This window comes from Mangrovimonas xylaniphaga (assembly GCF_001280435.1).
In the GTDB taxonomy this organism is placed as follows: Bacteria; Bacteroidota; Bacteroidia; order Flavobacteriales; family Flavobacteriaceae; genus Mangrovimonas_A; species Mangrovimonas_A xylaniphaga.
Window position 1 is genome coordinate 519043 of sequence record NZ_LBIP01000013.1, and the last position, 57671, is coordinate 576713.

Below are 57671 nucleotides of genomic sequence, written 5' to 3' on the forward strand. Positions count from 1 at the left end.
TTTCTTACTCCATTGGTATTTGGAATGGGACTATCTTCTCCCACATAAAAACCATCATAGATGCAGCGCCCTAAATGCTCTGCAAAATGACCATAAATATGTTTACTGATTTGAGGTGCGTCCTCTTTTTTTGTAAGGGTTACTTCTACTGTATTCTGTGCGCTTAGGGATAGGCCTAAACACAAAAATACAGCGATTAACAAAGTTGTAATGCTGTTCTTTTTCATATCATTTTTTTATTTTAAAGAAAGACCGCGCGACCGGCGCGGTCTTTCGTAACTGAAGACTAATTCAAAATTAACAAATATTAATATCCTGTATTTTGTCCGATAGACATTAACGGGTTATTATCCATTTCAGATTGTGGAATTGGGAAATACTCTCTTCCTGGCACATAACTGTTGTACTCTGAGTCTCTAGATTTCAACCATTCCAATTTAGCAGAATCTTCAAGCCATCCCCAACGACGGATATCGTCAAAACGGTGCCCTTCCAAAGGGAACTCCAAGAAACGTTCGTGAGCAATTTGGTCACGCATTTGCGCTTGGCTCATCCCTGGATTTACAGTAGCCAAGTCTGGCAAATTCACACGGTCTCTTACTTGTTGGATATAAGGGTATGCCGCATCTGTTTGCCCCAATTCGTTCAAACACTCCGCATACATCAACAACACATCAGCATAACGCATGATACGCTCATTGATCCCTGATCTCCAATCGTATTCATCTGGTCTACTTCCATCTGAATTTTGGTACTTGGCACAGTAAATTTCATTTAAGAAAGATTCATTTCCAGCATAGTGCACAGCAAACTCCACACCATACAACATCATTCCTGGTTTGTTGTAAAACATAGTGGCATCCAATCTTGGATCAACCTCTCCATCTACTGTCAATTCCTCGTGATATTCATTAAATAAAGTCCAGGTTGGTTGTGCATCTGTAAATCCAAAGGTAGGTGGTCCATAAGTAATCGCTCTTGCTGAAGTTTTTCCCCAACCAGATGCTGGTGCACCTCCCCACGAAAGGTCTACACCTGCAACATCTCTGTTGAATTGCACTTCGAAAATGGATTCCACATTGTTTTCGTTTACCTCGGTGAAGTTATCACTATAATCTGGCACTAAATCATAAACACCAAATCCAATCACTTGTTCAAATGCTGTTTTTGCTTCCGCAAACTCATGGTTAAACAAATGTGCTTTTCCTAAGTAAGCCAAAGCTGCTCCTTTAGTAGCACGTCCTTTTTGACCTTGATCCGGCCCAGATACGTCATTATAGGACACTGGTAACAAACTGGCAGCCATTTCCAAATCAGATTTCACCTGAGCCCAACCTTCTTCTTGCGATTTTTGCTCATGGTAAACTTGAGTACTTGTTAAAGGTAGTGGTACATTTTTAAACATGTTCACGGCATGGAAAAAATATAGACCTCTCATAAAATAAGCTTGCCCTAAAATTCTGTCTTTTAAAGCTGTATCTTCCATTTCTATATTTGGTACATTTTCCAATACCTGATTCGCTCTATAGATTCCCTGGTAATACATTTCAAAGGCCCATCCATAAATAGCTGGATCCGCAACACTACTGTTAAATTTCCCAACATTGGCCATAGCCGCCCATGGTGAGTTACTTCTTGTTCCGTCACCCTTCAAATCTAACAATAAAGGGGTACTTCTCATATAGGTTCCATCGTTCAACAAGGCACCGTAAACAGCATTTACCCCTTTGAGGGCATCATCGCCATTTTCCCAAAAAGAATCTGCTGTTTCGAAATTTGGATCTACTTGATTAAGATCATCTTCGCTTACACAACTGGTAGCCAACACAGAGGTTGCTACTGCTATTGAATATAATATATGTCTAGTTTTCATAATTTTCAATTGTTTCTAATTAAAAGTCTACCTGCACTCCTAAAGCCAAAGTTCTTGGGTTAGGGAAAGATCCAAATTCTGTTCCTCTGTTAAATAAACCATCACTAATGAAATCAGGGTCATAGCCATTGTACTTAGTTATTACAAATAGGTTTTGTCCTGAAGCAAATACTCTAGCTTTAGTAAACACTTTAGTTTCTAAAGGAATATTAAACCCTAACTCCAAACTTTGCAATCTTACAAAGTCTCCATCTTCGATAAATCTATCAGAAGCTCTGTTGTTGGCATTAGGGTCTCCAATTACCGGTCTAGGCACATTAGTATTGGTATTATCTGGCGACCAGTAATTCAACATATCTGTATGGCTATTTCCTAAATCTCCAGCCATTAATGTTTGGTAAGTCGCGTTGTAGATTTTATGTCCAGCTGCTCCAGTGAAGAAACAAGAAAGGTCAATGTTTTTATAACGAGCACTCATATTCAAACCAAAGTTAACTTTTGGAATTACAGTTCCTTTGAAAGTTCTGTCGTCATCTGTAATAAACCCATCTCCATTAATATCCTTAAACTTCACATCTCCAGGTGCTGTATTTCCTGTTTGGTAAGCATGGTTATCGATTTCCTCTTGAGATTGAAAAATTCCTTCCGCCTCATACACGTAGATTTCACCAGCAGAACGTCCTACTTCAGTTCTTCCTACACCAACGGTAATAGGAGTATCATCCGTTCCAATTTTCTTAACCTCATTTTTCAAAGTACCAAGGTTAGCAGAAATGTTATAGCTAAAATCATCTTTACTATCAGACCAACTCAAGGTAAATTCCATACCAGTATTTTGTACTGTACCCGCATTGGTTGTCAATACAATTGGGAACGACCCTGAAGAGTAAGGAATTGGCACATCAGCCAATAAGTCCGTAGATTGCTTTTTAAAGTACTCTGCAGTAAACTGCAATCTGTTGTTAAACATTCCAAATTCTGCCGCTACGTTTGTAGACTCGGTATCCTCCCACTTAATGTCTGGATCTACGATATCTATTACTATTGACCCAGGAGCTAATTCACTACCGAATAAATAGCTAGCAAATGGGTTGATGTTTAGTGCAAATTCATACAAACCTATAGTGTTGTTACCTAACTGCCCGTAACCTCCACGGATTTTAAAGGTGTTCCACCATTCTGGTAAGTTGAAGTCATTATGCACTTTCCAAGCTCCGGATACAGAGAAATAGTTTCCTGTATTGTTTTGAGGTGCAAACTTTGAAGATTTATCCTGACGGAAGTTTGCTTCAAATAAATATCTATCATCAAAATCATAATTGAAACGTCCAATGTAAGACTTGTAAGTTTCAGCAGACTCATATTCAGAGGCATTTCTGTTATCAGCATACTCTAAATGAGAAATTTCACCTGGTTCAAAACCAACACCTCTTGCTATTAAATTGTAAAAATCGTTACGCTCTTGAATCATACCTCCCAACACATTAAAATTGTGCTTCTCTCCTAAAGTAAAATCATAAGTTAACAAATTATTGATAATTGTCCTAGTAGTATTCCCACTAGTTACATCTAATGCTGACTCGTCATTTGTAGTTACATAATACCATCCTAAATCACTTGGCGGATTAAAATATCTAGTATCCCAATTTGTACGGTCTCCACTTACATTCAATCTGTATTTAAGACCTTTTAAGATTTCATATTCTCCCCAAATATTTCCCACAAAACGATTACGTTTGTTTTCATTGGTAATTAAATTGTTATACCCAATTACGTTAAGAGAGATTGCACGTTGCGCGATACCATCTGTACCACCGTAACCTCCAAGTCTGTTTTCATCATATACAGGCATAGTTGGAACAGCAGTCAACAAATTAATAATAGAACTTGTTCCCGCTAAGTACTCATTAAAGTTTTCTTTATCAGATAAAGAGTAAGCCACTTTCGCTCCATATTTGAAACGTCCTTTTTCACCATTTAAGTTGATATTGGTCGAATATCTTTCGTAGGCCTGAGGTGTTTCAAAATAACTGGTATTTTTAAAGTAGTCTAAGTTTACATTGTAACTCAAAGCTTCTGCTCCTCCATTAAAGGTCAAGGTATGATTTTCTAAAACACCAGTTCTAAAGGCCTCATCTTGCCAATCAGTATCCACATCGTCAATAAACAAATCGTTATCTGGATACACACCTGGTGATGTAGGCACACCAAGACCTTGCGCATTGGCATTAGTTTCGGCCACTCTTACCAACTCTTGGTATTGCTCTCTGTTTGCTAAATCATACCATCTGTTCTTAGCAACATTCTGAAAACCAAGTGTTGTTTTGTAACTGATATCCAATCTTCCTTCCTTACCCTTTTTAGTGGTAATAATTACTACCCCGTTAGCTCCACGAGCACCGTAGATTGCCGCAGAAGACGCATCTTTTAAAATTTGGATGGACTCGATGTCTCCTGTAGCAAAATCATAAGGATTATCAACAATTACTCCATCGATAACGAATAATGGGTTATTGTTTCTAAAAGAAGTAATCCCTCTAATTTTAATGTTTACAAATCCACCAGGCTCACCAGATGACTGTACAGTCACCCCCGGCGCTTGTCCTTGGATCATTTTAGCAACATCATAAGTAATGGTCTTTTTAGCATCCTCTACGTCAACCACACTTACCGATCCTGTTAAGTTTTCTTTCTTCTTTGCACCATACCCCACTACAACGATTTCGTCAAGGGCTGCAACATCTTCCTCCATAGCCACATTAATAACAGTTTGACCTCCCACGGTTACCTCCTTTTGCTTGTACCCAACAAAAGAAAACACCAAAACGTCACCCGAAGATGCCGTAATAGAATAGTTTCCGTCAAAATCTGCAGCTGTACCGTTGGAAGTTCCCTTCACAACAATATTAACTCCTGGCAGTGTCATGCCATCTCTGGCTGATGTCACTGTTCCAGTAATGGTTTTCTGTTGGGCAAAACCAGTTGCCGACAACAGCACCATAATCATCACAAAAAGACACTTTGGAACCCTTAGCGTCAAATGATTACCAATCAAAAATTTGGTTGTTATCATACTAGAATAATTTAGAATTAGTTTTAAAATTTAGCTATAAGTGTTAATTATACACTTCCAAAGGAATTAAAGTTTTTTCAAATAAGCAAGTTTTTTTATGATTTTTTTAAGAATTACATATTTAAGCACTATATTTATTACCGAATTAATAATTGTGTTTTTTACATTTATTAAATTTTAATTGATTAATTGTAATATTTTTCATAAAGTTGCCTAGCAATGCTCAAATAAATTTAGATGCTAAATAACTACAGTAAAGAAGACAAGGTTTTATTGGCCGTGGACTGTATCATTTTTGGCTTTGACAAAGACAAGCTGAAAATTTTGCTCATTAAAAGGGATTTTGAACCCGAAAAAGGAAAATGGTCCCTAATTGGAGGATTCTTGAAAAAAGAAGAAAACCTAGACGATGCAGCCAATAGGGTTTTGAATCACCTTACAGGTCTTGACGAAGTATATCTGGAACAGTTTTTCACCTATAGTGAAGTAGACCGTGATCCTGAAGAGCGTACCATTTCGGTGGCTTACTATGCACTTATCAATATTGAAGACCACGACCAAGAACTCATAGAGCACTATTCGGCCAAATGGTTTACCATTGATAAAATCCCAAACCTGATTTTTGACCACAACGAAATGGTAGACCAAGCAATTAAACGCCTACAATACAGAGCCTCTACCAAACCTATTGGGTTTGAACTCTTACCTGAAAAGTTTACCATGAGGCAATTGCAAAAACTCTATGAATCTATTTTGGACACAGACTTGGACAAACGGAATTTCATCAGTAAAATCAATGCCTTGGATATTTTAATCAAGCTAGATGAAAAGGACATGGAATCTTCAAGAAAAGGTTCTTATCTTCATATGTTTGACAAAGAAAAATATGATAAAAAAACCCACGAAGGCTTTATTTTTAAAATCTAACACACAAAAAGAGAACGTAAACGTTCTCTTTTTTTTATTCCACAGTTCATCGCAAACAGTAAAGCAAAAAAATTTACTACACACACCTACCCCACACACACAACACAATATATTTCAATATATTACGTTAAAAAATTAACTAAACTTTTTACCTGCATCACCTTCCGCTAATGACTTCCAAAAAGCTAAAATTGGAAGACGAAACACAAAGCTTGGGTAAAATATTGATGCTTATTACGTGAAATAAGCGTCATTGAATAGTTTTCAACAAAATAATCCATCCCTCGGTTATTGCCTTCCAACCATGTTCACTGCTATCCTGTCCATATTTTCTACTTAGGCTGCTATTAAAAACAAATATAAAATCTAAGGCTATGAAAAAAGTACTGCTATTATTCACAATCTTTGCAAGCCTATTGGCTTGTAGCAACGACGACGATTCTTCCACTCCCTCCAACAACATCCCAGACGACCTTCCGGATGTTTCGCAAGTAACGTTCACATCCCCAACCACAATCACCAACAATTATTTTGGCCCGCAAACCACAGGAACCATCTATGTGTATGAAGCTGGTGATATTGGAGAAGAACCCGAAGAGGAAATTAGAATAGAAATAAGGACCAACACCAAAACGGTCATGGGAGTGACCTGTTTTATCCAACATGATGTGGTTTATAAAGACGGTATTCTTATTGAAGATACCGATGATTGGATTGCCGAAGATGACAATGGCAACCTTTGGTATTTTGGAGAATCCGTTAAAAATTACGACGATGATGGAGATTTTGAAGACAATGACGGCTCTTGGGAAGCAGGAATAGATGATGCCCTACCCGGTTATTGGCTTCCAATTGCACCATATGTAGGGCTGACGTACCACCAAGAATATTGGGAAGACGAAGCTGAAGATTATGCCGAAGTTTTAAGTACCAACGAAACGGTCACCATCGATTTAGGAACCTATCAAAACTGTTTGATGACCAAAGACGAAAATCCCTTTGAAACAGGTGAATACGAAATAAAATATTACGCCCCAGACATTGGCTTTATCAAGGAAGAAAAATATGTAAATGGTGCATTAGTTGAAATGGAACAATTGGTGGAAATTATAGAATAAAACAAAATTTATAACCGAATATAATTTGATGTAAATCTTTCCCAATAACACCTTGGCACCCACGTAGCAGCAACCATAGTGATACGTGGGTGCCTTTTTACAAATAACAAGTTCCCCAATACCATAAAAAACACGTAGTTTTGTAGGACAGCAGTGCCTTACAAGTGACAAAACTAAGTTGTAAAATTAACCTCTCACCTGAAAATTAAATGAAATTCAAAAATCGATTAGCCCCATACCACCTGATAAGTTTCAGCTTAATAGTTAGCCTTATCTCCTGCAAAACGGAAAACAAAAAACCTCAGCAATCAGAAACTAACTGGGCTGAGCAGCATTTGGAAATGGCAGCCAACAATTACAAAACCCTTTCCAAAAACGTTCCTGTCAACCAATTTCCCACTACTTATACCAACGATACTCTTAGATTTAGTGACTCCGGTTGGTGGTGCAGTGGTTTTTACCCAGGTACTTTGGTGTATTTATTTGAAGGTACTCAAGATTCCATGTTTCTTAAAACAGCCGAAACAAAATTGACAGAACTTGAAAAAGAACAATACAATACCACCACCCACGATTTAGGATTTATGATGTTCTGCAGTTTTGGCAATGCTTATCAAGTAACGCACAATCCCGAATATGCCGAAATCATCAAAAATGCATCGCAATCCATAAGCTCTCGTTTCAATCCAAAAACGGGAACTATACGCTCTTGGGATCCTGCACCGTGGAATGACAAATGGGAATACCCTGTAATCATTGACAATATGATGAACCTGGAAATGCTGCTTTGGGCAGGGAAACATTTCACCAACGATCAATTTACCGAAGTAGCCTTAACACATGCCGATACTACCCTAAAAAACCATTTCCGTAAAGATTTTAGCAGTTACCATGTTGTCTCCTACGATACCATTTCAGGAAATGTTGAAATGAAAAATACCGATCAAGGCTATGCCGATGAATCTTCTTGGGCACGCGGGCAAGCCTGGGGATTGTACGGCTACACTACCATGTACCGATATACCAAAAACCAAAAATATTTAGAACATGCCATGGGTATTGCAGACTTTATTATTAACCATCCCAACCTTCCTGAAGATAAAATTCCGTATTGGGATTTTGACGCACCCAATATTCCAAATGCCAAAAGAGACGCCTCGGCTGCGGCTATTATGGCTTCTGCCTTTTTGGAACTCAAAAACTACGCTTCGCAAGACAAAGCCAAAATCTACTTCAATACTACCGAACAAATGCTCAAAAGTCTCTCTTCTCCTGAATATTTTGCATCGCAAGGTGAACAAGGCGGTTTTATCATCAAACATTGTGTTGGGAATATGCCTGATAATACCGAAGTTGACGTTCCCCTATCCTATGCCGACTATTATTACGTGGAAGCTCTTTTAAGATATTTAAACAAAATAGACCCCATCAATTAGACATTAGGCAATCATGTTAAAACATACGTTTTCCTATCTTTTACTTTTTCTTTTAGCGGCTTCTTGCCACAAAACTTCGTTCCAAAAACCTTTAGAAACCAGCATCTCGAAGGTGGGTGAAGGATGGGCCAAGAACTCTATCAATACTGTTATTTTTAGAAAAAATTCTTTAGTAACGCACAACAAACACCAGTACATTGCTTACTATAATCCAGAAGGTCATGTGGTATTGGGAAAAAGACTCCTAAAATCCAGTCAATGGGAAACCTTAGTCACTCCTTACACTGCCCATGTAGAAGATGCCCATAACTCTATCAGCATTATGGTGGATGGCGAGGGGTTTTTACATGTGGCTTGGGGCAACCACAATAATCAGCTTAACTATGCCAAAAGTGTCCGTCCCAATTCTTTGGAACTAGGCAAAAAAACACCAATGTTGAGCGACAAAGAGCAACAGGTAAGTTACCCTGAATTCTACGCCTTACAGGATGGCAACCTCCTTTTTTTCTATAGAGATGGAGGTTCAGGGAACGGCAATCTTGTCATCAACTATTACAACACCCAAACTCAAACTTGGCACAGGGTACAGGATAATCTTATAGATGGAGAAGGTTTAAGAAATGCCTATTGGCAGGCCTATATAGACAAAAATGACCAAATTCATATTTCCTGGGTTTGGAGGGAAAGCCCCGACGTGGCAAGCAATCATGATTTGGCTTACGCCACTTCTAAAGACGGTGGCAAAACCTGGCAAAAATCGACAGGAGAAATTTACCAACTTCCTATTACAGAAAGTTCTGCTGAAGTGATTGAAAACATCCCTCAAAACAGCGAGCTTATCAACCAAACTTCCATGACCTCAGACAAGCATGGCAATCCGTTTATTGTTAGTTATTGGCGTGAAGCAGATAGTGAGATTCCGCAATTCCATCTTACCTACAAAACAGACCAATGGCAAACTATCAACTTAGGTTTCAGAAAAACACCTTTTAGCCTAAGCGGACTAGGCACGAAATCAATCCCTATTTCCAGGCCTCAAATAGTAGCAACGGACTCTAAAGACATCATTGTAATTTTCAGGGATGAAGAACGCGGTAGCAAAGTATCAATTGCCTATAACACATTTCCATTTGATAGTAACTGGCAAATTTTAGATGTAACCGAGGACTCTTACGAAGCGTGGGAACCGACTTTGGATACGGAACTTTGGAAAAGCTCAAAAATACTGAGTCTATTTTTACAAAAAACCTATCAAGTAGACGGTGAAGGCTTATCCAACATTCAGAAAAGTGATGTTGAAGTTTTAGACTGGCAACCTTAAAAAATAAAACAGTGAGAATCATATTCACATTAATAGCCCTCTTTTTAACAGCAAATTTCACAAGGCTAAATGCCCAAAGCAACCAAAAGACAGCGGCTGTTTTTCAAATTGACCAACCAGATTACGAACAGAGTCCTTATACTGGAATGACCAAACAACATTGGAGAGATGCCGCATTATACATTTTGGAAGGCGCCTTTTCATACATCAATTCCTATGAAGACCCGATGAAGTTCCCGAAGTTGCCTGGAAAAAGCTACCCGCATAACGAAGATCAGGTACCAACGGAAAAGCTTGAAGGCTTGTGCCGTACGTTGTTTGTGGCAGCGCCACTTTTAAAGGAAAATCCCTCCTTACAGGTTAACGGCATTGATGTGGCAAAATATTATCGCCTTCAAATTTTAAATTTACTGAATCCTTCTAAAGCCTCCTATATTCCACCTAGAACTCAAGATCAGGGACCTACTCAAATTCTCGTTGAATTTGGAGCACTGGCCATTTCACTTTTTGTAGCACCGGAGGCCATTTGGGAACCACTATCCCAAGAGCAAAAGGACGCCTTAGCCCATACCATGCTGAGCTACGGCAATGGACCAACTGTACCTTCCAATTGGAGGTTTTTCAACATTTTTGTGATGAGTTTTTTCAAAGATCAAGGATACCCCATAAACGAGGAATTATTAACCGAATATTTAAATCTATCCCTAGATCAATACCGTGCAGATGGCTGGTATAATGACGCTCCTGCCTATGATTATTACAGCATGTGGGCATTTCAGCTTTACGGTATTTTATGGTCTGAATTTTACGGACAGAAGTACCTTCCAGAGATTGCTGCAAAGTTCACCAGCAATTTCACAGACATGGTCGACAACTACCCTTATCTGTTTTCAGAAAATGGAGAAATGATCATGTATGGCAGAAGCATCAGCTACCGGTTTGCGTCTATTAGCCCGCTACCCTTTTTCGGAACCTTGGAAAATGAAGACATTAATTATGGTTGGATGCGCAGAATCTCCTCAGGCGTGCTAATGCAGTTTTTGTCCAACCCAGAATTTCTGGAAGACGAAGTTCCTACTCTCGGCTTTTACGGACATTTTGAACCCGCTGTTCAAAATTACAGCTGTCGCGGCAGCGTGTATTGGATGGGCAAAGCCTTTCTTGGGTTGCTCATTCCTGACAACAATCCATTTTGGACTGCCATAGAAAACAACGACCCTTGGAAAACGGATTTCAAAAAAGATACGGTTTACAATAAATTTCAAGAAAAGTCAAACCTCTTAATTACAGATTACCCCAATATTGGCGCTTCGGAAATACGTGCTTGGTGCCACGAAAAAGTAGCGGATGATTGGCAAAAGTTCCGCTCTTCGGAAAATTACAATAAACTGTCCTACAACAGTGCCTTTCCTTGGCAAGCGGATGGACAGAACGGAGAAGTCTCCATGAATTATGCCATCAAAAACAAAAAAAATGAATGGGAGGTATTTAGACTTTACGATTTCAAAAAATTTGAGGACGGTATTTACTATCGAGATGCAGTTTTGGAAACCGATGAAACCGTTACCATGCAATTGGCCGACATTCCTTTACCAAATGGCATACTACGTATAGACCTTAACACAACCAATAAACCATTGGAAATGCGTTTGGGACATTACGCCCTTCCTAAATCGGAACAGGAAATCAAATACTCAAGGAAACGCATTGATAGCCACGACATTTTGATTATGGATAATGGCACCTACCAACTTGCCATGGTCATACTGAGTAGTTGGGACAACTTAGAATTTATTGAAACCACAGGATTGCATCCTGTTTCCAAAGAAAGTAGTGTTTTAAATGCCGTTGCCCAGTACGCTCCAAAAGCAGACAGCATTTTTGCTACTTTGATGTTATGGAAAGCATCGGGAGACTCTTGGAGCAAAGAGGATTTAGTCCCTGTTAAAAATCTAAAACTGAAAAACGGCAATGTCATTGTGAAAATGAAAAATGGCAATACCAAAACCTGTAAATTTTCAGTTTCCCCTAACAGGTCATTTTAAATTTCAAACCAATCATTAACAATCATTGCCTCTCCATTATCTTCACTAAGATGTTTGAATTCATTTTTAGAAGCATCATATTGATAATCCACACCCCATACCTCGTGTTTTTCAGCAACTTCAACAATAGCATTACAAATAAATTCAATTTCATCATTAGTCATTGTTGGGTGTATTGACATACGGACCCATCCCGGACGCTCTAAAAAACATCCTCCAAGAATTTTTTGTTCGATGGACTTAGAGGTCTGTTGATCCACATGTAACAAATAATGCCCATAGGTACCTGCACATGAGCAACCTCCTCTTGTTTGGATTCCAAAACGATCATTCAAAAGTTTCACCACCAAATTATAATGAGCATTATCAATATAAAAAGAAAAAACACCTAGCCTATCTTTATGCTCCCCAGCTAAAATGGTCAGATTATCAATTTTGGACAGTCTATCAAAAACAATATCACAAAGTTCATGCTCCCTCCTCAAAATGTTCTCAACCCCCATCTGTTCTTTCAACTTAATAGACAATCCTATTTTTATAGCTTGTAAAAAACCTGGTGTTCCACCATCCTCTCTTATTTCGATATCATCGATATAATCATGGTCTCCCCATGGATTGGTATAATTCACAGTTCCTCCTCCAGGGTTATCAGGAACCATATTTTTGTACAATTTCTTATGGAAAACCAACACTCCAGAAGTTCCGGGTCCACCCAAAAATTTATGAGGAGAAAATGTTATGGCATCTAAATATGCTTCTTCATCAATAGGATGCATATCTATATCGACATAAGGAGCAGAACATGCAAAATCAACAAAACACAAACCTCCGTTTTGATGCATAATTTTAGCTATTTCATGATAATTGGTCCTAATACCAGTAACATTAGAACAGGCTGTTACCGCTGCTATTTTTATAGGGTCCCCACTATACTCCAATAATAATTTTTGCAAACTATCCAAGCAAGGCATCCCTTGATCATTAGCAGGTATTACTTTTACAATAGCAATGGTTTCCAACCAGGAAGTCTGGTTGGAATGATGCTCCATATGAGTGATGAAAATAATAGGACGTTTTTCTTCTGGTATTTGAGTGTGATTTTTCAAGTTTTCATTAAGCCGAATACCCAAAATACGCTGAAACTTATTGATAGCCCCAGTCATTCCTGTACCTACAGTTATCAATACATCATCGGATGAAGCATTAACATGAGTCTTGATAATATTTCTGGCGTCATGATAAGCATGCGTCATCACACTACCTGTAATTGCCGTTTCTGTATGAGTATTAGCTACGTAAGGTCCTATATCATGTAAAAGCTTTTCTTCAATGGAACGATATAATCTTCCACTAGCTGTCCAATCAGCATAAATAATAGATTGTCGTCCATAAGGAGACTTAAAACTAGTACTCGATCCAATAACATTTTCTCTAAAAGGTTTAAAATAGTCTTCCAACTTGCTTTTTGACAGCCCCTCTTTACCTATTACCGGTTTAAGAAAATTACCTATTGTACCCATATTATTATTTTAAGTAGAATTAGTCCAGATCACAGAAAGCGTCTCGCTTTTTATCGCACAAATACAATTCTTAACAAGACTCTCCATTCTCTAAACGTCTTTTCCAACAAAAAGAGTGACAATTTTAAAAGTTTTATTAATGCTTAAAAGATTAAGAAAAAATTTCCATTAAATCCCCAGAAAACTAGACTATTTTTATTCTTCCTCTTTTATTCAATAAAAAAGAAAATATATTTTTGTTTTGTTATTTTTTTGTTATTTATTGGTACACATGATTTTTTCATTTTAACTAGCCGCATAATCTAACCTTAGAATCATTTTTAGAACATTCAGTAACATTAGTTTGAACAAAATTCTTGATTATACCTTTTGTTTCTGATATTGAACATGAGAATATCTGGCAAAAAAATACAGTACAACAGTCATGAATTCAAAGTCATATTTGAACGTCATTTTCCATCATTGTACTTGTTAGCTTCAAAAATACTTCAAAATGAGCAAAAGGGAAAAGATGTTGCCCAAGAAGCATTTATAAAACTTTGGGAAAAAGATGTGGAAGATTTTACAGACGAAAACTCACTTAAAGCCTACTTGTACGTACTCGTAAAAAATGCCTGCATTAGCATCATCCGAAAAGAAAAAAAAATTACCAATTTAGAATTAGAAAATGGACTTTCCGTTAATAATGAAGCTTTTTTGAACGAAGTTTTAAAAGAGGAAACTTATATTCTTTTACACAAAGCTATTAAAGAGCTTTCTCCTCAAGCAGAACAGGCAGTTAACTTAACTTTAAAGGGCTATAGCAATCAAGATATTGCCGATGAACTTAATGTGACAATCAACACAGTTAAAACTGTTAAAAGAAGAGCATATAAATTACTCAGAAAAAATTTGGGACACCAATTTATTGCATGGTAACTTAACGATTTCATGTGTTTTTTTAGCTTTTTTTTAACAAAACTGTCACTCCTTAGTAAAAATATCGCGTCATATTAGGTAAATAACACCCACTTATACTTATGAAATAATTTTAGGTAATGGATAAAATAATTGAACAAATAGAATTCTCAGAGCTTTTATCTGGAAAAGTATTAGATGCTTTAAGCGAAGAGCAGAAAGAGGTTTTACATGATTGGGAGCAAAAGAAAAACAATAAAGAAATTGCAAACAACATCCTTAATGACAATAATTTTTCGGAATGGCAACAAAAAAAAGATAAATTAGACACTATGGAGGAGTGGGCGTCTTTTTTAGAGCGTATGGAGACCGCATCCGAAAAGCCTAAGAAAGTTTTTAACCTAAAAGCCCAAAAGTGGATCTCTGCTGCAGCTGCTATTTTAGTGGTTGGTATTTCTATATTCACATTATTTACCCCAAATGAAAGTCATTTAAAACCAATTGAAGCTTCTAGTATTGTTCCTGGCACCTCACATGCTGAATTGGTACTATCCACCGGTGAGATCATAGACCTTGAAGATTCTAAGGACAATAAAATTCAAGAAGGAACTATTTCTGTAGAAAATTCCAAAGGAATACTCCATTATAAAAGTGAAGGTGAAGAAAAACAAGTAGAAATTAAAACCAACACCTTAAAAGTTCCAAGAGGTGCGGAATATCAATTAGTACTTCCTGACGGAACTAAAGTTTGGTTAAACTCAGACACACAATTAACCTATACTGTACCATTTACTGGAAATGTTAGACGTGTTGAATTAAAAGGTGAAGCATACTTTGATGTTAGCCCTAACAAAGAATTGCCCTTCATAGTAGCTACAGGCAATCAAGAAGTACAGGTATTGGGTACAGAATTTAATATTTCGGCCTATAGTAACGATAATAGCGTAACGACCACCCTTGTTGAAGGTAAAGTACAGGTTACGAATAAACTTTCAACCGACAAAACAATATTATCTCCAAATGAGCAATCTATTCTTAACAAGGAAGGCAATAATATAAATAAATTGAACGTTGACACCTATCCTTATATTGCTTGGAAAGAAGGCCGATTTGTATTTAACAATGTTAATTTAGAATTATTTCTATCCAAAGTATCCAGATGGTACGATGTTGAAGTGTTTTTTGATGATGAAAGCTTAAAAAACTTAAGCTTTACAGGAGACCTGCCCAGATATAGCGACATGACAAATATCTTAAAAATCATTGAAGCCGAAATGTCTGTAAACATCAAAATTGAAGCCAACAAAAAAATACATGTTTACAAATAAATTTCATTAATTTATTATCATTAAATTACTAAGGTTGTTTTTAATGACCGTTTGCAAGTGCAATTCAACCAACCAACTTTAATAAAATATAAATATGACACAAACGATTCTATCAACTACTCCTTTCCAGTTCACTGAGTCCCAAAAAAACAATAATAAAAGATGAGGATATCCATTATTTTAATTTTCAGTGCTGTTTTTTCCATCAATGCAGCAACCTATTCGCAATCCAAACAAGTCAGCTTAAATTTAAATAATGTCAGTTTTTCAAAATTATTTGAAGAAATTAGAAAACAAACAGACTATAGTTTTTTCTTTAATGATGAAAAAATTAATGAGTTAGATAATATTTCCGTAAATAAAACCAATATTTCTGTAAAAGACCTTTTGGATGAAGTCTTGGTAGGCACCAATTTATCCTACAAATTAGTAGACGGTGTTATTGTTATTGTTGAAAACAACAAGGTTGCTCCTCCTCAAAACGCCATTGAAATAAGTGGAACCGTCATAGATGGAGCAAACAGTATGCCAATACCTGGAGCTAATGTCTTGGTAAAAAATAGCAGACTTGGAGCTGTAACCGATTTTGATGGAAACTTCAAAATAAAAGTTCCTTCTGCTCCAGTAACTTTAGTTTTTTCCTACTTGGGTTATGCCACTAAAGAAATTGAATTCACTGAGTCCAAAGAAAATGTTCTAGTTAAATTAGAACCCGAAATTCTAGACTTAGAAGAAGTTGTTATTACCGGATATCAAGTAATTGACAAAAGAGAATTGACAAGTTCCATCGCCTCAATAGAAGAAGAAGAGTTGAATATTTCTGGTGCCATAAGCGTTGAAAAGATGCTTGAAGGTAAAGCCACAGGACTAAGCGTTAGCAATTTAAGCTCCACTCCCGGTGCCGCAGCTAAAATTAGAATTCGTGGAGGTAGCACATTTACAGGAAACCAAAGTCCTCTTTGGGTAGTAGATGGGGTAATCTATGAAGATCCTGTACCACTTACTGCTGATCAAATTAACAGTTTTGACAACATAAACATTATTGGTAATGCCTTAACAGGAATTAACCCCTCTGATATTGCTAAGTTGGACATATTGAAAGATGCTTCGGCTACGGCAATATATGGTACAAGAGCGGCTAATGGCGTTATTGTAATTACGACAAAAAGAGGAAAACAAGGGACACCTTCCTTGACGTATTCAGGAAACTTCAGTATTGTACAGGCTCCAAGATATTCTGATTTCAACTTAATGAATTCTAGAGAGCGAATTGATGTTTCAAGAGAGATGTACGATAGAAACTTAGGATATTCAACCACCTATGACAATATAGATCGCTTAGGCTACGAAGGGGCCCTAATGAATTTATGGGATGGCACCTACAACTATCAAGAATTCCAAAACCAAGTCAACTATCTAGAAACCTTGAATAGCGATTGGTTTGATGTATTATATAGCAACGCAATCACACAACGACATTCTGTGAGCGCCTCTGGAGGAGGAGAAAACGTTAGATATTACTTTTCTCTAGGATATGATGACCAAGAAGGTGTTGAAAAAAATGTAGACCTGAATAGGATTACAGCCCGTTCAAATCTTGACATAGACTTGAGAGACAATGTAGTTTTAGGATTAAGACTAAGTGGAGCTGTTCAAAAAGCAAAATACAACCATACCTCCATTAATGCTTTTAACGAGGCTTACTACACTAGTAGAACAGTTCCTATCTATGATGAAGATGGAAACTATTTCTACCAAAGCAAACGCATACTTTCTGACACCTATGGTGTAGAATATGCCAACTATAATGTATTATCCGAGATGGATAATTCCGAAAGGAATATTACTAACAAGAACTTAGACATCGTTGCCTCTTTACGTTGGGACATCCTTAAAAATCTTAGATTAAATTCTCAAGTAAGTTATAGAAATACAACAAACCTTACCGAGCAATGGATTACAGAAGACACTTATTATATCGCAGGCTTGAGAACCTATGATGCATTTGAAAATTTAATCGAAGATCGCGTTAACTTATCCTCAACGGTACCATTTGGAGGAGTGTATAGTGGAGGAATGGTTAGTCAGGACAGTTACTCTATTACTAACCAATTAAACTATAATTTCACTATAGCAGACAAACATAGTTTCAACATCAACTTAGGTCAAGAAGCTCGATCTGTTAATTACTGGGGGGCTACAGGCTTTACTGTTCCTGGGTACAACCATTATCAAGGTCGCGGATTCGTCTCCTTACCTAGAGTTAGTGTAACACCTAATGAAGATGGCACCTACTCTATCCTTGATTTTGGTTCCTACGATTATGATGCTATGATAAACTGGTTAACCACTTCTGGGCAATCTGTCTATCCTACGATTACAGATCGTGTCCAAAATAACTTCTCCGTTTTTGGAATTATGAATTACGTATATGACAGACGCTATGTTCTAAATTTCAATGCCCGGAGTGACGGATCCAATACTTTTGGACAATACGAGCGCTACAAGTTCAAGCCTACTTGGTCTGCATCTGGACGTTGGAATATCCATAACGAGAAATTTTTTGAAAACAATTACGGTATAAACGAGTTAGCTTTAAGAGCATCATACGGTGTTCGTGGTACTATGCCCAATGCTACCCCATATCTAATTATTTCGGATTACGGTAAGAACAATGCCATTTATTATCCAGAAAATACAGCTAGCCTTTCTCAGTTCCCAAATGCAAACCTTCGATGGGAAAAAACTACAACCACGAATGTTGGTTTAAACTATAGCTTACTCGAAGGAAAGATTAGTGGAGCCATTGATTATGCATATTCCAAGAGTACCGATTTACTTCAACAACGACCAATATCCTTAGTAAATGGTTCTTCGGTTCAAACTTATAATTCCGGGAGCAAAGATGTTAATAGTTTCGAGTTTGCCATTAGAACTATCAACTTAAGCCTTAAGGATTTATCTTGGAGCACCAATTTTAATTTCTCCTACGATAGAGACAGAGTACTTAGTGGTTTTGAAGAAGGAGCCCAAGCTGGAGGTCTAACAGTAAGAGATTATTTAGCTGGTAATATCTACAGAGCAGGTTTCCCAACAAGTGGATTTTTCTCTTATCAATTTGACGGCTTAAGTGAAGAAGGGCTACCTACCTTCAAACATTTGGTTGAAGAAAATATGACCGCTGAAGAACAATTAGAAGCCGCATTAGTTTATGAAGGAAGTAGAACCCCACAATTTTATGGAGGTTTTGGAACCCAAATTAAAGCAGGAAACTTTACACTTTCTGCCAACTTCACTTATAAATTAGGTTACAAAACTAGGTTGTTAGGTTTGTACAACGGAAATCAAAACATGCCGTTACCTTATGAAAACATGCATGCCGATTTTAATAACAGATGGAGACAACCAGGTGACGAGGCCTTAACCAATATCCCTGCCATTTCAAATCACAATCAAACTTTCACATCCAATTTCACTGCAGACGGGTACGGAACGGTCTATGTTACAAATTACGGAAAAGTTGTTCCAGAAGGCACAAACTCATGGTGGATGTACGACAATAGTGATGCCAGAGTTGTAAGAGCTGACCATATTCGTTTCCAATCCTTGACATTATCATATAATGTCCCAGACAGACTATTTCAAGGCTCTGGAATCAAACACTTAAATTTATCGGTGCAAGGAAGTAATTTATCCTACTTCGCTTTCGACAAAGATTTAAGAGGACAAGATCCTGAGCAGGTATCCGGCATAGGGTTACCTACTTTACCTAACTACAGTTTAAGTTTAAACATGTCATTCTAAACCAAAAGTTATGAAGAAAATAATATTTATACTACCCCTAATTGCAATTTTTGGTTGTAGCGACTTTTTAGATGAACGCGACCAAGATAAGTTAGTCCCTGAAAAAACAGACCATTTTGCAGCATTGCTACTACAAGAATTTAATTCTCAGTACCCTATTTTCGGAACTGTTGACCATATGACAGATAATATCACAGAAAATGCCTCTTCCAGGACTTCCGTTAAAGAGAGTAGAAAAACAACCTATACTTGGCAACGTGAAATTGAAATTGACGAAGAAGGAAATTCTCTAAGTTCCATAAATAACTCTTGGGAACGCATGTATGAAGATATTGCAATCGCAAATTATGTTATTGAACTTATAGACGAAGCCTTAGGAGAGCAAGAAGAAATCGATTTTGTAAAAGGAGAAGCTTATTTTGTAAGAGCCTTGTCTTATTTTAACCTTTTAAACCTTTATGGACAACCCTATGATCCTGCTTCTGCCAATATCGATTTAGGAGTGCCTCTAAGAACTGATATTGGAGTTGAAACAACATACAACAGAAATACAGTTGCCGAATGTTACGCCCAAATTGAAACTGATATTTTAATTGCTAAGGACCTTTTTGACTTAAGCGGTATCACAAAAAATAAATTCCACCCCTCAAGTATTGCATGTAATTTACTAATGTCTAGGGTCAAGCTTTATCAAAAAAAATGGGATGAGGCAATAGAATATTCAAATATGGTAATATCTTCTGGAAGCTTAACTAAAATGACTGCTGCTGCTCCTTTTGTTAGCGAGTCCAACTCAGAGATATTGTACTCATTTTATACAACCGCCCCTGTATCATTTGATCAAACTGGCTATTTAGTTAATCCTAGCTTTTTTGATTTTTTTGAAGACAATGACATCCGCAAGGAGGCTTTCTTTTCATCTGTGGATGATGGCTCTGGAAACCTAAAATATATCCCTGCAAAATATGGCAGCGGGAGCTATACAAGTTTAGGTTTTGCTAATCTAAGAGTTGGAGAAGCTTACTTGAACAGAGCTGAGGCCTATGCTCAAAAAGGATTATCAGAAAGTGCTATTAATGATATTATAGAATTACACAGCAAACGTTATTCTAATACTTCAAACATTCAGTACCCAGATGCTAACGGAACTTTAGATTTTGTATTGAATGAACGACGCAAAGAATTGTGCTTTGAAGACCACCACAGATGGTTTGATTTAAGACGTATGGATAACAGACCCGAAATAAAACATGTCTTCAGTTTAGTTGGTGATGATGGTGTTAAAATTGGTACAGAGACTTTTACGTTACTATCTGACGATTTTAACTATACACTCCCTATTCCTTTAAAAGAAAGACAAAACAATCCATTAATTAGAAATAATGAGCGTTACGAAAAGATTCCTGAAATCAACAATGAAGTTATTGTTGATTAATTGGAATCTAGTTAATCTCTTAAAAATATATTTATGAAAAAAAACAGCATTCTATACCTTCTTTTAGTTGCCTTTATCTCTGTCTCCTGTGATAAAGAAGATAATGTAGAACCCTCATACTTGGATGAAGATCGTGTAGGCTCCCAAATTGATTTATCAGATCCTACCATAAAAAAATGGTATACGGATTTGAATATGGGAGTACTTTATGAGTACGATAGCATCCTGGATTTCGCCTATGTAGCAGGTACCAGCAACCAAGCAACAGCTTGGGAAAGAATTGAAATTCCAGAGATAAGAACTCGTTTTGAAAATGAAGCAGGTGTGATTCCTTCAGATCAAATCTCAGAATATGAAGCCTATAAAAGTTCTGTCACTACATTTTTAGACACCTCCTTATTTAAGTATTTTGAAGCTAGTAAAACTATTGTCAATTACATGCCTTACAAAGTTTTAATAAGTAATTATGTATATAGCCCCAATGGTGTAAGTGGTGAGGCGCGTGATGTGCTTGTTGAATCGGAATCCCGTAAAAACAACAGCACAGAAGGAGATTTAAGAGCCGTATATAACGATCACTCCATTGTCTTTGGTGTCGATCTAGATGAATTCACTTCTGAAAGTACCATAGACACCTATTCTAAAGATGCGTTTTATATTTTTTTAAGCCGCATTATTAGCATGCACAACCTGATTGACATAATACCCGCTGAATTCTTTGACGGCAAAAGTGAATACTATGGTCAGAATATGGAAGCTATCTACAGAGAAGAAACGGAAGTTCCAGACGATAAATTGGTTTTTGTGGTGGATAGAGAATGGTTTTATTCAAAAGGTTTTATAGATGCTAGATATTTCTACAATTCACCTACAGGATTAACAACATTTATCCAAACAGTAGATGAAGATGGTAATAGTTTGTCTGTAATCAATTACATAAGACACCAAAATGCTATCGTTGTTACCTATGATTTTGTTGAAGATAAACTTACAGATGTAAGAAGTTATTTAAGTGAAATGATTCATAGAAATGCGTCGGAAATAGAAGCTTTTCCTGAAAACATTCAAAATAATATGAAACTCTTACTTGATACGTTCACATCTTTAGGCATTGATATCATAAGTGTAAACCCGGACCTAGAAGTACTTAATTAATTTCATGAAGAATTTTAATACATACATTATGAAAAAGAACTTATTAAACATATTGTTTCTGGGAACTATCGGCCTCTTGCTTTTTCAGGCATGTCAAAACGACCCTGAATTTCCAGACCCAGGTTTTGAAATAGAAGACCAACGTGTTGAAGTACGACGCGACACCGCCGACTATTACGATATCAATATTAAAATGAATGTCCCTAATGGGGTTGAAACTATAGACATATTGAATGCCACAGACTATTCCATATTAGATATAGTAGATGGCTACAGTGGTAAAACCAAGTTCGATTTTAATTATCGAGTAGATCTAACTCCTTTTGAAACAGATACTGTATTAAACTATATCATTAAGGTTGTTGACAAAGACCAACGCAGTTTTAACCAAGGTATTCGTATTGATGTTAAAGGCTTTTCTTATCCGGAAATTAAATTGGTAGGAGGTACAAATATTTCTGTCGCTGCTCCAGCTTTTGTCTTAAAAGGCATTGCTACTGCTGGCTTGAACTACATAGAAACCATTACCATAAGTTTTGAGGGTGAAGAGCAATACAGGTTTACAGGAAGCGCTGGTGATCCTGTCCACGAAAAGACAATCAAGGAATTGGTATTTCTAGGTAATTTGGAACCTGGATTGGAATACAATATAGATATTTTTATAGCTGATGACAAAGGACAATCCTCTACAACAACCGTTGTAGTCAAAAAAAACGAATCCATTAAAAAACCATCAAAAATTAATATGCTTGATTCTGGTTTATCAATTGGAGTAGTAAATATAGAGTTGAACTATGATGAGAACGATAATTTAACACAGTTGGATTACAAATTTCCAAGTGGAGCTAATTACCATTCTGAATACCATTACAATGAACTAAATATGGTAGATACATTATTATACCGCTCTTATGCTTCTGATGGTACTTATCCTAGGGACATTTACTACTATTACAATTATGAACCAAGCACAACGAAGTTAACTACAATAGAGAGCCAAGAATTTGAATACGATAATAATGGCAATACAAGTGAAGGTAATATTGATTTAGAACGCAGTGAATTTGTTTACGATGAAACGGGCAAAGTTCTATCCTTTAAGAGATCAAACATTGTAAGCAATATCTATTATAGTGATCCTTTTAACCTGGGTGAAAATATCTATGGTGAATATTGGCAATTGGAATCTTATATGTCAAACTCAAGGGACGCCTATAGACAGCATAGAGAGGACTACGATCCCGTTTTGATTCCTACTTTTACCGAAAGCTTACCACCGTTTATTGCTCCAAGTAGTACAATGCTTCCGTTATTTAATGATTTATTTTGGCATAAATATATGATGACCAAAACCGTAGTTACAGATCCAACAAGTACACAAGGAGCAAATTTAAGGCAACCTGCTTATACTTATGAGGCTGATGCTGATGGAAATATTACAAGTATTGTAAAAACCTATACCAGTGGTGGCTATCAATGGGAAGGAAGAACAGTCACCTATTCATTCTTTTACAATTAAGCACAATACAACAAAGATTAAAGAATAATAAATATTAAAATGAAAGTTAATTTAACAAGTGTAAAACACTTCATAAGCTTTCTAAGCATTTTTATAATTTCTGCCCAAAGCTTTGGGCAGATTTTTTTTATGCCAGAAAGTATTACTTACAAGAAGTTAGACAATGGTTTTTCTTATTATATACTCCCCGATGATGGTGAACGTGGTAAAGTTACCGTCCATTTGGTTTCCACGGTTGGCTCTTTAGTTGAGCGACTTGATGAAAGGGGGGTTGCCCATTTTGTAGAACACATGGTATTTAAGGGCAGTAAAAATTACCCAGGAGAAGAAACCATGCTTACCCTTGACAAAATGGGGTTACGCATAGGTAGAGATTACAACGCAAGTGTTAACAGCACTAAAACAGAATACCACATTAATTTACCTGAAGACAATTGGTCATACCTACAACAAACCTTGCTTCTAATGAAAGATTGGGTAGGCGATTTACAAATGGAAGACACGTCGTTTAAAGTTGAACAAAAAGTTGTTATAGAAGAAATCAAAAAACGAAATTCTTCTGTTTCTCCTTATTTAAACGGAACTATTTTAGAAGGCCATGGTGGTTTGGGTACCGAATCACAAATTAATGGCATTACGGCGAAACAGGTAAAAGATTTTTATGATAAATATTACACCCCTGATCAGTTTGCCCTAGTTATTCAAGGCAAAGTAAACGAGAAAAAAGTGGCTAAATTTATTGATAAAATTTTTAGGACCATTCCAATAAATCACAATACCCTTGAAAGAAGCTATATTGATGTAACTAAAGAAACAACTATTGATTCTAATTATATATCTAGCATAAGAAATAGCAAACCAACTTTGGTAATGGCTTTTAAGACCCCTAGTTATGCTATTGATAGCCATGAAACTTTTAAAAATAATTTTAAACAATATCTATTCTGTAAAATACTAGAAAATAGACTTGCTACTTATCCAAACAAAAGCATTTCTGAAACAAGCATAAACAAAGGAGAAATTCTTCCAGGATCTATGATGTACAATATTAGACTTCAAGGAAGAAATACCACATCATATTCAGCAATGTTAGATAATTTTTGTAAAGCTGTGGCTGAAGCACGAACCCATGGATTTACTCAAGAAGAAATAGATTTTTTTATGAAAGAATTTATTTCAAAGACTAAAAGAGGTCCCAAAGCCAACAAAGTAACTCTTAATGAGGTTGTAAACCATTTTTTAAATGGAGATATACCTCTTAACAATGACCAACAATATGAATTACTTATTGGCTTACATAAAAGTCTAAGACCTAGTGATTTTACTGAAATCCTAAACACATTTACAGCTTACCATAAAACCATTTTATTTGATAGCACCTCCGATTTATACAGTTCAGACTTTACTAAGGCATATATCTTAAATAAGCTGGAGCATATAAATACAGAGTTTACAGTACTTCCAAAATATCAATTTGTGGAGCCTAACAGCAATTTTGTAGTTAAAAACAAATCGAATTTACCGGATATTAGTTTAGAAACACAAATGCCTATAGCCATTGAAAAGAAAACAACACTCGGCACAGATTTATATCTTTTAGAATATAAAAACGGGATTTCTGTGGTGGTAAATAATGCGCCCACCGCAAAACCTAAAATTCGGATAGTATCCAAACATGGTTTGAACGATTTACCCATGGAAGACCAACCTATTTTTAATGTAAGTTTGGATCTTTTTGGTAAATCCTTCGGGGAAAATTCAGAAAAGGAAGCCTCTAGCTTTTTACGTCAATACATGTTTTCAAGTCGAACGGAAATAAGCAAAGACAATTTTGAATTTGAATTAAGAAGTGCCAATCAGTCATTGAATTTTGAAAACTTACTAAAGGCATTTTACCTTGTTGTTGCCAATGAAAATAGCCCCGATACTCAAGAGGTTTTGGAAAAATTAAGATTCAATAAGCAATTAGACAGCTTGAACAATATAGTTTTCAATAAAGCCCTAGTTGAAAGGATGTTTGCATACAATCAACTATTCAAACGTAGTTTTAAGGATTCCTATCTATATATTGGCGGTGACTTACCTGAAAACATAGATACGTTAATTTCCACCTACATTGCAACAGTACCTGTTTTGGAATGGACAGAAAAAATTCCAAAAACAAGCAATACGGGCAAAGTTGTTGCTGCTGAATATGTAGAAGATAGAAAAGTTAAGACGCAAAGCAGAGCTAGCTTTATATTCAAAAAACAATTCAATAAAGACTATACATTTAAATATGCCCTAATTGCAGAAGCCATTGCAGAACATGGCTACCATCAAATTTTTGAAATTCTACGCAAAAAATACGGATTAATCTATACCTTAGGAGTTACTGGCAGCGGCAATAAACCGGCTAAAACATCTTTGGTGAGTCTACGCTATATTTCAGACAATGATAATTTACAGCGAAGTAAGGCTGTTATGATCAATGAAATTTTAATCCCAATGAATCAAGGGAACATTTCCAATGAAAGTATAGAAATAGCCAAGGCAAAGTTAGCCACTAAACTAGATTTATACTTTTATGATGATGAAGTAATCAGTGATATCTATTTAAAAAGAGCTTTAGAATACGGCAAATTATTCACCATAAAAGACTTAAATAAGGCCATTAAAAACATTTCTGATCAAGAACTAAGAAACCATATGACGGAAATTATCCAGGTAAAAAATTTATAGATCCTATTTTTGCAACAGGTATTACCATTTTCAAGTTATAAAAAAGGCCTTCTAAGATAGAAGGCCTTTTTTCAAATTAATCTATAATCTAAAAAAACAAAATTATTTAACCAGAAGCTTATGGGTATAGATACCAGAATCCAATGTTACCTCAAACAAATACATACCTTGGTTTAAGTTTAGATCTACTCTTTCTGTTTCTATAACACCTTGCTGAGCAACTTTACCTGTAATATCATAAATAATGTAAGATGCATTCATTAATTTGTTAGGTACCATCAAGTAATCTGTAGTAGGGTTAGGATATACTCTTGCTAGTTCAGATAACGGTTTAGCTATAGAAAGAACTTCTGAGTATGTAATATCAGCTGGATTTAACCAATATAACTCCGTTCCTGTGATATTTACGTCACCATCATCGTCTCCTCTCATTAAAATTATATCATTATCGCTAGGGTCTGTAACTTTAACAAGCCAATCTATATCAACGGTATTGCTTGTGTCAACCAATTCTATAGTTGTGCCATCAGCTCCATCAATTCTATATAAGCGATAGTCGGAACTGCTTATAGCTCTACTCTCCTCATTTTGCCCTCTGTAGTACAAGTAGTTTCCTACCTCAATATAATGTCTCGCATTGTGGTCTTCTGTAAACCAGGTTAGCTGTGTAACATTACCTGTGGTTGGGTAGTAAACAAAAATATTCTCTATACTCGTACTGTCATCAGCTAAAAAATAGATTCCATTATTCCAAGCGTATACATCTCCTTTTATATTATAGTTTTCTATGGCAGTTACTTTTGTAGTATTAGCTGCAGTGCCATCAGATTCCCAAAGTACGTCATCACCATTGTCAGAGTTATACGCTCTAAAATACATTTTACCATTAAGTTCACAAAAATCACCGACATAGCCAGAGCTTACACCAGTATTGAATTCTTTAAATAATGAGTATTTCTCGGAGTCAGTAGCGCTTGGGTCAAATACATAAAGTTCGTATCCAATTTCATCCGTTCCTGTGCTAGGTAATCCTCTTCCGTAGCAAAATATTTTGTTATCAAAAACAAACATATCAGAAACATACATTGTTCCATTGCTGTTGTCGTATCCTGTTGTTGATACTGTTGTGCCATCAAACTGCAAAATGTTATAATTAGTATCTCCTACATTTTTATCAAGAAAGTACAATTTGTTGTTGAGTACTACAGAATCCTCAAAATATTGATCAGCCAATTCATTAGCTATTTCGGTTCCATTAGTAGTTCCATCGGTTTTCCACATTTCTTTAACACCATAATTATAAAAATACATGGTGTTGTTATACTCAACAAAAGCTCTTGGATAGGAATTGTCAGAAGTGCCATCCAAATTTATTATTTGTTTTGTTCCATCTACAGTTCCATCAGACACCCAAAGTTCAGAGCCATCTGTTCCATTCGAAGCTTGAAAGTACACTTTTTTACCATCATTGGTTACATAAGCATAGTTGGGCCCTGAGTCAGAATTACCGGGGTTGATGTCTTTAAAAAGCTCTATCTGTGAGTTGGCTACAAGTGCTAAAGAGAAAGCTAAACATGAAAGTAGTCGTTTTTTCATAAACGTTTTTATTTTAAGTTAATTGATCCTTTTAAGGCAGCACAGCAAACTACCTACACATAAAACGCAAGAAAATACAACAAGGGTGACATTTTTTTAAGAAAAAAATAACATTTACATCAAAACGACCTATTCCATAGTAAAATTTTAACAATATTTTTAAACCCTTAATTCCCCATATTCCCTACAAAATCAAACAGTTTCCTAATTCAAAAACTAATTTTGAGTAACTTTTTGTTTCCAAATAAAAAATTAAAATTATTTCATAAAAAAACCTGTTGACATTTTGATTCATCCATCAAAAACACCAACAGGTTTTCACTCTATGTAAACTAATTAATAGCCGCAAAAAATAACAAGCGACCATCTATCTTTTCCATAGTTTAACTACTCCCCCACTTTAAACTCTAGGTCTACTTCCTTTGGAGGCAGACATTGGGTATCATTACAAACCATAAATTCCACCGTCCCTTTCACGGTAAAAGATTCTTTGGACTTTAACCTGATACGCTGTTTAAAATCTGCTTGATTGTCGAAATATTTGATCCGCATCTCAAAAATAGGATCATCTACTTCATGACCAGCACCTTCTTTGGTATTTCCTTTTTTTAAGTATTGTCCATTATTCTCAAATACAAACTTTGTAGGCCTTGGTCCATTTTCAGGCACATCCTGCGAATATAAATGCCAATGCTCTTCAATAGTTGCTGTGGCGATTAAATCGTATTCAGTATCCGAAATTTTAACGACACTGGTAGACCATTTTACAGGATCAAAAATTTGAGCCGAAGCATTAAAACTGATACATAAAACCAGTAAGGCTAATATCTTTTTCATTTCCATGTTAATTAAGTGGTTTAAATACAATTTCGTATGATTTTGATCCCTCTAGTACATTTTGAGCAATCTTTTGAATGTCTTTTTTGGATATTTTATTTACCATATCCACAAATTTAGACAAATCTTCAGGATTCTCTTGATATCTAAAATATTTCATCACCATTCCTAGATCGTATGAATTTCTGTTTCTGGATTGTTCTTCTTCCTTGATAAAGTTATTTTTTGTTTTGCTTAAATCATTGTCAAGAACTGTGCCATTTGCTATTTTGCGCAACTCATTATTGACAATATCCACTAAATTATCAGCCATATCTGGATTACAGTCAAATTTAAAGGATACAAAAACCTGTGATTTTGGTTCTCTGGTCATATAGGCATCCGCCCTTGGACTATAAGCTCCTCCTTCCGATTCTCTAACCGTTTCGGTAACTCTCAACTGTAGAATATCTCCCAAAGCTCTTGCATACAAACTATTTTTCACATTGTATGACATATCTTTTTTATAGGCAATATTTACAGAGGCTTTTGGGTCTTCCATAGCCAGATAAACATCCTTCTGAATTTGCTCCGAAAGCCATTCAGAATCATTATCCTTGTACATTTCCCCCTTCGAGTTGTTTTTAGAATGTACACTAGCTATATATTTTTCCAACAGAGGTTTCAATTCGTCTTCTTTTACATCACCCACAATAAAGAACTCGAAGTCTGAAATATCAGCAAAACGCTCTTCATAAACAGCCTTTATTTTATCAAAGGAAATGGCATTAGCATACTCCTGATCATAAATAGGCTTTTTGGGGTCATTTTTACCATACAACGCGACGGTAATACTATCCCGCATTTTTGCATTAATATCTTTACTTTTCCTAATCAAATAGTTATCTACATTGTTTTTTATAACCTCAAAGGCCTGTTCATCAAAACGGGGCTTCTCAAAGTACAAATAGACCATCTGCAACATTGTCTCAACATCCTTGGTATTTGAACTTCCAGAAAGACTTTCACTTATCCCCTTTAAACTAGGTTTAACATTTGCTGTTTTCCCTACTAAAACCTTCTTCAAATCAGTTGCAGAAAAGTCTCCTAATCCAGACATTTGAACTAAATTTTCTACAAAGTTAGCAGAAGGCAAATCCTCATTCTTCACTAGTGATTCCCCTCCATAACTAACAGCCCTCAAAGTCACCTGATCTTTTTGCTTATCAACAAATTTATAATGTACCGTAACCCCATTACTTAATTCAAAAGTTGTAGACCCTGTACTTTTATTAATTCTTGTAGTTTGAATGGCTCCAGGAACAATATCTGTATCAGAAATCAATGTTTCCGCAACTACATCTTCCGAATACGCTTTAATATTATTGTCATTTTCAACAGCATCGATAATGTTTTCGGCCTGTTCTTTTGTTAAATTGTCCTGTCCATCAACCCCTGTAACCGTTATAAACCTGTTCTTTTTAGAATATAAGGCCTTAATGGTCTCATGAAGTTCTTTAGCCGTGATATCTTTCAATAATACTTTTACAATTTCATACTCCTTTTCCACATCGGTTAACTCTGAGTTTACCAAAAAATTATTTTGAATTGCAGCTTCTATACTTTGATGACTCGCATCGTTTTTCTTTGCGATTCGGTTTTCATAGGAAGTTTCAATTTTAAGCTTGGTTCTTTCAATTTCCGATTCCAAATACCCATATTTCACCGCACTTTCTACAAGGGTCAATACATCCTTAAAGGCCTCCTTTTGCTGATTCGGTTTTGGATAGACACTAACACTAAATACATTTGAAGTTCTAGACATACTTCCATAACCCACACGAGCTCGTAAAAAACTTGCCTCTGGTTTTCTACCTTCTTCCGAAATTCTATCGGAAAGCATTCTTGTGGTCATAGACTCCAGTAGAGAACGCTTTAAATCCCCCACTGTATTGTCTTCTAACGATCGTTTATGTCTAATACCAAAACTTATACTTGCAGTTGAAACCTCTGGATCCATACCTAAAATGTACATTAAACTATCATTTTCTGGGATATCAACCAAAAAACGAGGTTTAGCACCATCAACTGCTGGAATTACTGAAAAGATATTTTTTATTTTCTCTTCAATTTCATTTACATCTACATCTCCTATAATGGCAATGGCCTGTAAATCGGTTCTGTACCAATCGTGATAAAAATCCCGAAGTGCTTTATATTCAAAATTCTCCACCACATCCATAGATCCTATAGGCATTCTGTCGGCATATTTCGAATAATTGTATTTAATTGGCATGGTAGTATTAAGAATCCTCATATTACCATTTTGTCTTGTTCTCCACTCTTCCTTAATAACACCTCTTTCAGCATCGATTTCTTCATCTGTTAATAAGAGGTAATTGGACCAGTCTCTTAAAACGGTTAAACATGTATCTACCAACCTATCTTTAGTAGGTATATTACTTAAATTATACACCGTTTCGTCAAAGCCAGTATACGCATTAATATCCTTACCAAATATGGCTCCATGCTTTTGAAGTGTATTCAAAATACCTTTTCCTGGAAAACTCTCAGTCCCGTTAAAGGCCATATGCTCTAAAAAGTGAGCCAAGCCTTTTTGATCATCATTTTCCAAAATAGACCCCACATTTTGAATGATGTAATAGCTAGCAGCATTTTTTACTACATCCGTACTTTTTATATAGTACGTCATGCCATTTGGCAACACACCCTTTTTAATTGTACTGTCAATAGGCAAAGGATCATTATAATTAATGGATTGGGAAACTCCCTTTGTTAAAAAGGCTATAAAGAAAGCCAACGATAAAACTAATCGGTTCATGTTTATAATGTTATTATAGTATTTGTTTGGATTTATGATTTTACTTGGATTCTGGCAAAAAGACAATATCTAAGGTATCGGCCTTTTCAAAAAAGTTTTTGGCCGCTTGCTCAATATCTTCAGTTGTTACTTTATCTAAAATAGCATCAAAATACTCAGGAGCCATCATGTTTTCACCATAATTATAATAGGCTTCTAAAGTCGACATCCAATACTTATTGGACTGTATCATGACCGGCCTATTTTTCTTGATATTTGAAACAACCTTATCTAAGTCGGATAATTGCACTTCTTTTTGAATCTGCTCCAATTCTTTGTAGACTAAATCGTTTAAATGTTCTGCATTTTTCGGATCACAACTAAACGAAATATCCATATTTAATTGTGGAGCAGGAATACGCACATCACCTGCGTTAACACTTATTGTGTATACACCTCCTTCCTTTTCTCTAATATTTTCTATAAAACGAATATTTAAAATATCACCTAAAATGGTATGATATACTATATTTTCTCTATTGTATTCAACCGCTTCTTTCATTTTAATTACTACTGTAGCCATTGGAGCTTCAGTTGAAACTTTTATACGGTGTTTATGAAATCCTTTAGGAAAATAATCTTTTAATGGTTTCCAGTTTTCTTTTCCTTCACTAGCCGCTATAGCCCCTATATATTTTTGAACCATGGATTTTACCGTTTTAAAAGGTACATCCCCTATTAAATAAAAAGTAAAATCTCCTGCATTACCGAATCTTTCCTTATAGATTTCTTCCATTCTATTGAAATCTATTTGATCTAGATAGGCCTTATTATATTCAAAATACCGGGGATCTCCATTTGCAGCCAAACGTTTATATGCATCACCGATAACTGTATTTGGGTTTTGTAAACGGCTTTCTAGACCTTTGTAATTATTGGCCATTATATTGTCAAACATCTCCTCATCGAATCTAGGTTTTTCAAAACGCATATACACCAACTGAAACATGGTTTCAATATCTTTGGATAAAGCACTTGCCGTAACAGATTCTTCATAAGTTCCTATTGACGCCTTTGACTTTGCCGAATTATTAGACATCACCTTACTATAGGTCAACGGATCCAAATCGCCAACTCCAAACCTATTAACCAAACTAACTGCCTGTAATGAAGGAATATCATTAACATCGTAAACAGATGCTCCCCCATCGCTAACGGCATTAAGCTCAATCTGTCCCTTTTTAGTGCTGCTGAATTTATAAACCACTTTTGCCCCATTAGACAATTGCCATTCTACAGCTTTTAAACTCCTATTAAGCTTTTCGCTAATAATGTCCCCTCCTTCTGGCAATTCTTCCAGCAAGGCTATATCTTCTGTCCCCAAATCAACGTAAGGCTCCAAATAGGCCGCTTCGACTTCTGACATAATAGACTGAATTCGCTCTAAAGAAGGTAATTTTAGATTCTCCTTATCAGGAGCTGTTATCATAAATACTCGATTCTTTTCAGTTAAGTACTGTTCTGCCAAGGCCGAAACTTCTTCTTTTGTAATAGTTGGAACGACGGATGTAACAAAATTGTAATTAAACTCCGAATCGGGAATGGCAAGATTATCTAAATAAGCGCTTTTAATACTCTTGGCATAAGCATCTGAACTTACTCTACCTCCCTTTTTAAAACGGGCTTCATTATTTGTCAACATTTTAGATTTCAAGCGATCTATTTCAGTTTGAGTAAACCCATGTTGAACGACACGTTGCAATTCACAATAGACAACATTTAACGCCTCTTCAACATGAGCTTCCTCCGCTTTAAAACTCATATTGAAGGCTTTATAATTTTTTTCAAAATCAGCATAAATTGTCCTTGCTTCTATAAAAGGCGCATTACCTTTCATAATTACGTCTTTATATCTCGCATTGAGCAAAACAGTAAAAAAGGCATTAACAAAGGTCTCTCTCAACTGAGCCTGAGAATTATCTTTTTTATTAAAATGCCTAATTTCCAATTCTAGCTTAATACTTCTCACCTCTTTATCGGTAGCAACTTTATAAAGTGGTTTTTCATTATCTGGAATTGTTACATAAATACGCTCTTTCGCCTTATTAATGGCTGGTATTTGGGAAAATAAATTTTTAACTTTTTCTTCTACTACATCTACATCAAAATCACCTACAATACCTATAGCTTGCAAATCCGTACGATACCAATCGTGATAAAATTCACGTAAGGATTTATGCTTAAAATTCTGAACCACTTCCATACTTCCCAAGGCATCTCGTTTAGAGTAGACACTATTATTATATTTCACCTCCTTTAACTGTTGCCCTACTCTGTAATTGGCATTATAACGCTGTCTCCATTCTTCCTGTATCACATTACGTTCGGCATCTATTTCGTTATCGATGAGAGACAATTCATTGCACCAGTCATTCAATATTAAAAGACAAGTATCCAAATCCTTTTCATTTTCTAAAGGCATCTGGCTAATGTTATACACCGTTTCATTTGTGGATGTATAGGCGTTTATATCCTTGCCAAACTTCAACCCTTTTTTCTCCAACCAATCAATCATGCTATTTTCAGGAAAATGTGCGGTTCCATTAAAGGCCATATGCTCTAAAAAGTGCGCTAACCCATTCTGCTTATCAGTTTCTAAAACAGCACCGACATTTTGATATAAATAAAAGCTTGCTTTACCCTTTGGAGCTTCATTATGTTTAATGTAATATGTTAAACCATTGGGCAACACTCCTATCCTGAATTCTTCATCAAAAGGAACATCTTTGGACAAATCAATTACAGATTGAGCTAATACTGTCGATCCAATAAAAAATAAAAATGTGAACAATAAAAATTTACGCATGCTTATAATGTAATAAGGCAACATGTTTACAGATTAAGTAAACACATCGCCTCTTATTCCTAATAATTAATAATTGTCAAATTTAAATCTTAAAGCAAAATGTCTTCGCCTGCCTTCATTAAATCCAATTCCCCTTTAATAGCAGAAAGTCTTTTAAGATTTTCCTCTTTTCCTAATTTATAGGCTTCTTCTTTCATCTCTACTCCTCTGTCCTTATCTCCTAACACATACAATATATTGGCATAATTACTAGTGTTTTCAGCCGAATTTGGATAAATATAATAAGCGACTTCCATCCAAGACAATGCTTCTTTCTTCTCTTCTTCAGTATTTACAAAACCTACATAGTCTTTTAACATTCCGTAAAGTTCCTCACTATATTTAACAGCATTTGGCCTAACCATTCTTAACGCTTCCGGATCGCCTTCTGCACGTTTCTGTAACCAACCTAAATAAAAGGTTCTAAAACTTTCCTTATCGATCGAAGACACATAGTTTGCTATATCGTCATGCACTAAAGCTTTATATTTCTCTCCTTGTCCTGTTTTTAAATAATAGTAAGTATAAATGCGTTTTCTTTGTGCATCGTCCGCTCTAAAACCTGCTTCAGCGGCTCTTTTAAATGTTAACTCTAATAAGCTTGTATCTCGCAGAACAATAGCATACTCGGTAGTAGTTGTTATCATTGACTTTGGAATACCTTGGTAGATTTCTCTAATGTCTTTTCTAACATACTTTTTCCAAGCCTTAGTTTTTATATTCTCATTAATAATACGGTCTGCCTCACCTCCAAAAACAATTTGCTTATGATGATTCGCTAACAAGTTTACCATGGCCTGACTTGAATCTGCAATTGTTTTTTGAACTTTTAGATACTGCTCTAGAATATCGGCATAATTCTTTTCCGATTTCACCTCTAGCAACTTATCCAAGTATTTAGCTAATAAAGTTTCATCTTCTTTATTTTTATTGTATAGTTCCGATAAACGCACTATACTGTTTGGATTCTTAGCTGAGGCCATAGCGGCTTTTGCTTCATTCAAAAATGCTTCTGTAGACATGGCACTTGACGACCTGTAAACCACCTCATCATTACTATCTATGAACACATAACTCGGTAAACCTTGAATTCCATATTTTTCTTTTAGTTTAGGTCCATTTCCTTTTTCAATATTCAATTTATAAGACACAAAATGCTCGTTAAAATAAGTACCTACCTCATCTTCCATGAAAACAGTTTTGGCCATTTTTTTACATGGTGCGCACCAATCAGCGTAACCATCAACAAAAAGCACCTTGTTTTCTTTTCTCGCTTTATCAAGTGCATCCTGAAAACTTCCTTTCTCGAAATGAATACCTTGTGCAATAACAAAAAAAGGCAATAGAAGTAGTATATATAAAGTTGTTTGCTTTTTAATCATGAATAAATCTTTAGTGTTTAAATTGATGCCCCCTTTTTCATTTGTTCCAGTTCGTATTCTTTGTTTACAAACTTTTTATCCGACCTAGGCCAATTTTTAACGGCCCGCTCTTTAAGTGCAACCGCCTTCTTTTTCTTTCCATTTTTATAGTAAACTTCAGCCTTTATATCATCCGTAAAACAGTTGTCTTTTCTCAATTCATAACCGTATTCAATCCAGCTGTTTAATGTTTCATATTCCTTTTTAGAGGTCGCGCGCTGTAAATACCCTTTACTTAATTCATTTATTTCCTTGAGAATTTTTGATGCTTTTAACCCTTCTTTTGAAGCATTCAACATGCGCTCCCTTGAAGGTTTAGGATCATTATCGTATGCTCGTTTATACATTTCATAGCTTTTCTTATCTGATTCATGAATTTCAGCTATTGTTGATTGCTCGATAAGGCCATTAATATAATTTAAGGTAGTTGTTTTATAAGACTCGTCATCATTTAACATACCGTAATATATTAATTCTGCTTCCAGCAAATTATCCTCCCGAAAACGGCTTTCAGGCTGTTGTTTATAAGCTTCAATATATGCTTTCATCAACTCAGGGTCTTTATTGCGTATCGCTGTATCCATGGTACCATTAAGAATCTGGGTAGACAACCTAGGTAACATCTTAGCCTGATATTCTGACGCCTGTTGCATGTAAGTATCGTAGTTCTCGTTTAAAATCTGCTCGCCCTTACCTCCAACAATGAAATTTCTTATATTATGAAAAACATAATCTAACATCTCTGGACTTGACTCCTCCATTTCTGTTTGCACTTTTAACCAGGCATCAATTCCATCCGATGTATCCTGTCCATATTGCTCCATTTCTTTGATATACATCTTTAGAAATTGCTCATCGTTTTGTTTTTTAGGAAACATGTCCTGAAGGTTTTCCAGACTATATTTACTATTTACAGAACTTACGGCTCTATTAGCCATTTCTATAAAGGTATCTTCTGCTTTGAAGGCAGTATCTTTAAGAAGTATTTTACCATCTGCATCTAAATACAACAATGTAGGGTACCCTGTTACATTATACTGTTTAGCTACAGCTTGACCTTCCTTTTCTGCATCTAACTTTAAGTTGATAAAGTTTTTATTATAGACTTCTCCTACTGAAGCAAGCGGAAATATATCTTTGGCCATCTTTTTACATGGGCCGCACCATACAGTATAAAAATCGATAAACACTAATTTATTCTCCTTCTTAGCCTTAACTAAAGCTTCTTCTAATGTTATATGCTCAAAGTTCATACCCTGTGCCATCCCTAAAAAAGGCAATACCAACAAGCTTAAGAAAAATATACTTTTATTAATCATTATTGTCCGTTTTTTATATTCAATTAAATTGATGCTCCCTTTTTCATCTGCTCCAGTTCATACTTTTTAGCAGCAAATTTTTTATCGTCTTCCGGCCAATTAGCTAGAGCCCTTTCTTTACACTCAATGGCCTTTTTAGCCTTACCTTTTTTATAGTACATATCGGCTGTTAAGTCATCCATATAATAGGCACTAGCCTCTAAATTATAACCGTATTCAATCCAATTTTCAAGATTTTTATACTCCTTTTTAGAATCTACATACTTCAAATAAGCTTCTCCTTTTTGGTGAAGATCTTCAACTATATTTCCAGAATTAATACCGTTTTTATAAGCTTTTAACATGCTTTCTGCCTGAAGAGTATTATTCCCTTCTAAAGCCTTACTACGCTTTTCATAAATTGCTTGATCTTTTGCTTTAATCTCACTTATAGTTTTATCAGCTATTAAACTATCAACATAAGTAATAACCGCTTTCTTATAACCTTGTGAATCATTAAGCAAGCCTGAATAAGTAATTTTATACTCTAAGTAATTCCCCTTTTTCTTATATTTTTCTGGTAATTCATTGAAAGCTTCCATGAAAATTAACCACAACTCGGGGTTTTTGGTTTCAAAAGCATAGTCTCTTGTATTTTTTGCCAAACGAACTTCTTTAAATACTTCTAATTCCTCTTCTTCTTTTCTGGTTGCGATATCCATGTATTCATCGAAATTAGCCTTCAAGATTTCTGCTCCTTTAGAGTTAAGAATAATATAGTCTTTATACTTTAACAAAAACTCCATCATGTCTACATCATCCTCTTCTATTTCATTCTGTACTTTTAACCAAGCATTAATTCCTTCTGTTGGATTTTGCCCATACTCCATCATTTTAGTATAATAGATTTTTAAGAAATCTGGATCATCTTGTTTATTGATGAAAATCGTTTGAAGCTTCTCGAGACTGTACTCGCTGCTTACCGACGCTGCGACATCACGACCTAATTGAATAAAATCTTCAGGCATACGCGAACCTGATTCTTTGTAAACCACATTCCCGCTAGAATTTAAATATAAATAAGTAGGATAACTATTAACCTGATACTTTTTTGCGTCCTCTAAACCTTCCTTTTCGGCATCTAACTTAATACTCACAAATTCCTTATTGTATAATGCTCCAACCTCAGGTATTGGAAATACATTCTTCGACATAATTTTACAAGGCGCACACCAAGTCGTATAAAAATCAATAAACACTAATTTATTCTCTAACTCTGCCTTTTTTAAAGCTTCCTCTAAGGATATATGCTCAAATTCGATACCTTGTGCGAATAAATTAAAAACCCCTATAAAGAAGACAATTACAAGGGACAAAACATTTTTTTTCATATTTTTATTAAGTTTTTTTAGGATGGTCTTAAAGTAACCATATAATAATTAAACGCATTATTTGATGCCTAGAGTGACATCTATGCTTACAAAAACCTAACCATTATTTAGCTCATTTTATCAACAACCTATAAAGAAGCATCTATTTTTCAACTTATTTTTTAAGTTTTTAATCAATACTTAGCGTATTGCTAAATTCATGGGCTCCTATATCTTGGGATTCTCCTGACAAAGAAGCATTTCCAAAATAATCATAATCCCCGATATTGTAGTCTAGATTGATTCCGGCATCAATAAGCGGTGAACCTGGTTCCAATTTATAATCCACCAGATTTGGATTTTCATAGGAATTTCCTTCAAACTCAATATTAGTATCAACTTCTATATCGCCGTCCAAAATATTGTTTTTAACAAAAGCAATCCCGGTCTCCCAATTACTTATTGACTTAAAAGCTAATTTATCATCCTGAATTACCGTATTATTAAAAAAGCATACATTTGAAACTTCCGCTCTCCCTTTATTAAACAAAAATAAACTTCCGCTATAGCCATTCGCATCGTTATCCGATATGTTATAGCGCACAGTGATGTTGGACATTGGTCGCGCCCCGTTGAACTGCCCCACCTGAAATCCAGCTCCATCGTTGTCATGAGAGTAATTGTACTGCATGATTCCATTCACCACACCTCCATCCAAATCGAATCCTGCAGCATCACAGCCTTGTGTTTCGATATTATAAGCCTCGCAGTATTCAATAGCCACATCTTTGGCATCCCAATACCAAATACCGCAATTACCCCCACAATGTGTATTATTGTAACCACTATCATAAACCACACAGTTGCTTATGGATGAAAATTGCACGTCTGATAATACAATACCATTCCCTGAATGACTCCACTGATTATCCCAGCCACTGATATTGTAAACCGTACACCCCTGAACATAAATATGCTCATGCGAATACCCTGCTTTATTTTGATTGAAATACCCCTTGGATATTATGCCGCTATCCATGCAATTGAAAATCGTACAGTTAAGAATGCTCACATCGGAGAAGCCTGAAGTATCGTTAACACCTTCTATTGCAATCCCGCCATAGCCTCCGCTGACATTTAAATTGGAAAATTGAAACCCTTGCAGTTTGGTAGCTTCATCCAAAGTACTATATAGATTTACACCATTCCGAGGAAACTCTCCTTCTGGCACTTGTGGAATGACGACATCAACATCAGTCACGTTAAAACCAGACGTGTTCACAAAATCCATCCCTTCAAAAACAGCCACACCTTCTCCATAGGATGAAATCGTTATTCTATTATTGGAATCCCCTCCATCATTAGCATCGAAAGCAATACTTTGATAGGTATATCCGCCATCAAACAGAATTGTATATCCCGGAAGAAAATCGTCACTATTCACCTTAGCACTAGTCTGCCAGGCTGTTTCCGGCGAAAGTCCATCATTGGAATCGTTACCGTTTGGAGATACGTAGAAGATATTCGTATTTTCAATTGAGTAAGACTGTTCTTCGGCTGTGGAGCATCCCAGCACCAAAAACAGCATGGCTAATATTCCAAATCCTTTCCCACTACACAAAAACAACTTTGATTTTGATAGTAGAAATCTGTGAATTTGAAAACGGTTTAATTTGGGGCAAATCGTATTCACTTTCGTTTAGTTATGTCTGCTTTGTCCAAACGCAACAATCCAAACACGCAAAACTGTTCTGTAGGTTAATTAAAACAGTAGTATTGTAAAGGCACAAAAGAATGGCTCTAAGCTGAAAATTCTTTTCGAATTCCTACAACTTTTCACTTCATCTCATACTCCAATAAATGACAGGAAATTGCTATTTAAAACAAATAATTCGAGCAAATATATTATTCTTTTTCAATCTAAAAACATCTGAAGAAAGACCTTACTTTTAGATTAATAATTAACAAATTATACCATACAAAATTCAAAAAATTCGTACTAAAATACTTATTAAACTTACTGAATAATTGTAACTCAATTAGATTTACAAGAACACCAAAGACTCATGAAAGCTCCGTCACTATCCTACAAAAAATAAGATTCAAAAAATATCTTTCAAACCAAAAAGAGAGAACTTTTAAACTAGATTTAGGGTGATTCCCAATTCTTATCTCAAATAAGATTTGCTGCATTCTCAATATATCCATTTAAATAACTTTGTGGCTTGTGATATTCCCTTACCAAATTAAAAGTACGCTCAATAAGAATCTTACCCGCTTGGTTAAAGGCCACATCAATTTCTGAAAAGGTAGTATTTGCAGGAATTCTTACAGCTTCTTGATCGAGGATATATCCCTCGTCAATATTCTCATCAATAATGTGTGTTGTGATTCCCGAAATTTTCACCCCCAATTCCAAGGCTTCGTGTATTGCCCTTTGCGTATTTTTAAATGAAGGCAAAAGGGAAGGATGAATATTTAATATTCTATTTTTAAAAGTATGTAGAAGAATTGACCTTATCCGATATTTATAGCCAATAAGAAATAGATAATCAACTTGCATATCGACAAGGATATTGGCGAGCCATACTTGATAGTCAGAAATGGTAGCAAACTCACTTGGCGATTTATCAATTACTTTGATATTCCTATCTAAGAAACTCTTGATGTTATCTGCATTTTGCCCAGCAGTAACCACGCAATTAATTTGATGCACACTTAAACATCCATCCACCCAAAGATCTAAACAATCTTTTGCACTACGCCCTCCTCCACTAAAGAAAATAGCCCAAGTAATTTTCTCTCCACACATAACCCAAAACCAAAAAAAATTAAGAACTCAACAATAATTCCATTATAAAAACACAATATAATAATTGTTAGAACATTTAGATTAAAATATCATAATTTAATCCCCATTAAAGTTAATTCTATTTAATGAATTAAAGAAGCTATTTGAACGAATTCTATATCGCAAATCAACACCAAAAATCTCTCCATAAATAAATTACCAACTCTTTAAAAACAAAAAAAGCATGACCAACAATTTTGACCATGCTTAAAAAATTGGCCCACACGTAACAGGACACTTTTTGGATTCAAAAAACTAAATTAAACTCAACCAAAAGTTTTTTTAATAACAACAAATCACCAAACCATTAGTTTTTCAAAAATTGAACATATATGGTTTCATTTCCTTTATTCAATTTTAAAAAATATAATCCTCGAGCACAAGAACTGACATTGATATTTAAATCTTCGTCTAAACTTATTTCTCTCCCATTTATTTTTTGACCAAGCGCATTGTATATTTCATAACTATCAGGCAAATTATTGTTGCTCATCTTAACCTTCAAGATATCTGTAGCAGGATTTGGATAGACTTTCAAATCTGCGTCCATAAAATAATCCTCAGTACCAAGTGTGGCATAATGAATGGTTACAGATTCTGCATTTTGAAATTCTCCCCCTTCTACTAAAATATTTCCTTCTCCATCTGCTAGTTGATAAGATCCTTTTCCTAAGTCACAACAAATACCATCTCCATAAGTATCATTAATGGTGAAAAGATAGCAATCCTCACCAGACAAGTTAAAGATCTCACTAAATACAGTTCCTAAATTCCCATCGGTATAAGGACCACCCGAATACAGCATATTTCCTTCACTGTCCTGAAGAGACCAAGTAGTTTCAGAACCATAAATATCCAAAGTCAAAGTCAAATTTATTTGTGAAGCAGCTATCTGCAATGCATCATTAACACTAAAGCAGGTACTATCACCATCATTACATGTCCGCGCATTAAGGCTATTGGCCAACGACACATTAAAGGTGTGATCTCCCGCTGTTGTTTCCATAGCCTCCAAAACAACTTGAACACTAGATTGAGCATCCAAGGTCCCAGACCAATTATAAGTTATTGGAGTTCCACTGTCTATATCATATTGAAAGGTTACAGCCGTTAATGGCTGGGTTCCCCAATTGGAAAGTGTTACTACGGGAGTAATGGACGTTCCACAACCAATTTGCAGTTCTTCAATTGCCACAGCAGGATCGGAAGTGACTTCCGTTGGAGCATTCAAGGCAAAAGAATCTTCCAAGGAATCTCTATTTGTTGACGTACTGAGTACCGCAAGAATTCTCGCTTTTTGGTCGTTAGTAAAAACATTCATACACTCGTCATTAGTGTAGTCCATAAAGTTTTCCACCATGTCATAAGTTCCGCAGGATAAATTACTCGTTGGACACCCATAATTAGCTTCTTCCACCGCAGGTGTATCATCGCAATAATCCTCATCATCGCAACCTCCTTGGAAGGTGTGGTAAAGACCTAAAAAGTGCCCAACCTCATGGGTCATTGTTCTCCCCTTATCGTACGGAGCGGAAAGACTGAAGGTTCCGTCATCATAATCGGAGCTCCCAAAGGTGATGTAATTGGAAGCAACCCCATCCGTACTGGCAGTGCCTCCTGGAAATTGCGCATAGCCCAAGATGCCCTCCAAATCATCTATAAATTTGGCTGACCACATGTTTAAATAGTTTGCAGGATCCCAATAGGTTTGCGTCTTTTGACTTTGCATTTCACTATAACCTACGCCATCCATACAAATATTCACCCTATCTATTCCATTAGTTGGACAACCCTCTGGTGTTTGTTGCGCCAAAACAAATTCCACCTCCACATCAGCACCATCTTCATTGGTATTATATCCAGGTGTGCCCATCATACGTCTATAATCTTCATTAAGCACTGTAATTTGCGACAGAACTTGAGCTTCCGTGATATTGGGTCCTACACCGATAACCTCTCCATTGTGCAACACATGAACTACCACAGGAATGACTATAACATCGTCCATTGTTTCGTTACTTCTTTGGGATTTTATGCCTTCCAAAGTCTGCTTAAGGTCATTTTCAAAGCTTTTGCTCCCCATCATATTGGGATGTTCATTACGGATGATGGTATTGTACTCATCCGAATAACATCGTACTGCTGAATCAAGATTCGTTTGCTTCGACTTTTTTACTGTTGAATTATTTTGAGCCCACCCCTGCATACTCAAGGCAAAGAAAATACTCAATGACGCTACATAAAGTTTGTTCATAATATTGATGATGTGTTAAAAATTAAACTTGACAAAAACCTAAGCCTCCCCTATTTGTACTTCAGCTTTTGATACCAAATATCTGATAGGGACAACCCTATATTGATGGTATTTAAGTTCTCCTGAATTACAGAGCTACTAGCCGCTCCAGAGGTAAAACGCCTAGAATAGGAAATGTTCAATGAAGAAAAATTACGGCCCAAAGGAATCCCCACACCCACGGTAGCTTCAAAGTTTTCCGTTCGCATATCATCAATCATCAAATAACCGGAATCGTATTTCACACTAGACCTAAAACTGAAATACTCCCAATACTTATTGGGATTGGAGTTTTTATACTGCATACCCAAACTATAAATGCTTTGGTCCACAAAGGTTCCAAGATTATCCTTTTGGTCTGTGGCGTCCCAAAACTTATGGTTGAAATCCAGATTAAACAAAAAGTCCGATTTTAAGGAATACGTTAGCCCTGTTCCAACATGCAATGGCATATAAAAATTATCGGCTCCCACATCATTTTCATCCTCTACTATGCTCGAAATTCCATCGGTGGTTTTATAGACGTCAATGTTTTTCTTTGCGTTGACCTTCGTAGGAAGGTTGACAATGGCCCCAAAAGTTACATCCTTACTGATATTGGCCGTTCCTCCAAATCCCAACTTGACGCCATTGTAATAATAGTCTTCTTCAATAGCCAATTCCGATACAGATGTTGCCGAATATCTGGATTGCTCAATCTTTCCGAACAGATAAGAAGTTGTAATCCCTAAATTAATATTAGTCCCTATTTGATAGCCATAACTCAACTTAAGTTCATTAATTCCTCCGGAACCCATAAACACATTCCGATATTCTTCGTTAGCCCCTTCAACCGCTAGTGGTTCACTAATAAACGAGTAACCCACAGAAGTTGCCGGAAGCAATGACAAACTAATCCCTGATTTCTTATTCAACTTGGTAGCCAATGCAAAATGCGACAAATTAGACTGAAGAAAGGTTTTGCTATTTCCTGAATTAGACAACTCATTGATGGACACATTCACCCCAGCATCCAAAATAAATATATCGGAATACAAACCACTAAGCGTTGCCGGATTCAAATCGTTTATAAAATAAGGATTGTTCCAAGCCAACCCGCTTTGCGACATACTTGGTGCCAGCCCAATGCTATTGGGGTTGTAGTATCCCAATCCATATAAAGAATAAGGAGACCCGTTGGAAGTGGCCGATTGCGAATACAAAGACATGGATGCTAAAAACACTAGCAAAAATGCCCCATACAACTTATAGGTTTTAATTTTCAACATCATAAATGGCATAAACAATTTTTAATTTGGGACGGTATTCAGAATCTGGATCATCATCAATAATCATCCTGTCCACCATAGCATTGAACAGCTCCGGATAAAAGGTCAAGCCCTCATTGGTATCTTGGGTATCTGGATCGAGCAAATCATCCACATAACCATCCAAAGCCACTTTATAGGAAGTCAGCTCAAATTCCGATGCGCCTTCCACTCGGTTGGCATAGATATAATCTTCGCCATTATCCAATTGACCGGTAATGTTATTCTTCCCTCTAATTTTTGAAACAATCAAAGAATCCTGCAGATGGAATGGTTCATTATAGGTTCCCCAATCGGGTGTAAACGTTAAATCGGCACTCAACACAGTTCCTTTTACCGGCCAATCATAAAGGTTTTTCAAGGTTGGAAAATCGATTCTAAAGGTATACCCCGTTCCCGACTGCATCACTCCCCGAAAATCGCATTCGGAAGTCGCAATACTCAAGTCTTGGTCTATCATTTGCGATAGACATTCGCTACCATTGGTAGAGAAAATTTTATTGTAAGAAGACACATCTCCCTGGCTCAATTTAAGATCGAACGTATAGGAATCCTCACCTACCTCACCACCTAGCGAATAATAAAACCGCAAATAGGTATCGTCTGTACTTTTGGAAATTCCCAAAATAGAGGTATTACTCTCCAATTCAGGCTGAATTGTAAGCCCCTTGAAGACTTCCTCAAAATCGGAGAACTCATCAATTTGATTTGCTTCAATAGCATTAAAAATAGCAGCACCAAAACTATTTGGCAGAGTCACATGAATAGAATCGCCAGATAGTGGTCTTGGAGCCACCGTTACCTGCGTTATTGGCGTTTGGTTGTAAGCAATGGAACTGGTATTGTAAAAGTCATCATTTGCCGGTTTTACTTTTTCAATGACTTTATGAATGTTTAGCGTAACCGGTTGAAGCGTATCCCCGTAATAATATTTATCGTAACCCAAAATCAAAGCCACACTGTCCAAGGTTGCTCCATCTGTAATGGAATAGCTAGAAGGGTACATTTGAAAGAAAGATTCGGCGCGAACCCTTCCAAAATATTCATCTTCATATTGTCCAAACAACAAACGATCGGTTCCAGAGGTGACAATGCTGTCAATCTTAAAATTGGACAGTTTTACCGTAAACGTATCAATGACCATAATTTTGGTCCCCGATTCCAAATAATCACCATCCACCAGAAAATAATCCCCCTCATAAGGTGAGGAACAGGCCCCCAATGTCAATGCTACAATAAGTATGCACAGAAATGACTTCATAGCTACATTTTTTTAGATATGAAGCAAATAAAAGAGGTTTTGAAAGTGCAAATAGTCAAGACTATACACACGGACGGTTTTTATCTATATAAGCCTAAATTCTCACTACGATTGTCCAAAACTTTGTTTGTAGATGAAATACTAGGCTTTAACCGTATGATTCCATTGTTTGTATATTAAATATGAAAGGATAGAAAGTTGCAATCTACGTTTGCGACGATGAAAAGGAGAATCTTACTTATGCTGTGCGCATTTTGGTGCCTCAGCAACCTATACAGCCAAACAACGGAAGGCCCCCCAAACAGTCAATTGAAGGGAGATTTCAGCTATGAAATTGTTCCAAGTTTAGGTGAGCAACAACTAACCATCATTGGAGGTGAAGTTGAGCAGACTATTGGAATTGGTGCATCGTCCCTGAATTTTGGCTTGGGATATTACAATTACGGTGTCATCTTTAACAGTTTTGCAGAAGATGAGCCCCTAGTAAATGCCTTTGAACAAAACCACCTGATTACACTAAACGCAGGCTACGGTTTAACATTTGGCAACCAATGGCAATGGCAAATATCCCTAAGCCCAACCCTTTCCAGCACCTTAAATGCCTCCCCTTCATTGGAAGATGTGATTTTCAATACCAAAAGTACATTCTCAAAAAAACTGACATCTATTGGAGGTCAAGTGAATTTAGGTTTAGGCTACGGAACCCTTTTTGGCGCTCCCAACCTCTATCCAATCATTTCATACAAAAGTACTCTTGGGACAAAATGGAGCTATCAGATTGGTTTTCCGAAAAGCTTCATCAAGTATAAGCCTTCTTGGAAAAACGAATGGTCGTTTATAGCACAGCAGGATGGGGATTATATAAACAATCCAAGCCACGCTTATCTTTCTAGTAACGGACAAGCAATAACGAATAGCAAACTGGAATATCGAAGTACAAAATTTGAACTGAACTATTCAACCGCTTTACACGAATATTACCGTGCCTACATAGGTGCAGGATATCATACAAATACCAGCCTGGAGATAAACTCCCCAAACGGGAAGTCATTGTATCCACTCAACAGCAACAACTCCTTTTCCATACATTTTGGGATAAAGTTTCAATTGGACAATAACATAAAAACAACAGAAAAATGACAGATTTATTTAGATTAAAATTCCGCTTTGAGGCCATCAAAATACTAGCCATTTCAATGGCCTGCCTCACCATGTCCTGTAGCTCCGACGATGAAGATGACGACGATTACGGAGATTGGATAGAAGTTTCCGTTTTTGACGGTGTCCCAAGAAGCAATGCCGTGGCTTTCACTATAGACAACATTGGCTATATGGGAACTGGGTACGATGGCGATGATTACCTGAACGATTTTTGGGCTTATGATTTTGACGGCAATTATTGGTATCAATTGTCTGACCTTCCTGGAGTAGCCAGAAGTTATGCCGTGGCATTCAATGTCAACAACAAAGGATATGTTGGTTTGGGATATGACGGCGAGACCAATGACGAACTGGGTGATTTTTACAGCTACGACCCACAAGCAAATACCTGGGCTAACATTGCCGATTTTGGTGGAGGAACCAGACGTGGCGCCGTGGCCTTCAGCTCTGAAACTGCTGGATACGTAGGTACAGGATACGATGGACAAAACGATAAAAAAGACTTTTGGAAATATGAGCCTTCTACAGACACTTGGAGTCTTCAAACTGGGTTTGGAGGCGAAAAACGTCGCGAAGCTTCAACCTTCAAAATAGACAATACCGTGTATTTAGGAACTGGGGTTTCCAACGGAATCAACCAAACCGACTTTTGGGCTTTCAACCTAGATACTGAAACATGGACCCAACTTGAGGACCTGGACGAAGATGACGATTACAGCATTATTAGAAACAACGGCGTAGGATTTTCAATGAATGGTAAAGGCTATTTCGGATTGGGAGTATACAGTTCTTATGTAGACAACTCCATTTGGGAATACGATCCTTCAAAAGACAGTTGGGAAGAAAAAGCCAACTTTGAAGGTGTTTCAAGACAAGGTTCCATCGCATTTAGTAATGGCAGCAGAGCCTTTATCGCTTTAGGAAAAAGCGGCAGTCTGTATTTGGATGACAACTACGAATACTTCCCTACAGAGGTTCAAGATACCGATGATTAATAAAATGTGATAACTCCCATAAAGGTTTAAAGTGATTGGTTTATTGCTTTAAACCTTTGGGGATTTAATAAGAAAAGAGATGAAGCATCTAAATATCAAAACCATTGGGATAGGTTTAGTTTTGGCAACAATTCTAAGCCTTTTGGTCATTTATTCAATTGGCCAACAACAAGATTCTTTCATAGAAAAAGAAGGGTACCATGTGGTTACTCAAAAAAGTGAGCAAGGCGGATGGATTTACAACATCTACCATTCGCAACAACTGCTTATCAAACAAGAATACGTGCCTGCCTTAGATGGGAAGTTTCAGTTTTCAACCCAAAAGGATGCCAAAAAAGCAGGTACAAAAGTAATGGAACGCCTAAGCAAAGGCCATAATCCTTCGCTGAGCCCAAAGGACTTTAACGAGAACAATATCCAATTAGTAAAGGTCCCGTAAATATTCATTTTAATACAAATCAGAAGTACGTTGAAAAATGAAAATCAATTGCATCATCATAGAAAACAACCCCAAGTATTTAAATATCCTTCAGCGCTATTGCTACGAAAATGACGATTTAAACTGGATGGGGAGTTACAAAAATCCTCTAGAAGCTATCGATACTATAAATTCGTTTAAAACTGTATTGGTATTTTGCAACATAGGGCTTCTGGAAGAGGACCCAATGAAGTTCACACAACACTTAAAGGGCAATCCAATGTTTGTGTTCCGTACCAAGGCCAATGCATCCCAAACTCGCATTAAAGGATTAAAAACAATAGAATCGATACAAGATCCCATCACAGCCCAAACTGTGAAAAACATTACAAAAAGAGCCTTAAAAATTTTGGACTTCAGTGCCTTGATGGAAACTAACATCTTCCCCACCGATGGCACCTCCCTTACTTCATCAAAAGCTATTATGGTGAAATATGGCCATGAAGCCTACCAAGTAAGCATTGACGACATCACTTATATACAGGGCATGCAAGGCGCTTTAAGAATTCATATGGTAAATACACCTCCCGTGAGAACCCTAATGAAAATCACCTCTCTTGAAGAAAAGCTGGATACGGCAAAATTTGTCAGGATACACCCAAGTTATTTGGTAAATATTACAAGAATAACTGGCATACAGAAAAAGAAGGTCAAATTAAATGACATCTACCTTCCTGTAAGCGACAATTTTAAACCCTCTTTACTGGACAGAATAGGTCAATTTGAGTAACATCCTACAAAAACTTCTTAGTCCTTAAATACCATGGAAACGTCTAGTAAAACTTCGGGTATATCTATTTGGTTTTTAAAACATTATAATTCTATTGAATTTTACACTCAAGAAAGCATCTCATAAAATGAAAATATATTTTTCAATACTAATCGCACTCCTTACAACTATTGGTCAGGCTCAGGAACATGCTCAAGAAATAGTAAAAAAATGGAGCCTCGAAGAATGTATAGCCTATGCAACCACCCATAATATAACGGTGAAGGATGCTCTATACAGCCAGGATAAAGCACAATTGAACTACGACCAGTCCAAATACAACAAACTTCCCAATGTAACAGGAAGCGCTTCCCAAACCCTATCCAACGGGAATAGCATCGACCCTATTACCAGTGATTATGTCACGAAGCAAATCCACTCCTCGAGTTTTGGAATCAACTCCTCCCTGACAGTTTATGAAGGTAGCAAACTCAATAAACAGCAAAAGCAACAACAATTGATTTTTGAGCAAAACACCCTGTATGTGGAAGAAACCCAAAACAATATTACCCTTCAGGTTACCGAAGCTTATTTACAGGCACTGTACATGCAGGAAGGCATTGCCATAGCCGAAAACAATCTAGAGGCTTCACAACAAGAAGCCACAATGGCCAAGGCCAAACTTGATGCAGGAAGCATTCCTATGCAAGATTACACCGATGCCACTTCCCAAGCGGCTACCAAAAAATACGATTTGATTACGGCAAAAAACAACTATGCCCAACAAATTACAACCCTGAAACAGCTTTTGGAACTGGACCCTGAAACTGAATTTGCCATAGAAACGCCAGACCATATCAACGAGATGGTAGAAACACAATTGGACAAAATAGAAGTCTATAAAAAAGCTTTAAGCATCCTTCCCGAAATAAAAGCCACGGAATTAAATAAAGCCATAAGCGAAAAGGATATTGAGATTGCCAAAAGTGATAACCTCCCATCGCTCTACCTAAATGGAAGTTTGGGGTCTGGATTTACCAGCACCCAAGAATTGAATTTCGTTGACCAAATAAATGTCAACTTTAACCAAAGAATTGGGCTGTCACTTAACATTCCCATATTCAATAAAAACCAAACCAAAACCGAAATTAAATTGGCCAAAATCAATGCCGAGCAAACCGACTTGGAATTGCAAAATGTCAAAAAGGATTTGTACAAAAAAGTAGACACCGCTTGGCAGAATTCAATAGCCTCTCAGGAACAATTATTGGCGGCAGGTGCCGCAAAGGATGCCGCCGAGGAATCCTATAAACTGGCCAAAAAGAAGTTTGAATTGAATGCTCTAAACACGTCAGACCTCGTGGTTAGCCAAAATAACTACACCAATGCCCAGCTCGATTATATCAAAGCCAAGTATCTAAACATTTTGTATTACCAACTCCTTCAATTTTACCAAGGAAACGCCATTGAAATTTAAGAACAATGAAAAGTAAAACTTTAAAAATAATCGCAATCACTATAGGAATTCTAGGAGTCTCCGCTCTAGGCTATAGTTTTTTAAGCAGCAGCAAAACCTCTAAGGTAGAGGTTAAAACAGTGGCTATTTCCAAAGGAGATGTCATTACCACGGTCACAGCCACTGGAACCGTAGCCCCTATCACCCAAGTGGAAGTGGGAACCCAAGTTTCGGGAGTTGTAGAGAAGATTTATGTAGATTATAACAGTGAAGTAACCGAAGGACAGCTCATTGCCGAATTGGACAAGACCAACCTAAAAGCTGCCGTGGTACAGAGCAGAGCACTTTATGACAATGCCCTTAATGAAAAGAATTATTTACAGACCATCTTTGACCGTCAAAAGCAACTCTACGACAGCAAGGTGATAAGTAAATCCGATTACGATGAAGCCCTTTACAAACTCAACACGGCAAACAGTACAGTAACACAACGTCAATCTGAGTTGAACCGCGCACAAACCGATCTTGGTTTCGCCAACATCTATTCGCCTATTGATGGCGTGGTTTTGTCCCGCGATGTGGACGAAGGACAAACCGTAGCGGCAAGTTATAGCACCCCAACCCTATTCACCATTGCCAAGAACTTGGAAGAAATGCAGGTAGAAGCTAATGTAGATGAAGCCGACATAGGACAGGTAAAAGAAGGCCAAAGCGTGACTTTTACAGTCGATGCCTACCAAGATGACATCTTCAAGGGCGTAGTGACACAGGTGCGCTTAAACCCAACCACCACTTCAAACGTGGTTACCTATACCGTGGTTATCAGGGCCAACAACCCTGATCTTAAATTGAAACCAGGACTAACGGCTTCGGTGTCCATTTACACCTTGGAACTTAAAGATGTGCTCACTGCCGAAGCAAAAGCTATCAACTTCAAGCCCAACATGGAAACCCTTCACCGTTTTCTAGAAGAAAACAACATTGAGAAGCCAGCGCCTCAGGGACCACCACCAGCTGACACCGAAGGCACCATTGTTTGGGTCTATAAACCCAATGGAGATATAGTGCCTACCGCAATAACCTTGGGAGCCAGTGACGGCATACATGTTCAAATCTTGGAAGGGCTTGAGCCTGGAGACAATTTGGTATACAGTTTAAAAGCCACCGGGTTGACAGAAGAAGCGGCTCCTATGCCAGAAGAAAACAGCAGCCCATTTATGCCGAAACCTCCGGGAAAGAAAAAATAAATACCCAATGACATGGAAACATTTGTAGAAACCAAGGTTAAAACCAATACCCGTAACATGCAGAAAAGAATCATTGAAATAGAAGACTTGAAGAGAAGTTTTGTGATGGGTAACGAGGTAGTTCATGCCTTAAAAGGCATCTCTTTCGATATTAAAGAAGGGGAATTTGTGACCATTATGGGTTCCAGTGGATCTGGCAAAAGTACCATGTTAAATATTTTGGGCTGTTTAGATAAACCATCAGCAGGGGACTACGGGCTAGATGGCATGCTCACAAACGAAATGAGCAAAAACCAATTGGCCAAAATCAGGAACCACAAGATTGGATTTATATTTCAATCCTATAATTTATTGGCTCGAACCACTGCCTTGGAAAATGTGGAATTACCCCTAATGTACAACAGTTCGGTTTCCAGTACAGAACGAAAAGAAAGTGCCATTTCGGCTTTAAACAAAGTAGGATTACAAGAGCGCATGTACCATACCCCGGCCCAATTGTCGGGAGGGCAACAACAGCGGGTAGCCATTGCACGAGCTTTAGTGAACAATCCTGTTGTGATATTGGCGGACGAAGCTACCGGCAATTTAGACACAAGAACGTCCTATGAAATCATGGCCCTTTTTCAAGACCTGAACCGTCAAGGAAAAACCATCGTTTTTGTAACCCACGAACCAGATATTGCAGAGTTCAGTCAACGTACCATCGTCTTAAAAGACGGAAAAATTATAAAGGACGCCCTAAACAGTAATGTGAAGGACGCCAGTGAAATGTTATCGCTTTTGCCAAAAGAAGACCATGAAACAGAGTGAAACAGTTAGAGGCATGAGTAAGAAGACAATTCGTAACCAAAAAAACTTGTAAGGTGAAGCTATTTAATTTATTAAAAATTGCATGGAAAGCAATCATCCTAAATAAGGTTAGAACCTTTTTAACCATGCTAGGAATTGTTATTGGCGTAGCCTCTGTAATTGCCATGTTGGCCATTGGGGAAGGCTCCAGTCAAAGCATTAAAAGTCAAATTGCAAAAATGGGTTCAAACATGATTACCATCAGACCAGGATCGGAAATGCGCGGAGGGGTGCGAATGGATCCCGGCCAAATGCAAACCCTGACCTTAAAAGACTTTCAGAATCTAAAAGACAACAGCACACTCCTCACCTATCTAACCCCCATGGTAGAAGGTAGCGGACAATCCATAAACGGCACCAACAACTGGCCCACATCCATTTACGGCGTTTTACCAGATTATTTAGCTGTGAAGTCCTGGGAAGTAAAAACAGGAAGCATCTTTACAGAAGCCGAAGTTAAAGCAGCCGCCAAAGTGGTGGTATTGGGGCAAACCGTGGTAGACAATTTATTTAGTGAAGGTGTAGACCCTATTGGAAAAGTCATTAGGTTCAACAACATCCCCATGAAAGTAATCGGCGTATTGACTAAAAAAGGAGAAAACACGTTTGGGCAAGATCAGGATAACGTCATCATAGCGCCCTATACCACGGTACAAAAACGTATATTAGCCATAGATTACTTACATTCCATTAGCGCGTCTGCCCTAAGTGAAGAACAGGCTCAAGATGCTGTAGAGGAAATTACAAGCATTTTGAGAAGTTCCCACCAAATAGGCCCTAATGATGAGGATGATTTTAACGTATTTTCTATGGAAGAATTGGTTTCCATGTTCAGCTCAACAAACGACATACTTACCATCCTGTTGGTAGCCATTGCAGGCATATCCCTTTTGGTGGGTGGCATTGGCATTATGAATATTATGTACGTATCGGTAAAAGAACGCACCCGCGAAATTGGATTACGAATGGCCGTAGGTGGACAAGGGAGGGACATCCTTACTCAATTTCTAATTGAGGCTGTCATGATCAGTATTTCCGGAGGCCTTTTGGGAGTGCTTTTAGGCTTGGCCGCTTCGTTTTTTATTGAAAATATTTTAAGTTGGCCAACAGTGATCACCTCTTATTCCGTCGTCATTTCATTTGTGGTATGTGCCGTTACCGGAATATTTTTTGGATGGTACCCCGCAAAAAAAGCAGCCGCTTTAGACCCTATAACAGCTTTGAGATATGAATGATTTCTTTAAAAAATATAAAAACCGAAAAGCTATAAGCATTATCTCACATATATTGGTATGGGGGTTCATCTTCAGCACCCCTTACCTGCTATCGAACTCTTCGGGCCAAAATCAATTTGACAGGGCCATCATGGTTAGGACTTGGCTGCAATTATCAGTCTTTGCTTCTATTTTCTACCTAAATTATATTTGGCTGATCGATAGATTACTTTTTAAAAAGAAGGTTTGGCTATTCAGTATGATCAACCTGATTTGCATCATAGCCCTTATTTCCCTTCAATTTCAATTAAATCATTTGGTTTTTGATGGCATGCGGGAGATGCCTCCTATGAAAATGGAGAACATGAAAAATCCTCCTCCAAAGGATTTGTTCTTCTACCTTCAGTTTATCACCTATTTGCTGCCTTTGGCATTCGCAATAGCTATAAAGACTACTGAGCGTTGGATGAAAATAGAATTTGAAAAAACCGAAGCCGACAATGTAAAGCTCCATTCCGAACTTCAGCATTTGCAATACCAGTTGCAGCCCCATTTTTTCTTCAATAGCCTAAACAATATCTATGCCTTGGTAGACACCGCTCCAGAAACGGCAAAAACCAGCCTTCATGGATTGGCTAAACTAATGAGATACCTACTATATGATACGAAAACCGAATCTGTAAGCCTCTCGCATGAAATTGATTTTATAAAGCGTTATATTGAATTGGGGAAAATTAGGATTCCAGAAACTACCCAGGTAAATTACACCTTCCCTGTGGTGTCCCAAAACATCAAAATTGCCCCGCTATTGTTCATCTCATTGATAGAAAACGCCTTTAAGCATGGGGTTTCCGCTAATAAGGAAGGGGACATATCTTTTAACATGGATATTAACAATAATAAGGTTTTGTTTGTCTCAAAAAACCCTAACTTTCCTAAAGAAAAAAGCGATAAAAGTGGTTCTGGTATTGGCTTGGAAAACCTCAAAAAACGTCTGGAACTACTCTATCCAGGAAAGCATAGCTTAACCACAGAATTAAAAGACAATACATACACCACAGTTTTGGAGATTGATTTAAACCACTAGGAAATGAGCAGCAACAAACTTACTTGTATTACCGTTGATGACGAACCAATGGCCTTGGGATTGGTAGAAGACTACATTAAAAAAACACCCTTTTTGGAATTACAAGGCAAGTTTGGAAATGCCATCGATGCTCTGGAATTCTTAAACCAAACGACAGTCGACCTTATCTTTCTGGACATCCAAATGCCTGACCTGTCCGGCATGGAACTTTCCAAATTGCTTCCCAAAGAAACGGGGATTATTTTTACCACTGCTTTCGACCAGTATGCTTTGGAAGGTTTTAAAGTAAATGCCATTGACTATCTCCTAAAACCCTTTGATTATGCCGAATTTTTAACGGCAGCCAATAAGGCCAGACTAAGGTTGCAACCTTCAAAAGGACATGATACCCCTAATACTCCAATTGAGACTTTACCTCCTCAAAAGGAATTTATTTTTGTAAAATCTGAATACCGCCAGTTGCGTATTGAGCTAAAAAATGTCTTGTATTTTGAAGGTTTAAAGGATTATGTGAAAATTTGGATAAAAGACACTCCCAAACCCATCCTCACCCTAATGAGTTTAAAATCCTTAGAGGAGGAACTGCCGCAAGAAGACTTTATGAGAGTACACAGATCATATATTGTTTCCTTAAAAAATATTGAAACCATCGAACGTAGCCAAATTATTATCAACAACCAACGCATTACCGTTTCGGAACAGTACAAAACAAAATTCCACGATTTCATCAATAAGAATTCACTTTAAACCTCAACCTTTTCATAAAAAAACAAGTGCTTAAAAATCCTAAATTGGACTTCTAAGCACCTGCTTTTATTTTATCTCTATTGATTATTTACTCCACAATTCTGTCTTGTTGGATCAAGGCCAAAATTTTATGGTACAACTCATTGTTTTCATAAATACCACCAAAGTTTTCAGCGCCTTTTCCATAAGCCAACACAGGCACCATAGTTCCAGAATGCCCTCCCGTGGAGAAGGTTGGTGTTACCTCATTATAATCGCCTTCTTTTGATGCTAGTGTGAATCCTCCCGTTTCATGGTCGGCAGTCATTAACACCAATGTATTTCCATCCTTCTTGGCAAAATCAAGTACAGCGCCAATCACATTGTCAAAATCCTTCATTTCTTCAATCAGGTACTGCGCCTCATTGTCATGGCCTCCCCAATCAATTTGTGAACCTTCTACCATTAAAAAGAACCCTCCAGAAGTCTGTGATAAATAACTCAAGGCCTTTTCTGTACCTTCCTGTAAAAAGTCCCCTCTTCCTTCGGTCATTTTAGGCATGCCATCTTCAGCCAACAAATACCCGTATTTTCGGTTCTTTTTAAGTTTTTTATCTCCTAATTGCACGGTATCCATTTCAAAACCCTTCTTTTCCAACGCAGCTATATAATCCGCTCCGTCTTTTCTCTTGTTGAAGAACTTCAAACCTCCCGCTGCAAAAAAGTCAATATTAGAAGTTGGCAATTGCGCCGCAATGGCCTCATCAAATTTTCTGCTTGCCACGTGGGCAAAGAAAGACGCTGGTGTAGCATGGGTAATTGAAGACGTGGCTACCAAACCATTTTTATAGCCCATTTTAGAAAGTACTTCGGTCATATTTTCAACAGCAGTGGTATCCTGCAATACTCCAATAGCACCGTTATAGGTTTTCACCCCACATGCATAAGCCGTAGCCCCAGCAGCAGAATCGGTAATTAAATGCGAACTAGACGAGGTCTTTAACAAACCTACATGCTCAAAATTTGGAAGGTTGATACTGTCCTGTTTGAAATAAAACACTGATGACATTTGGGACAGCCCCATACCATCTCCTATCAGCAAAATGACATTTAAAGGTTTATTGTTTTCCTTTACTGCTTTTTTTTCTGACTGTTGGCTATATCCAAAACCAATTGTCAAGAAAGCCATAACACTTAAAATTAACTTCATTCTATGTTTTTGTATTTAGGTTTAATGTTTACGGTTTGTAATTCAATTTCAAAAGCATTATTAGGTTTCTCTCCATCCTAATCTTTTTACTTTGACTTACGAAGATGCAAAAGTAAGAAAAACCTAAGCTCCCGTATTTTAAGAAAATGTAAAGCATAGTTAAAGAAATCCCAAAACCTTACTTTGTCGCCCCAGTTACCCAAGCCTAACCAAAATTTCAAAAAAAACTCATTACCAGCCACCTACATATCAAACAACAAAAAAAAACAGCAATTGTTTGATGTAACCACTGGTTAACATTGATAAGAAAAATCTTTTAACTCTTTGGCTGTATTTATAGATTCAATATTCCATGAGATGGAATTAAAATTTATTCAATTTGCTGTGCTTCATTCTTATTTCATACTGATTCCTAAACGTCTACTTTT

General features: G+C 36.8%; 40 protein-coding genes (2 of these 40 only partly in view). 22 read left to right on the forward strand and 18 right to left on the reverse strand.

The window, feature by feature from the left end; genetic code table 11:
- The 3 genes from ZA06_RS02500 to ZA06_RS02510 all read right to left on the reverse strand — a co-directional run.
- On the reverse strand, positions 1-227 hold the start of the coding sequence (locus ZA06_RS02500) for an alpha-N-arabinofuranosidase (RefSeq protein ID WP_053975835.1). It extends 1324 nt beyond the left edge of the window; the window shows 227 of its 1551 coding nt (coding positions 1-227); the start codon lies at positions 225-227; its stop codon lies beyond the left edge, outside the window.
- Positions 228-307: 80 nt separating this feature from the next.
- On the reverse strand, positions 308-1873 hold the full coding sequence (locus tag ZA06_RS02505; protein ID WP_053975836.1) for a RagB/SusD family nutrient uptake outer membrane protein: 1566 nt from the start codon (positions 1871-1873) through the stop codon (positions 308-310).
- A 19-nt stretch (positions 1874-1892) separates the two neighbouring features.
- Positions 1893-4946, reverse strand: coding sequence for a SusC/RagA family TonB-linked outer membrane protein (locus ZA06_RS02510; protein ID WP_053975837.1), 3054 nt, complete (start codon positions 4944-4946; stop codon positions 1893-1895).
- Between the two features lie 237 nt (positions 4947-5183).
- Between ZA06_RS02510 and ZA06_RS02515 the strand changes: the two genes are divergently transcribed.
- The 5 genes from ZA06_RS02515 (at position 5184) to ZA06_RS02535 (ending at position 11793) form a co-directional block, all read left to right on the forward strand.
- Complete coding sequence (locus tag ZA06_RS02515) at positions 5184-5873, forward strand: NUDIX hydrolase (protein WP_053975838.1); 690 nt, start codon at positions 5184-5186, stop codon at positions 5871-5873.
- A gap of 374 nt (positions 5874-6247) precedes the next feature.
- Positions 6248-6991, forward strand: a complete 744-nt coding sequence (locus tag ZA06_RS02520) for a hypothetical protein (protein ID WP_053975839.1) — start codon at positions 6248-6250, stop codon at positions 6989-6991.
- Positions 6992-7200: 209 nt separating this feature from the next.
- Positions 7201-8427, forward strand: a complete 1227-nt coding sequence (locus ZA06_RS02525; RefSeq protein WP_053975840.1) for a glycoside hydrolase family 88 protein — start codon at positions 7201-7203, stop codon at positions 8425-8427.
- A gap of 13 nt (positions 8428-8440) precedes the next feature.
- Positions 8441-9748 (forward strand): BNR repeat-containing protein, encoded by a 1308-nt coding sequence (locus tag ZA06_RS02530; RefSeq protein WP_053975841.1) that lies wholly within the window; start codon positions 8441-8443, stop codon positions 9746-9748.
- An 11-nt stretch (positions 9749-9759) separates the two neighbouring features.
- The gene (locus tag ZA06_RS02535) at positions 9760-11793 is read left to right on the forward strand and encodes a DUF2264 domain-containing protein (protein WP_240472189.1); all 2034 of its coding nucleotides are present in this window, start codon (positions 9760-9762) and stop codon (positions 11791-11793) included.
- On the opposite strand, the gene ZA06_RS02540 is transcribed toward ZA06_RS02535, so the two are convergent.
- Positions 11790-13313 carry an aminotransferase class V-fold PLP-dependent enzyme gene (locus ZA06_RS02540; RefSeq protein ID WP_082331900.1) on the reverse strand — a complete coding sequence of 508 codons (1524 nt, stop codon included), beginning with the start codon at positions 13311-13313 and terminating at the stop codon, positions 11790-11792. The genes ZA06_RS02535 and ZA06_RS02540 overlap by 4 nt on opposite strands.
- Before the next feature lie 387 nt (positions 13314-13700).
- Here ZA06_RS02540 and ZA06_RS02545 point away from each other — a divergent pair, with 387 nt between their 5' ends.
- The 7 genes from ZA06_RS02545 (at position 13701) to ZA06_RS02575 (ending at position 26172) form a co-directional block, all read left to right on the forward strand.
- Positions 13701-14231: an RNA polymerase sigma factor gene (locus tag ZA06_RS02545; RefSeq protein ID WP_053975842.1), complete on the forward strand. Its 531-nt coding sequence runs from the start codon at positions 13701-13703 to the stop codon at positions 14229-14231.
- Between the two features lie 119 nt (positions 14232-14350).
- Positions 14351-15538 (forward strand): FecR family protein, encoded by a 1188-nt coding sequence (locus ZA06_RS02550; RefSeq protein ID WP_053975843.1) that lies wholly within the window; start codon positions 14351-14353, stop codon positions 15536-15538.
- 162 nt (positions 15539-15700) lie between these two features.
- The gene (locus ZA06_RS02555; protein ID WP_053975844.1) at positions 15701-19342 is read left to right on the forward strand and encodes a SusC/RagA family TonB-linked outer membrane protein; all 3642 of its coding nucleotides are present in this window, start codon (positions 15701-15703) and stop codon (positions 19340-19342) included.
- A gap of 10 nt (positions 19343-19352) precedes the next feature.
- Positions 19353-20777 carry a RagB/SusD family nutrient uptake outer membrane protein gene (locus ZA06_RS02560; protein WP_053975845.1) on the forward strand — a complete coding sequence of 475 codons (1425 nt, stop codon included), beginning with the start codon at positions 19353-19355 and terminating at the stop codon, positions 20775-20777.
- Positions 20778-20810: 33 nt separating this feature from the next.
- The gene (locus ZA06_RS02565; protein ID WP_053975846.1) at positions 20811-21932 is read left to right on the forward strand and encodes a hypothetical protein; all 1122 of its coding nucleotides are present in this window, start codon (positions 20811-20813) and stop codon (positions 21930-21932) included.
- Positions 21933-21960: 28 nt separating this feature from the next.
- Positions 21961-23451 carry a hypothetical protein gene (locus tag ZA06_RS02570; RefSeq protein ID WP_053975847.1) on the forward strand — a complete coding sequence of 497 codons (1491 nt, stop codon included), beginning with the start codon at positions 21961-21963 and terminating at the stop codon, positions 23449-23451.
- 39 nt (positions 23452-23490) lie between these two features.
- On the forward strand, positions 23491-26172 hold the full coding sequence (locus tag ZA06_RS02575) for an insulinase family protein (RefSeq protein WP_053975848.1): 2682 nt from the start codon (positions 23491-23493) through the stop codon (positions 26170-26172).
- 102 nt (positions 26173-26274) lie between these two features.
- Here the strand turns inward: ZA06_RS02575 and ZA06_RS02580 are convergent, their stop codons facing one another.
- From ZA06_RS02580 to ZA06_RS02635, 12 genes are all read right to left on the reverse strand, one after another.
- Entirely contained in the window at positions 26275-27768 is a 1494-nt protein-coding gene (locus tag ZA06_RS02580; RefSeq protein WP_053975849.1) for a T9SS type A sorting domain-containing protein, read from the reverse strand.
- A 387-nt stretch (positions 27769-28155) separates the two neighbouring features.
- On the reverse strand, positions 28156-28605 hold the full coding sequence (locus ZA06_RS02585) for a protein-disulfide reductase DsbD domain-containing protein (RefSeq protein ID WP_053977027.1): 450 nt from the start codon (positions 28603-28605) through the stop codon (positions 28156-28158).
- A 7-nt stretch (positions 28606-28612) separates the two neighbouring features.
- The gene (locus ZA06_RS02590) at positions 28613-31426 is read right to left on the reverse strand and encodes a M16 family metallopeptidase (protein ID WP_053977028.1); all 2814 of its coding nucleotides are present in this window, start codon (positions 31424-31426) and stop codon (positions 28613-28615) included.
- A gap of 40 nt (positions 31427-31466) precedes the next feature.
- Entirely contained in the window at positions 31467-34271 is a 2805-nt protein-coding gene (locus tag ZA06_RS02595) for a M16 family metallopeptidase (protein ID WP_168155200.1), read from the reverse strand.
- Between the two features lie 89 nt (positions 34272-34360).
- Positions 34361-35692, reverse strand: coding sequence for a thioredoxin family protein (locus tag ZA06_RS02600; RefSeq protein WP_053975851.1), 1332 nt, complete (start codon positions 35690-35692; stop codon positions 34361-34363).
- A 17-nt stretch (positions 35693-35709) separates the two neighbouring features.
- Complete coding sequence (locus tag ZA06_RS02605) at positions 35710-37050, reverse strand: thioredoxin family protein (protein ID WP_076664062.1); 1341 nt, start codon at positions 37048-37050, stop codon at positions 35710-35712.
- Positions 37051-37073: 23 nt separating this feature from the next.
- Positions 37074-38420 carry a thioredoxin family protein gene (locus ZA06_RS02610; RefSeq protein WP_053975853.1) on the reverse strand — a complete coding sequence of 449 codons (1347 nt, stop codon included), beginning with the start codon at positions 38418-38420 and terminating at the stop codon, positions 37074-37076.
- 169 nt (positions 38421-38589) lie between these two features.
- The gene (locus tag ZA06_RS02615; protein ID WP_157503050.1) at positions 38590-40020 is read right to left on the reverse strand and encodes a choice-of-anchor Q domain-containing protein; all 1431 of its coding nucleotides are present in this window, start codon (positions 40018-40020) and stop codon (positions 38590-38592) included.
- 552 nt (positions 40021-40572) lie between these two features.
- Positions 40573-41211, reverse strand: a complete 639-nt coding sequence (locus ZA06_RS02620; protein WP_053975855.1) for a formyltransferase family protein — start codon at positions 41209-41211, stop codon at positions 40573-40575.
- A 346-nt stretch (positions 41212-41557) separates the two neighbouring features.
- Positions 41558-43504, reverse strand: a complete 1947-nt coding sequence (locus tag ZA06_RS02625; RefSeq protein ID WP_053975856.1) for a M43 family zinc metalloprotease — start codon at positions 43502-43504, stop codon at positions 41558-41560.
- A gap of 50 nt (positions 43505-43554) precedes the next feature.
- Positions 43555-44814, reverse strand: a complete 1260-nt coding sequence (locus tag ZA06_RS02630) for a PorV/PorQ family protein (RefSeq protein ID WP_157503052.1) — start codon at positions 44812-44814, stop codon at positions 43555-43557.
- Complete coding sequence (locus tag ZA06_RS02635; RefSeq protein WP_082331901.1) at positions 44798-46111, reverse strand: DUF4270 family protein; 1314 nt, start codon at positions 46109-46111, stop codon at positions 44798-44800. The genes ZA06_RS02630 and ZA06_RS02635 overlap by 17 nt, the downstream gene beginning before the upstream one ends.
- A gap of 219 nt (positions 46112-46330) precedes the next feature.
- On the opposite strand from ZA06_RS02635, the gene ZA06_RS02640 reads away from it, so the two are divergent.
- From ZA06_RS02640 to ZA06_RS02685, 10 genes are all read left to right on the forward strand, one after another.
- On the forward strand, positions 46331-47251 hold the full coding sequence (locus tag ZA06_RS02640; RefSeq protein WP_157503054.1) for a hypothetical protein: 921 nt from the start codon (positions 46331-46333) through the stop codon (positions 47249-47251).
- The gene (locus ZA06_RS02645; RefSeq protein ID WP_053975860.1) at positions 47248-48267 is read left to right on the forward strand and encodes a Kelch repeat-containing protein; all 1020 of its coding nucleotides are present in this window, start codon (positions 47248-47250) and stop codon (positions 48265-48267) included. The genes ZA06_RS02640 and ZA06_RS02645 overlap by 4 nt, the downstream gene beginning before the upstream one ends.
- A gap of 79 nt (positions 48268-48346) precedes the next feature.
- Positions 48347-48706: a DUF4907 domain-containing protein gene (locus ZA06_RS02650; protein ID WP_053975861.1), complete on the forward strand. Its 360-nt coding sequence runs from the start codon at positions 48347-48349 to the stop codon at positions 48704-48706.
- A 37-nt stretch (positions 48707-48743) separates the two neighbouring features.
- Positions 48744-49475: a LytR/AlgR family response regulator transcription factor gene (locus ZA06_RS02655; protein WP_053975862.1), complete on the forward strand. Its 732-nt coding sequence runs from the start codon at positions 48744-48746 to the stop codon at positions 49473-49475.
- 127 nt (positions 49476-49602) lie between these two features.
- On the forward strand, positions 49603-50931 hold the full coding sequence (locus ZA06_RS02660; RefSeq protein ID WP_053975863.1) for a TolC family protein: 1329 nt from the start codon (positions 49603-49605) through the stop codon (positions 50929-50931).
- 5 nt (positions 50932-50936) lie between these two features.
- A complete protein-coding gene (locus ZA06_RS02665; RefSeq protein WP_053975864.1) occupies positions 50937-52157 on the forward strand; it encodes an efflux RND transporter periplasmic adaptor subunit in 1221 nt (406 codons plus the stop codon).
- Positions 52158-52214: 57 nt separating this feature from the next.
- Entirely contained in the window at positions 52215-52967 is a 753-nt protein-coding gene (locus tag ZA06_RS02670; RefSeq protein WP_053975865.1) for an ABC transporter ATP-binding protein, read from the forward strand.
- 53 nt (positions 52968-53020) lie between these two features.
- Positions 53021-54241 carry an ABC transporter permease gene (locus ZA06_RS02675; protein WP_053975866.1) on the forward strand — a complete coding sequence of 407 codons (1221 nt, stop codon included), beginning with the start codon at positions 53021-53023 and terminating at the stop codon, positions 54239-54241.
- Positions 54234-55307, forward strand: coding sequence for a sensor histidine kinase (locus tag ZA06_RS02680; protein WP_053975867.1), 1074 nt, complete (start codon positions 54234-54236; stop codon positions 55305-55307). The genes ZA06_RS02675 and ZA06_RS02680 overlap by 8 nt, the downstream gene beginning before the upstream one ends.
- Positions 55308-55310: 3 nt before the next feature.
- On the forward strand, positions 55311-56054 hold the full coding sequence (locus ZA06_RS02685; RefSeq protein ID WP_053975868.1) for a LytR/AlgR family response regulator transcription factor: 744 nt from the start codon (positions 55311-55313) through the stop codon (positions 56052-56054).
- An 88-nt stretch (positions 56055-56142) separates the two neighbouring features.
- Here ZA06_RS02685 and ZA06_RS02690 read toward each other — a convergent pair whose 3' ends face one another.
- Together ZA06_RS02690 and ZA06_RS02695 are read right to left on the reverse strand one after the other, a co-directional pair.
- Positions 56143-57243: an alkaline phosphatase gene (locus tag ZA06_RS02690; protein ID WP_053975869.1), complete on the reverse strand. Its 1101-nt coding sequence runs from the start codon at positions 57241-57243 to the stop codon at positions 56143-56145.
- A 395-nt stretch (positions 57244-57638) separates the two neighbouring features.
- Positions 57639-57671, reverse strand: the 3' portion of a protein-coding gene (locus ZA06_RS02695; protein WP_082331902.1) for a cellulase family glycosylhydrolase. It continues 1548 nt past the right edge of the window; the window shows 33 of its 1581 coding nt (coding positions 1549-1581); the start codon falls outside the window, past its right edge — the gene reads right to left on this strand; its stop codon occupies positions 57639-57641.

Coding starts and splice junctions, on each gene's coding strand:
- ZA06_RS02555 (WP_053975844.1), top strand. CDS start 15,701: ATGAGGATATCCATTATTTTAATTTTCAGTGCTGTTTTTTCCATCAAT.
- ZA06_RS02655 (WP_053975862.1), top strand. CDS start 48,744: ATGAAAATCAATTGCATCATCATAGAAAACAACCCCAAGTATTTAAAT.
- ZA06_RS02605 (WP_076664062.1), bottom strand. CDS start 37,050: ATGATTAATAAAAGTATATTTTTCTTAAGCTTGTTGGTATTGCCTTTT.
- ZA06_RS02565 (WP_053975846.1), top strand. CDS start 20,811: ATGAAAAAAAACAGCATTCTATACCTTCTTTTAGTTGCCTTTATCTCT.
- ZA06_RS02585 (WP_053977027.1), bottom strand. CDS start 28,605: ATGAAAAAGATATTAGCCTTACTGGTTTTATGTATCAGTTTTAATGCT.
- ZA06_RS02665 (WP_053975864.1), top strand. CDS start 50,937: ATGAAAAGTAAAACTTTAAAAATAATCGCAATCACTATAGGAATTCTA.
- ZA06_RS02600 (WP_053975851.1), bottom strand. CDS start 35,692: ATGATTAAAAAGCAAACAACTTTATATATACTACTTCTATTGCCTTTT.
- ZA06_RS02515 (WP_053975838.1), top strand. CDS start 5,184: ATGCTAAATAACTACAGTAAAGAAGACAAGGTTTTATTGGCCGTGGAC.
- ZA06_RS02645 (WP_053975860.1), top strand. CDS start 47,248: ATGACAGATTTATTTAGATTAAAATTCCGCTTTGAGGCCATCAAAATA.
- ZA06_RS02590 (WP_053977028.1), bottom strand. CDS start 31,426: ATGAACCGATTAGTTTTATCGTTGGCTTTCTTTATAGCCTTTTTAACA.
- ZA06_RS02595 (WP_168155200.1), bottom strand. CDS start 34,271: ATGCGTAAATTTTTATTGTTCACATTTTTATTTTTTATTGGATCGACA.
- ZA06_RS02680 (WP_053975867.1), top strand. CDS start 54,234: ATGAATGATTTCTTTAAAAAATATAAAAACCGAAAAGCTATAAGCATT.
- ZA06_RS02650 (WP_053975861.1), top strand. CDS start 48,347: ATGAAGCATCTAAATATCAAAACCATTGGGATAGGTTTAGTTTTGGCA.
- ZA06_RS02540 (WP_082331900.1), bottom strand. CDS start 13,313: ATGGGTACAATAGGTAATTTTCTTAAACCGGTAATAGGTAAAGAGGGG.
- ZA06_RS02630 (WP_157503052.1), bottom strand. CDS start 44,814: ATGATGTTGAAAATTAAAACCTATAAGTTGTATGGGGCATTTTTGCTA.
- ZA06_RS02690 (WP_053975869.1), bottom strand. CDS start 57,243: ATGAAGTTAATTTTAAGTGTTATGGCTTTCTTGACAATTGGTTTTGGA.
- ZA06_RS02635 (WP_082331901.1), bottom strand. CDS start 46,111: ATGAAGTCATTTCTGTGCATACTTATTGTAGCATTGACATTGGGGGCC.
- ZA06_RS02670 (WP_053975865.1), top strand. CDS start 52,215: ATGCAGAAAAGAATCATTGAAATAGAAGACTTGAAGAGAAGTTTTGTG.
- ZA06_RS02575 (WP_053975848.1), top strand. CDS start 23,491: ATGAAAGTTAATTTAACAAGTGTAAAACACTTCATAAGCTTTCTAAGC.
- ZA06_RS02620 (WP_053975855.1), bottom strand. CDS start 41,211: ATGTGTGGAGAGAAAATTACTTGGGCTATTTTCTTTAGTGGAGGAGGG.
- ZA06_RS02545 (WP_053975842.1), top strand. CDS start 13,701: ATGAGAATATCTGGCAAAAAAATACAGTACAACAGTCATGAATTCAAA.
- ZA06_RS02525 (WP_053975840.1), top strand. CDS start 7,201: ATGAAATTCAAAAATCGATTAGCCCCATACCACCTGATAAGTTTCAGC.
- ZA06_RS02510 (WP_053975837.1), bottom strand. CDS start 4,946: ATGATAACAACCAAATTTTTGATTGGTAATCATTTGACGCTAAGGGTT.
- ZA06_RS02550 (WP_053975843.1), top strand. CDS start 14,351: ATGGATAAAATAATTGAACAAATAGAATTCTCAGAGCTTTTATCTGGA.
- ZA06_RS02520 (WP_053975839.1), top strand. CDS start 6,248: ATGAAAAAAGTACTGCTATTATTCACAATCTTTGCAAGCCTATTGGCT.
- ZA06_RS02505 (WP_053975836.1), bottom strand. CDS start 1,873: ATGAAAACTAGACATATATTATATTCAATAGCAGTAGCAACCTCTGTG.
- ZA06_RS02580 (WP_053975849.1), bottom strand. CDS start 27,768: ATGAAAAAACGACTACTTTCATGTTTAGCTTTCTCTTTAGCACTTGTA.
- ZA06_RS02560 (WP_053975845.1), top strand. CDS start 19,353: ATGAAGAAAATAATATTTATACTACCCCTAATTGCAATTTTTGGTTGT.
- ZA06_RS02685 (WP_053975868.1), top strand. CDS start 55,311: ATGAGCAGCAACAAACTTACTTGTATTACCGTTGATGACGAACCAATG.
- ZA06_RS02660 (WP_053975863.1), top strand. CDS start 49,603: ATGAAAATATATTTTTCAATACTAATCGCACTCCTTACAACTATTGGT.
- ZA06_RS02640 (WP_157503054.1), top strand. CDS start 46,331: ATGAAAAGGAGAATCTTACTTATGCTGTGCGCATTTTGGTGCCTCAGC.
- ZA06_RS02610 (WP_053975853.1), bottom strand. CDS start 38,420: ATGAAAAAAAATGTTTTGTCCCTTGTAATTGTCTTCTTTATAGGGGTT.
- ZA06_RS02530 (WP_053975841.1), top strand. CDS start 8,441: ATGTTAAAACATACGTTTTCCTATCTTTTACTTTTTCTTTTAGCGGCT.
- ZA06_RS02570 (WP_053975847.1), top strand. CDS start 21,961: ATGAAAAAGAACTTATTAAACATATTGTTTCTGGGAACTATCGGCCTC.
- ZA06_RS02625 (WP_053975856.1), bottom strand. CDS start 43,504: ATGAACAAACTTTATGTAGCGTCATTGAGTATTTTCTTTGCCTTGAGT.